Source organism: Streptomyces sp. NPDC057616, assembly GCF_042800575.1.
Taxonomy (GTDB): Bacteria; Actinomycetota; Actinomycetes; order Streptomycetales; family Streptomycetaceae; genus Streptomyces.
On sequence record NZ_JBHVGU010000006.1, the window covers coordinates 231667 to 289337 of the forward strand.

Below are 57671 nucleotides of genomic sequence, written 5' to 3' on the forward strand. Positions count from 1 at the left end.
AGTACACATCACACTCCCCACCCCCCCCTGCATCTTCCCTTAATGGAAGCTCCCCCGCCCCCACCCACTCACCCGCCCCTTGCGCTCGGCGCTCCGATGGGCTCCGACCTCCCCCCCCACCGCCATTGCGTTGACATCGCGGAGCAAACCGCACATCCCGGCGAGGAGTTGCCGAGGAACCGAACACCCCGCCGTTCCGCCGCACTGTGACGTGTGGCACGATGCAGGCCACCCCCACCGGCACAGCCCTCACAGGAGACGCTCCTAGTGCAGCAATCCGCCGTTCCGGAACTGGCACACACGCACACCCGGCCCATCCACTGGGTCGCCACCGCCACGGCCGTAGCGGGCGTCATGGCCCTCTCCTCGCTCCTGCAGCCCAACTCGGCGACCGCGGCCCAGCCGGCGGCCGGCTCCGAGACCAAGGCCGCCCACGCGGCGTCCGCTCCCGGCACCGCCGGCGTCGACTTCCCGCTCACGTGCGGCCCGGTGAAGGCCGTCGTGCAGAAGAAGGCCACCGGCGACCTCGACGGCGACGGCAACCCGGAGACGGTCGCCGTGGTGCACTGCGACGCCCCCATGGGCACCCCGCCCGACGGCGTCTACGTCCTCACGCGCGCGAAGGACGGCGGTCCCCGCGTGGTCGCCACCCTCACCGACCCCAAGAGCGGGGACACGGTGAGTGACTTCGCGGTGCGTCACGGAGCGGTCTTCGCCACCCTGCTCGGCTACTCCTCCGACGATGTGCCGCGCTGCTGCCCGGACGTCACCGACCACGTGAAGTGGCAGTGGAAAAACGGCTCGTTCGAGCGCTCGACACCCGCCGCGGCGCACAGCGTCTGAGCCGCGCGGGAAGGGTGTGAGATATCAGACAGAGGTGACGGTCCGTGTCCGGGTGGTCACTCGGCGTCCGGGCCGTACACCTCGACCCTGTCCGAAACCCGCCGTACGTGGATGCACTCGCCCGGGCACTCCCGTGCCGAGTCCACCACGTCCGTGAGTAGCGGCAGGGGTACGGGGGTTGTGGCGCCCTTGGCCTGGAGGAGCTCGTCGCCGGAGCCCTTCACGTAGGCCAGGCCGTCGATGTCCAGCTCGAACACCTCGGGCGCGTACTGAGCGCAGATGCCGTCGCCGGTGCACAGGTCCTGATCGATCCAGACCTCCAGCGTCTCGCCGGGACCGGCCTCTTGCTGCACGCTCATGTCTCCTGCCGTTTACAAGTCGGGCGGGCGGGAATCCGGCCAGCTCTGACGGGTGTTGAACACTTCGACCCTACCTGGGGCAGCTTTCCAATCTTGTTCGGTGGGTATTCCCCTGGCGTGAGGGAGAGCGCAAGGGTGAAGATCGGACACACCCCGACCGTCTTTGTGATCTAGGGGTTTCAATCGACACCCACCCAGGTAGGGTCTGGAAGCGTCCAGCTCCCCTTGGAGGAGGTGAGGACCGTGGCAGCCCACGACGACGACATGAACCGCGGCATCCGCCCGGGACGAGGGTCCGAAGACCCTGCCGGGCAGATTGCCTACCTTGAGCAGGAGATCGCCGTCCTGCGGCGCAAGCTCGCCGACTCTCCGCGACACACGAGGATTCTCGAAGAGCGGATCGTCGAGCTGCAGACCAACCTGGCCGGCGTGTCCGCCCAGAACGAGCGACTTGCCAACACGCTCCGTGAGGCCCGCGACCAGATCGTGGCCCTCAAGGAGGAGGTCGACCGGCTCGCGCAGCCGCCGGCCGGATTCGGCGTCTTCCTGCAGGCCAACGAGGACGGCACGGCCGACATCTTCACCGGGGGCCGCAAGCTCCGGGTGAACGTCAGCCCGAGTGTCGACCTCGAAGAGCTCCGGCGCGGCCAGGAAGTGATGCTCAACGAAGCGCTGAACGTGGTCGAGGCCATGGAGTTCGAGCGCGCCGGCGACATCGTGACCCTCAAGGAGATCCTCGAGGACGGCGAGCGCGCCCTCGTGCTCGGCCACACCGACGAGGAGCGGGTGGTACGGCTCGCCGAGCCGCTGCTGGACGTGAACATCCGGCCCGGTGACGCCCTGCTGCTCGAGCCCCGTTCCGGTTATGTCTACGAGATCATCCCCAAGAGCGAGGTCGAGGAGCTCGTCCTCGAAGAGGTGCCCGACATCGGTTACGAGCAGATCGGCGGTCTGGGCGGCCAGATCGAGGCGATCCGTGACGCGGTCGAGCTCCCCTACCTCTACCCGGACCTGTTCAAGGAGCACGAACTTCGCCCGCCCAAGGGCGTCCTGCTCTACGGGCCTCCCGGATGCGGAAAGACGCTCATCGCCAAGGCCGTCGCCAACTCCCTGGCCAAGAAGGTCGCCGAGGTCACCGGCCAGGCCGCCGGCAAGAGCTTCTTCCTCAACATCAAGGGCCCGGAGCTGCTGAACAAGTACGTCGGCGAGACCGAGCGGCAGATCCGCCTCGTCTTCCAGCGTGCGCGTGAGAAGGCCAGCGAGGGCACCCCCGTCATCGTCTTCTTCGACGAGATGGAGTCGCTCTTCCGCACCCGTGGTTCCGGTGTCAGCTCGGACGTGGAGAACACCATCGTCCCGCAGCTGCTCGCCGAGATCGACGGTGTGGAGGGCCTGCAGAACGTGGTCGTGATCGGCGCCTCCAACCGTGAGGACATGATCGACCCCGCCATCCTGCGCCCCGGCCGCCTGGACGTGAAGATCAAGATCGAGCGTCCCGACGCCGAGGCCGCCAAGGACATCTTCGGCAAGTACCTCACCGAGCGCCTCCCGCTGCACGCCGACGACCTCGGCGAGCACAGCGGCAGCAAGTCGTCCACCGTCGAGAGCATGATCCAGACGGCCGTCGAGCAGATGTACGCGGAGTCCGAGGAGAACCGCTTCCTGGAGGTCACCTACGCCAACGGTGACAAGGAGGTCCTGTACTTCAAGGACTTCAACTCCGGCGCCATGATCGAGAACATCGTCGGCCGCGCCAAGAAGATGGCGATCAAGGACTTCCTCGAGCACAACCAGAAGGGACTCAGGGTCTCCCACCTCCTCCAGGCCTGCGTGGACGAGTTCAAGGAGAACGAGGACCTGCCGAACACCACGAACCCGGACGACTGGGCCCGGATCTCCGGAAAGAAGGGCGAACGGATCGTCTACATCCGTACCCTCATCACCGGAAAGCAGGGCGCGGACACCGGTCGCTCCATCGACACGGTGGCGAACACCGGTCAGTACCTGTAAAAGACAGGGCGGCTGCGGGTGCCCTCACCGGGTACCCGCAGCCGACTGTTTTTCAGGCCACGGCTGGAGCAAGGCAATGACGCAAATGATCTCCCCACCAGCGCAAAGCCGTTCTAGGCTCTTCGGTACCGCCGAGTCGCGCAGTGCGGGGACGGGCACCGCACACGCACCGGAGCGCCAGCGGTACTTGAGCAGCGTCCCCGACCGAGGGCGCCGCCGGGCAAGGAGGGCCGCATGACCGTACGGCGAGTAATGGGCATCGAGACGGAGTACGGCATCTCCGTCCCCGGCCACCCCAACGCCAATGCCATGCTCACCTCGTCCCAGATCGTCAACGCCTACGCGGCGGCGATGCACCGGGCCCGCCGGGCCCGCTGGGACTTCGAGGAGGAGAACCCGCTGCGGGATGCGCGGGGCTTCGACCTCGCGCGCGAGGCCGCCGACTCCAGCCAGCTCACCGACGAGGACATCGGCCTCGCCAACGTGATCCTCACCAACGGCGCCCGGCTCTACGTCGACCACGCTCACCCGGAGTACAGCGCGCCGGAGGTCACGAATCCGCGCGACGCCGTCCTGTGGGACAAGGCGGGCGAGCGGATCATGGCCGAGGCCGCCGAGCGCGCGGCCCAGCTGCCCGGGGCACAGCCGATCCACCTCTACAAGAACAACACCGACAACAAGGGCGCCTCCTACGGCACGCACGAGAACTACCTGATGAAGCGGGAGACCCCCTTCTCGGACATCGTGCGCCACCTCACGCCCTTCTTCGTCTCCCGGCAGGTCGTCACCGGCGCCGGTCGCGTCGGCATCGGCCAGGACGGCCACGAGCACGGCTTCCAGCTCAGCCAGCGCGCCGACTACTTCGAGGTCGAGGTCGGCCTGGAGACGACCCTCAAGCGCCCGATCATCAACACCCGCGACGAACCGCACGCGGACGCCGAGAAGTACCGCAGGCTGCATGTGATCATCGGCGACGCGAACCTCTCGGAGATCTCCACCTACCTCAAGCTGGGCACGACCGCCCTGGTCCTGTCCATGATCGAGGACGGCTTCATCGCGGTGGACCTGGCCGTCGACCAGCCGGTGCGCACGCTGCACCAGGTGTCGCACGACCCGTCCCTCAAGCGCCTGGTCACGCTCCGCAGCGGCCGCACGCTCACCGCGGTCCAGCTTCAGATGGAGTACTACGAGCTGTCCCGCAAGTACGTGGAGGAGCGCTTCGGCTCCGACGTGGACGAGCAGACCAAGGACGTGCTGGCCCGCTGGGAGGACACGCTCAACCGCCTGGAGAACGACCCGATGAGCCTGGCCGGCGAGCTGGACTGGGTCGCCAAGCGGGAGCTCATGGAGGGCTACCGGCGCCGCGACAACCTGGACTGGGACGCCGCCCGGCTGCACCTGGTGGACCTGCAGTACGCCGACGTACGGCCGGAGAAGGGCCTCTACAACCGTCTGGTGGCCCGCGGCCGGATGAAGCGCCTGCTGGACGAGAACGACGTCGAGCGGGCCCGTACGAGCCCTCCGGAGGACACGCGCGCGTACTTCCGCGGCCGCTGCCTGGAGCAGTACGCGGACGACGTCGCGGCCGCCTCCTGGGACTCCGTGATCTTCGACCTCCCGGGCCGGGACTCGCTGCAGCGGGTTCCAACCCTCGAACCGCTTCGCGGAACGCGAAATCACGTCAAGGAGCTCCTGGACCGCTGCCGGACGGCGGAGGACCTGGTCAGGGTGCTGTCCGGCGGGTGACGGGGTGCCCGGGGCCGACCCGGCCCAACAGGGTGGAAAACCTGGCGTAAGGGAATCATCGAGGTGGTCCCCGGACGTTGAGGGAACTGCGGGGCCGATGTCGGACCCTGCTTGTAGGGTCTGATCAAGAACGTCGAACCGAGCGGGGTGAGGGTTATGGCGACCAAGGACACCGGCGGCGGCCAGCAGAAGGCGACGCGCTCCACCGAGGAGGTCGAGGAGCAGGCGCAGGACGCGCAGGGCTCGGAGGACCTCAAGGAGCGCCAGGAGAAGCTGAGCGACGACGTGGACTCCGTCCTGGACGAGATCGACGACGTCCTCGAGGAGAACGCCGAGGACTTCGTCCGCTCCTTCGTCCAGAAGGGCGGGGAGTAACGCCCGTCGTCCGTCCCGGTCTCGGCCCGGCGCAAGCCGGTCGACGCCGGGGCGGATGACCGGCGTGGGCACGGGTATGGTCCGTGCACGGATTTCGATGATCGGCTCGGCCGTTTTCGGCGGAGCCGCTGCCTTTACCTGGAAGGAAACGCGTGGAAGCCAACTCTCGTAGCACCGGGCGTCTGCCGGCTGCCTTCCTGACGCCCGGGTCGTCGTCCTTCATGGACTTCCTCTCCGAGCACCAGCCGGAGCTGCTGCCTGGCAAGCGCCAACTGCCTCCCACCCAGGGTGTGATCGAGGCGCCGCACGGCACCACCATCGTCGCCGTGACGTTCCCCGGCGGTGTCGTGCTCGCCGGCGACCGCAGGGCCACCATGGGCAACGTCATCGCCCAGCGCGACATCGAGAAGGTCTTCCCGGCCGACGAGTACTCCGCGGTCGGCATCGCCGGTACGGCCGGTCTGGCGGTGGAGATGGTCAAGCTGTTCCAGCTGGAGCTGGAGCACTTCGAGAAGGTCGAGGGAGCGCAGCTCTCCCTCGAGGGCAAGGCGAACCGGCTGTCGACCATGATCCGCTCCAACCTCGGCATGGCCATGCAGGGCCTGGCCGTGGTCCCCCTCTTCGCCGGTTACGACGTGGACCGGGTCAAGGGCCGGATCTTCTCCTACGACGTGACGGGCGGCCGCAGCGAGGAGTCGGGCTACGCGGCCACGGGCTCCGGCTCGATCTTCGCGCGCGGCGCCATGAAGAAGCTCTACCGCGAGGACCTGACCGAGGAGCAGGCCACCACGCTCGTGGTGCAGGCCCTCTACGACGCGGCAGACGACGACTCGGCGACCGGTGGTCCCGATGTCGCCCGCCGGATCTATCCGATCGTCACCGTGATCACCGAGGACGGCTTCCGCCGGCTGACGGACGACGAGTCCTCCCAGATCGCCCGTTCCGTGCTGGAGCGGCGGCTGGAGCAGCCCGACGGCCCCCGGGCCGCGCTGCTGTAGCCGGCGACCGGCCGTTATCAAGGTGATCCTGGTGACCTCGACAGAAAGGGACGGATAACCGGTGTCGACGCCGTTCTATGTCTCACCCCAGCAGGCGATGGCCGACCGGGCGGAGTACGCCCGCAAGGGCATCGCCCGTGGCCGCAGCCTGGTCGTGCTGCAGTACGCCGACGGCATCGTCTTCGTCGGCGAGAACCCGTCCCGCGCGCTGCACAAGTTCAGCGAGATCTACGACCGGATCGGCTTCGCGGCCGCCGGCAAGTACAACGAGTACGAGAACCTCCGCATCGGCGGCGTGCGCTACGCCGACCTGCGCGGCTACACCTACGACCGCGACGACGTGACCGCCCGCGGTCTCGCCAACGTCTACGCCCAGACGCTGGGCACGATCTTCTCCTCGGCGGGCGAGAAGCCGTACGAGGTGGAGCTGGTGGTGGCCGAGGTCGGCGAGACCCCGGACGGCGACCAGATCTACCGGCTGCCGCACGACGGCTCGATCGTGGACGAGCACGGCTCGGTCGCGGTCGGGGGCAACGCGGAGCAGATCAGCAGCTACCTCGATCAGCGCCACCAGGACGGCATGACCCTGGCCGAGGCGCTCAAGCTGGCCGTCACGGCCCTGTCCCGCGACACGAACGGCAGCGAGCGGGAGATCCCCGCCGAGCGCCTGGAGGTCGCGGTGCTGGACCGTACGCGCCCGCAGGCCCGCAAGTTCCGCCGGATCGTCGGCCGCCAGCTCTCCCGGCTCCTGGAGAGCGACGGGGCGGCCACCGAGGCGGAGAGCTCCGACGAGGCCGGAGGCCCGGACTCGGACGAGGAGTAGTCCGCCTCACCTCACCCCTCGTGTGCCCCGGCCGCCACCCGGCCGGGGCACAGGGCGTTCAGGAGGCGCCAGGCGGCGCCGTGGAGCCCCGTACGACCAGTTCGACGGGGATGTCGCCGGCCGCCGGTGCGCGGCCTTCCAGGACGGCCAGCAGGGCCCGCATGCCGCGTTCGCCGAAAAGCTCCGCGTCCAGGCGCACGGTCGTCAGCTCCGGATCGAGGGCCGTGGCGAGGGCGAGGTCGTCCAGGCCGGTGACGGAGAGGTCGTCGGGGACCCGCAGGCCGAGGCGCCGGGCCGCCTTGTAGGCGCCGGCAGCCAGCTTGTCGTCGTCGCACACCAGGGCCGTGGGCCGGGGCCCGGGAGCCGCCAGGGCCGCCTCCGCGGCGGCCAGGGCGCCCTCGATGGAGATCGGCGCCCGAACCGTGCGCACGGACGTGCCGGGGACCGTGCCGGCCCGTGCGACGAGCTCACGCGCGCGTACCTCGAAGGTCCAGGACGCCACGTCCGCGGCCAGGTGCAGGAAGCGCCGGTGGCCGAGGCCCAGCAGATGGTCGACGACCTGCCGGACGCCGTCGGCGATGTCCAGGTTCACCGTCGCCGCGCCGAGGCTGCCCTCCGGGTCGCTGTCGAGCATCACCAGGGGCAGCTGGTCGCCGCGGATCGCGGTCAGGGCGTCCGCGGCCATGGAGGAGGCGATGACGCCGTCCAGGGCGGCCTGGGCGGACGCGAAGGGGTCGCGGGCCGGGCCGATGCCCTCGGGGGAGGGGTACAGGACGACGCCGAAGCCGTGCTCGGCCGCCACGCGTGCGGCGCCCGTGTAGACGCCGGCGAAGAACTCCGTGGTCAGCGCCGGGACGACGAGCAGCACCGTACGGGTGCGGCCCAGGCGCAGGTTCCGGGCGGCGAGATTGGGGCGGTAGCCGAGCTCGCGTGCGGCCTCCCGTACGCGCTCGGCGGTGGCCTCGGAGACCCGGCCGCGCCACTTGTCGCCCAGCACCAGCGAGACGGCGGCCTGGGAGACGCCCGCCGCCTGCGCGACGTCACGGCTGGTCGGGCGCGTGCTGCTGCGTGCCACCGTGGGCCTGCTCTCTTCGTCTGGGGCCTTCGCCTGGACTGCGAACAGCGCACATGCTACGTATGGGAGGCGGGGTTATACGTAACACTTGGAGGCGGGACATGGCCGCGGGATACCTGGAGATCCTCAGGGCGAGACACGCGGCCCGGCTGCTGACGGGCACGCTGGTGGGGCGGTTGCCCAACGCCACCGCCGCGATCGCCCTGGTGCTGTTCGTGCGCGCCGAGGGCGGCACGTACAGCCTGGCGGGTGTCCTCGCGGCGGTGTACGGCGTCGCCAACGCCGTCGGGCAGCCCGTCCTCGGCCGGCTGGTGGACCTCCACGGCCAGCCGCGGATCCAGCTGCCCGCGGCCGTTCTGTCGGCCCTCGCGATGGCGGGCTTCGCCTTCTCGGGCACCGACCCGCTGCCGCTCGCGTACGCGTGCGTGGCGGCCGCCGGGCTCTTCACGCCGCCCCTGGAGGGCGGGCTGCGGGCCCTGTGGCCGTCGGTGCTGCGCCGCGAGGAGCAGGTGCACACGGCGTACGCCATGGATGCCGTGGCGCAGGAAGTCATGTTCACGGTCGGCCCGTTGCTGGTGACCCTGTGCGTGTCGCTCTGGTCGGAGCGGGCGGCCCTGCTGGCGCTCAACGCCGTGGGCGTGCTCGGCGCCCTGTCCGTGGTCCTCTCGCCGCCCTCGCGCGCGTGGCGTTCGGCGCCGCGCGAGGCACACTGGCTCGGCGCCCTGCGCTCCACGGGACTGCTCGCCCTGCTGGGCGCCTTCCTGTTCGTCGGCATCGCCCTGGGCTCCATCACGGTGGCCTCGGTGCCGTACGCCGACACGCACGGCGGGGACGCCGTGTACGGCTGGCTGATGGCCGCGCTGGGGCTCGGCGCGCTCGTCGGGGGGACCGCCTACGGGGCGCGGCGCTGGACCGGCGAGCCCGCCCGCCGACTGCAGGTCCTGGTGGCCCTTCTGGCGGTGTGTTACCTGCCGCTCACCCTGATGCCCGGCGCGGTCGCCATGGTGCTGCTGACGGCCCTCGCGGGGCTCTTCCTGGCCCCCGTCATCGCCTGCGCGTTCGTGCTCGTCGACCGGCACGCGCCGGCCGGGACGGTCACCGAGGCCTTCTCATGGCTCGTGACGACGTTCACCGTGGGAGCCTCGGTCGGAACGGGCCTCGCGGGCCCGGTCGTCGAGGCGGGCGGGGCCCTGTGGGGCTTCGCCGTGCCCGGCGCCGCGGGTGGCGTGTCGCTGTTGGTCCTGCTGGCCACCGGACGGGTCCTCGCAGCTCCCGCCGCTGGTGCGGTCGTTGCGGCTTCATCCGAAAATGATCCGAACCGAGCGCCCGAACCCCGTTTCAGCTCAGGGGATCGGGCGTAATGTTCACTCATGGACCGCCGCATTTTCGGGCTGGAGAACGAGTACGGCGTCACGTGTACGTTCAGGGGACAGCGCCGCCTGTCTCCCGACGAGGTGGCGCGGTACCTCTTCCGCCGTGTCGTGTCATGGGGCCGCAGCAGCAATGTCTTTCTGCGAAACGGCGCCCGCCTCTATCTCGACGTGGGCTCACATCCGGAATACGCGACACCCGAATGTGACAACGTGACCGAACTGGTCACCCACGACAAGGCCGGCGAACGCATTCTGGAAGGGCTACTGGTAGACGCCGAACGACGCCTGCACGAGGAGGGAATCGCGGGCGACGTCTACCTCTTCAAGAACAACACCGACTCGGCGGGCAACTCCTACGGCTGCCACGAGAACTATCTCGTCGCGCGCCACGGGGAGTTCTCCCGGCTCGCGGACATCCTCATTCCGTTCCTGGTCACGCGCCAGCTGCTGTGCGGTGCGGGCAAGGTGCTGCAGACGCCGCGCGGCGCGGTGTACTGCGTCAGCCAGCGGGCCGAGCACATCTGGGAGGGCGTCTCCTCGGCGACGACCCGCTCCCGGCCCATCATCAACACCCGCGACGAGCCGCACGCGGACGCCGAGCGCTACCGCCGCCTGCACGTCATCGTGGGCGACTCCAACATGTCCGAGACGACCATGCTGCTCAAGGTCGGCGCGACCGACCTGGTGCTGCGCATGATCGAGGCGGGCACCGTGATGCGGGACCTGACCCTGGAGAACCCGATCCGGGCGATCCGCGAGGTCAGTCACGACATCACCGGCCGGCGCAAGGTGCGCCTGGCCAGCGGCCGCGAGGCCTCCGCCCTGGAGGTGCAGCGCGAGTACTACGAGAAGGCCGTGGACTTCTGCGAGCGCCGGGGCATCCGCACCGGCACCGTCGAGCAGGTCCTGGAGCTGTGGGGCCGCACCCTGGACTCGATCGAGTCCGAGGACCTCGACCGGATCGGCACCGAGATCGACTGGGTCATGAAGTACAAGCTCATCGAGCGGTACCGGGCCAAGCACAACATGACCATGTCCCACCCGAGGGTCGCGCAGATAGACCTCGCCTACCACGACATCCACCGCCGTCGTGGCCTGTACTACCTGCTCGAGAAGAAGGGTCAAGCAGCGCGGATCTGCAGCGACTTGAAGATCTTCGAGGGCAAGTCCGTTCCCCCGCAGACCACCAGGGCCCGGCTGCGCGGCGACTTCATCCGCAGGGCCCAGGAGCAGCGCCGGGACTTCACCGTCGACTGGGTCCACCTCAAGCTCAACGACCAGGCGCAGCGCACGGTGTTGTGCAAGGACCCGTTCCGTTCGGTGGACGACAGGGTGGAGAAGCTCATCGCCGGAATGTGAGCAACGCGTTCCGGTGAAAGGCCGGAACGCAACACGGGCGCCGTACGTTTCCAGTGCGGCGCCCTTCTCACGCCGTAGAGTTGCGCGCACGCCATCCACAAGATCGACCGATACGAGGCCCCCACCGTGCGCCGACGCTCCCTTCTGATCGCCGTACCCGCAGGACTTGTCACCGTCGCCGGCTGCGGCGACGACAAGAAGTCCGACTCGAGCAAGGCCAGCGACAGCGCTTCGCCCTCCGCCGCGGCCACCTCCGCCGCGCCGCCGCCGAAGATCGTCGGCGGCCCGCTGCCGGCCATCACGGCGGGGACGAAGTTCGGTGAGAAGCCGACCGTGGCCAAGGGCTCCGGCGACCCGTCGAAGCAGCTCGCGGTGAAGACGGTGATCGCGGGAGGCGGCAAGACGGTCGCCGAGAACGACTATGTGCAGGCCCACTACCTCGGCCAGGTCTGGAACACGGCGAAGGTCTTCGACAACTCCTACGACCGCAAGACCCCGCTGCTCATCCAGCTCTCCGAGGGCAGCATCATCGACGGCTGGCGGTACGCGCTGCAGGGCAAGAAGGTCGGCAGCCGCGTCCTGTTCTCCGTGCCGCCCACCTGGGGCTACGGCACGCAGGGCAACTCCCAGGCGGGCATCAAGGGCACCGACACGCTGGTGTTCGTCGCCGACATCCAGGGCACGTTCAACGCGACCAGCTCCGCCAAGGGCAGCGACGTCCCGCAGAACGACGCGAACCTGCCCAAGGTCGGCACCAACACCGACGGCAAGGCGCCCTCCATCGAGATCCCCAAGAAGGACGCGCCCACCGACCTGGTGGCGAAGTACGTCATCGAGGGCGACGGCGACACGGTCGCCGCCAAGGACAGCGTCCTGGTCCAGTACAAGGGCGTGTTCTGGGACAACGGAAAGGAGTTCGACTCGACGTACAGCCGCAAGGCCCTGACGTCGTTCGGGCTCCAGCAGGTCGTCAAGGGCTGGGCGCAGGGCCTGACGGGCAAGAAGGTCGGCAGCCGGGTCCTCATCGTCATCCCGCCGAAGCTGGGCTACGGCGACAAGCCGCCGGCCGGCAGCGGCATCAAGAAGGACTCCGTCCTGGTCTTCTCGGTCGACATCCTCGCGAAGATGTAGCCCTCCGGGATGTAAGACTGTGCGTGTTGCCTTTCCGCAGACAAGCAGGAGCTGAAAGACGTGAGCATCGAGAAGCCCGAGATCGACTTCCCGGGCGGCGAGCCCCCGGCGGACCTCGAGATCAAGGACATCTGGGAGGGCGACGGCGCTGTTGCGCAGGCAGGCCAGACCGTCACCGTCCACTACGTGGGCGTTGCCTTCAGCACCGGTGAGGAGTTCGACGCCAGCTGGAACCGCGGCACCCCGTTCCGCTTCCCGCTGGGCGGCGGCCGCGTCATCGCGGGCTGGGACCAGGGCGTGCAGGGCATGAAGGTCGGCGGCCGCCGCCAGCTGACCATCCCCGCCCACCTCGCCTACGGCAACCAGAGCCCGACCCCGGCGATCAAGCCGGGCGAGACTCTGATCTTCGTGGTCGACCTCGTCGCGGTCTGACTCCCGGATCCGATCGGACCCGATCACCTGGGGCCCATGCCTGTCCAGGCATGGGCCCTCGGCTTTTGCCACGCCACTTCGGGGCGGTACGGTCAACGTCGTCAAGCACCATAGGGAGGCGAAGGGCGCCGATGGCCATTGCCAAGGCAGAGCGGCTGATGAACCTCGCGCTGTGTCTGCTCGGAACCCGGCGGCCGCTCAGCAAGCGGGAGCTGCGGGAGTCCATCGAGGCCTACCTCGAAGCGGGCAGTGACGACTCGTTCAGCCGCATGTTCGAGCGCGACAAGGACGATCTGCGCGAACTCGGCCTGGTCATCGAGACGGTGGAGAACCTCGACGGCGAGACGGGCTATCTGGCGCGCCGCGACAGCAACCGCCTGCCCCCGATCACCCTGGACGCCGAGGAGGCCGCGGCCCTCGGGCTCGCCGCCAAGGTGTGGCAGCAGGCCCGGCTCGCCGGCGCGGCCAGCGGCGCCCTGCAGAAGCTGCGCGCGGCCGGCCTGCCCGAGGACGTCGACCCGTACGAGGCACACGGCGCGCTGGAACCGCGCATCCCGGTGCACGAGGCCGCGTTCGAACCGCTCATGCTGGCCTGCCGCGACCGCCGCCCGGTCGTCTTCGACTACCGCAAGGCCACCGCCGCCCGACCCGAGCCCCGCCATGTCGAGCCATGGGCGCTGGAGTGCTGGCGCGGCCACTGGTACCTGGCCGGCTGGGACCGCGACCGCAGCGCCGAGCGGGTCTTCCGGCTGTCGCGGATCACCGGCAAGGTGCGCAGCCGCAGCGGGCAGTTCACCGCCGCCGTACCCGACGTGGTCACGGTGCGCGAGACCGTCGCGAGCTGGGCGGGCGAGACCGCCGACCGCTCCGCGCTGATCCGGCTGCGCTCGGGGGCGGGCTACCCCCTTCGGGCGAAGGCCACCGCGGTGCGGGAACTCGGCGACGGCTGGGACGAGTTGGAGATTCCGTACGGGCACGGGCTGGACGCCTGGCTGGTGGAGTTCGGGCCGGACGTGGTGGTCCTGGAGCCGGCCGAGCTGCGTGCGGACGTGGTGGACCGGCTGCAGGCCGTGGCCAAGGGCTGAGGGGGAGCGGAACAGGACAGTGGCAGGCAAACCGGTCAGGCCCGTCAACGCCATCGACCAGACCCGGCGGATGCTCTCGCTGGTCACGTATCTCAAGGAGCGCCCCGGGGCGCGGGTCGAGGACGTCGCGCGCGCCTTCGGCATCACCGAGGACGAGCTGGTCTCCGACCTCGACGTGCTGCCCATGTGCGGCACCAGCTTCCGCGGCGGCGACCTGCTCGACATCGACACCGACGGCGAGCGCATCTGGTGGCACAACGCCGCCGCCCTCGGCGAGGAGGCGGCGGAGCCCCTGCGGCTGGCCGCCGACGAGGCCACCGCGCTGCTGGTGGCCGCCCGCGCGGTCGCCACGCTGCCCGGGCTGCGCGAGGGTGACCGGCAGGCGCTGCTGCGCGCCACCGCCAAGGTGGAGGCCGCGGCCGGCGAGGCGGCGGGCGCCAGCTCCCGGCTCTCGGTGACCTTCGAGTCCGAGGGCGGCGTCTTCGCCGACGTCGACCGCGCGATCGCGGAGCGCCGCCGGCTGTGGATCCGGTACTACTCGCCCGCGCGCGACGAGCTCAGCGAGCGGGAGATCGACCCCATCCGGCTGGTCAGCGTCGGGCACACGTACGTGGAGGCGTGGTGCCGCCGCTCCGAGGCGCGCCGCACCTTCCGGCTGGACCGGGTCGCCGAGATCAAGATCCTCGACGAGCCGGCCGCGCCGCCCGAGATCGAGCTGCGGGACCTGTCGGAGGGGCTGGTGCAGCCCGCCGCCGAGGACCCGGAGGTCGTGGTCGAGGTCGGCCCGGGCGGCCGCTGGGTCGCCGAGTACTACCCGCACGACAGTGCGGATGAGCTTCCGGACGGCGGTCTGCGTATCAGCCTGCGGACGCCCGACCCGGCCTCGCTGCGGCGCCTGGCGCTGCGGCTCGGGCGCGACGGCCGGATCGTCGCCCCGGGAGACCTCGCGGACAGCGCCCGCCGGGCGGCCCGTGAGGCGCTGGCGGCGTACGACGGCGTGGATGCGCAGGGACCACGCGGCGGGCGCGTGGAGGACGACGGGCAGTACGACAGGGAGTGAGCCGCCTGGCGAGCCGGCACCGGCCGAGGCGCCCGAAGGCGAACGACCCGAAGTAGAGGAGCAAGAGCTTTGAGCGAGTCGTCGGTGTCTGGAGTGCAGGACATGTCGGTGGCGGCAGCCTTCGCCGGGATGAGAAGCGTCTCGCCGGTGACGTTCAGGGCGGGCTGCCCGGAGTGCCGCGGCAGCTTCGAGCTCGCCGCCGGTGCGCTGCGCCTGGCCATCGGCGCCTCCAGCCGCACCACCTTCTACTCCTTCACCTGCCCCGACTGCGGCTCCTCGGTCCGCAAGCCCGCCGGGGAGCGGATCGTGGAGCTGCTGACCGGCGGCGGGGTCAGGACCCTGCGCCTGCACTCCACCCTCTAGGCTCGACCCATGTTCTGGCCGATGTTCGCGGTAGCTGTGGGTTTCCTGGGTCTCGCCGTGCTGGCGGTGTTCGCCGTGCGGGTGTTCCTGGAGGCGGAGCGCCTGGGCCGGCAGGTGTCGGACTCGGCGCGCCGTATCAACCGGGCCGCGGAGGATCTGGAGCGGGCGGCGGTGAGCACCGCGCGCGCGGTGGACTCGGTCTGAGGGCCGCTGTGCGCGGCATGTGAGTCCTGTGCCGGAGGTGGTTCGGGCCACTTCGGCCTGTCACCGGGGCCACCCTGGCAGGTACCCTGCTGGTCGCGGCCCGGAGAACGAGGCCCGGACCGCGGACCGGGAGTACGCACGGGGATTGCCTGACGTTTACCCCTGAGCGTTACGATCGCTGTCAAGACGGTCGATCGGACTGATGTCCGACCGGTCGGACAGCACCCACCCCCAGCCGCCTCGGTGAGAAGGTAAAGACTTATGTTCGGAAGGCTCGGCGCCCCCGAGATCATTCTCATCCTCGTCGTCGTCATCCTGCTGTTCGGCGCGAAGAAGCTTCCCGACATGGCGCGCTCGCTCGGCAAGTCCGCCCGCATCCTCAAGAGCGAGGCGAAGGCGATGAAGGAAGAGGGCAGCAGCACCTCGACGCCGGCCGGCCCGCCGAGCAACGGCGAGCAGCCCCCGGCGCAGCGCACCATCCAGGCCGCCCCCGGCGACGTGACCAGCTCCCGCCCGGTCAACGAGCCGACGGACACCACCAAGGCCTGATGCAGGGCCGGACGCCTCCGGCCTGCCGCACGAGATGAGGATGTGGGTTGCCCAAGCCTGCCCGCAAGAAGGAGAAGGATCCCGAGGGGCGGATGCCCCTTGCGGATCACCTTCGTGAGCTCCGCAACCGGCTCGCGAAGGCCATGCTGGCCATCGTGGTCGTCACGGCCCTGGCCGCCTTCTTCTACAACGACATCATCAACTTCATCACCAAACCGGTGCTGGACTCGGTCGGCTGCGGCCAGACCTTCGAGCAGCTGGCGAAGGCGCACGAGAAGAACCACCAGTGCGCGCAGATCACGATCAACGGTCTGCTCACGCCGTTCACCCTGGCGCTGAAGGTGTCCCTGATGGCCGGCGTCGTGCTGGCCTCCCCGGTCTGGCTGTACCAGCTGTGGGCCTTCGTGGCGCCCGGCCTGCACCGCCACGAGCGCAAGTACGCCTACGCGTTCGTCTGCACCGGCGCACCGCTGTTCTTCGCCGGCGCCTACTTCGCCTACCGGGTGCTGCCGACCACGGCGAAGGTGCTGATCGGCTTCACGCCGAAGGACGTCAACAACCTGCTGCCGCTGGACGATCTGCTCGACCTCGTCACGCGCATGGTGCTGGTCTTCGGCCTCTCCTTCGAGCTGCCGCTGCTGCTGATCATGCTCAACCTCACCGGGGTGCTGACCGGTCGGCGCATGCTCGGCTGGTGGCGCGGGATGATCATGGCCATCACGGTGTTCGCGGCGATCGCGACGCCGAGCACCGACCCGCTGACCATGCTGGCGCTCGCCGGGCCGATCTGGGTGCTGTACTTCGGCGCGGTGGTCTTCTCGCTCCTGAACGACCGGCGCAAGCGGCTGCGCGACGCCGAGGGCCCCGACGACGACGAGGCCTCGGACCTGGACCTGACCCCCGAGGACATCGGCGAGGTCGAGACGGTCTCCGCCAGCCGGGCGCTGCCCGAGCAGGCGAGCACGGACCGGGTCAACGGCTACGACGACGTGACCTGAGTCCCCGCCGGACAAGACCGCGAGAGGTGCCCGCGTCCCTGGTGACGTGGGCACCTCTCGGCGTTTGGCGGACCGGGTTCCGGATAATGATCGTCCTGTTGTCAGTGTGGCCCGGTACGCTCGAAAGCACGATGACAGAGGACCTCTCCCCGGCCGAGCGGTACGCGGCTGCCCGCAGGCGCGCTGCCGAGCAGGCCACCGCGCTCGCCTCCTTCCGCGAGATGTACGACTTCGGCCTCGACCCCTTCCAGATCGAGGCCTGCCAGGCGCTCGAGGCGGGCAAGGGCGTCCTGGTCGCGGCGCCCACCGGCTCCGGCAAGACGATCGTCGGCGAGTTCGCCGTCCACCTCGCCCTCCAGCAGGGCAAGAAGTGCTTCTACACGACACCCATCAAGGCGCTGTCGAACCAGAAGTACGCCGACCTGTGCCGCCGTTACGGCGCGGACAAGGTCGGCCTGCTCACCGGCGACAACAGCGTCAACTCCGAAGCCCCGGTGGTCGTGATGACCACCGAGGTGCTGCGCAACATGCTGTACGCGGGCTCGCAGACCCTGCTCGGCCTCGGGTATGTGGTCATGGACGAGGTGCACTACCTCTCCGACCGCTTCCGCGGCGCCGTGTGGGAAGAGGTGATCATCCACCTTCCCGAGTCGGTGACCCTGGTGTCACTGTCCGCGACCGTCTCGAACGCCGAGGAGTTCGGCGACTGGCTCGACACGGTCCGCGGTGACACCGAGGTGATCGTCTCCGAGCACCGGCCCGTGCCGCTGTTCCAGCACGTGCTCGCCGGCCGGCGGATGTACGACCTGTTCGAGGAGGGCGAGGGCAGCAAGAAGGCCGTCAACCCCGACCTCACGCGCCTGGCGCGCATGGAGGCGAGCCGCCCCTCGTACCAGGACCGCAGGCGCGGCCGGGCGATGCGGGAGGCCGACCGCGAGCGGGAGCGCAGACAGCGGTCGCGGGTGTGGACCCCGGGACGCCCGGAGGTCATCGAACGGCTCGATTCCGAGGGCCTGTTGCCCGCCATCACCTTCATCTTCAGCCGCGCGGCCTGCGAGGCGGCCGTACAGCAGTGCCTCTACGCCGGCCTGCGGCTCAACGACGACGAGGCGCGGGCCAAGGTGCGCGCCCTCGTCGAGGAGCGCACGGCGTCCATCCCGACCGAGGACCTGCACGTCCTCGGCTACTACGAGTGGCTGGAGGGCCTGGAGCGCGGTATCGCGGCCCACCACGCGGGCATGTTGCCGACGTTCAAGGAGGTCGTCGAGGAGCTGTTCGTACGCGGCCTGGTGAAGGCCGTGTTCGCGACCGAGACGCTGGCGCTGGGCATCAACATGCCCGCGCGCTCGGTGGTCCTGGAGAAGCTCGTCAAGTGGAACGGCGAGCAGCACGCCGACATCACCCCCGGCGAGTACACCCAGTTGACGGGTCGTGCGGGCCGCCGCGGCATCGATGTCGAGGGCCACGCCGTGGTGCTGTGGCAGCGCGGCATGAGCCCCGAGCACCTGGCGGGGCTGGCCGGCACGCGCACCTATCCGCTGCGCTCCAGCTTCAAGCCCTCGTACAACATGGCGGTCAACCTGGTCGAGCAGTTCGGCCGGCACCGCTCGCGCGAGCTGCTGGAGACGTCGTTCGCCCAGTTCCAGGCCGACAAGTCGGTGGTCGGGATCTCGCGGCAGGTGCAGCGCAACGAGGAGGGCCTGGACGGCTACAAGGCCTCCATGACCTGCCACCTCGGCGACTTCGAGGAGTACGCGCGCCTGCGGCGCGAGCTCAAGGACCGCGAGACCGAGCTCGCCAAGCAGGGCGCCGCCCAGCGGCGCGCCGAGGCCGCGGTCGCGCTGGAGAAGCTCAAGCCGGGCGACGTCATCCATGTGCCGACGGGCAAGTACGCCGGTCTCGCGCTGGTGCTGGATCCCGGGCTGCCCGCAGGGCGGTCCAACGGCCATCGCGGCTTCGAGCACCACGACGGGCCGCGCCCGCTGGTGCTGACCGCGGAGCGCCAGGTCAAGCGGCTGGCATCGATGGACTTCCCGGTGCCGGTCGAGGCGCTGGAGCGGATGCGCATCCCCAAGTCCTTCAACCCCCGCTCCCCGCAGTCGCGTCGGGACCTCGCCGCGGCGCTGCGCACCAAGGCCGGGCACATCCCGCCGGAGCGGGCCCGCAAGAAGCGCTCCCTGGCCGTCGACGACCGCGAGATCGCACGGCTGCGCACCGCGATCCGCGCCCACCCCTGCCACGGGTGCAACGACCGTGAGGACCACGCGCGGTGGGCCGAGCGCTACCACCGGCTGCTGAAGGACACCTCGCAGCTGGAGCGGCGCATCGAGGGCCGTACGAACACGATCGCCCGGACCTTCGACCGCATCGTGTCGCTGCTGACCGAGCTGGACTATCTGCGCGGTGACGAGGTCACCGAGCACGGGAAGCGGCTGGCCCGGCTCTACGGCGAGCTGGATCTGCTGGCGAGCGAGTGCCTGCGGGCCGGCGTATGGGAGGGGCTCGGCTCCGCCGAACTGGCCGCGTGCGTCTCGGCGCTGGTGTACGAGGCCCGGGTCGGCGACGACGCGATGGCCCCGAAGCTGCCGTCCGGGAAGGCCAAGGCCGCGCTCGGCGAGATGGTGCGGATCTGGGGTCGGCTGGACGCGCTGGAGGAGGACTTCCGGATCACGCAGACCGAAGGCGTCGGGCAGCGTGAGCCGGATCTCGGGTTCGCCTGGGCCGCGTACATGTGGGCCAGCGGGAAGGGGCTCGACGAGGTGCTCCGCGAGGCGGAGATGCCCGCGGGGGACTTCGTGCGGTGGTGCAAGCAGGTGATCGACGTGCTCGGGCAGATCTCCGCGGCGTCGTCCTCCGTGGAGGGCTCGACCGTGGGGAAGGCCGCGCGTAAGGCGGTCGAGGAGTTGCTGCGGGGGGTTGTGGCCTACTCGTCGGTGGGTTGAGGGTCTCGGCGGTGGGTGCGGGTCGTCCGTGGCTGGTCGCGCGGTTCCCCGCGCCCCTGGGGGGCTGCGCTACCCGGCGCTCAGATAGGTTCGCCAGCTGCCGTGATGCGTGATGTCCTCGGCGTCCTTCAGGGCGCTCGGCTCGCACAGGAAGCCCGGGACTCGGGTGCCGTCCGACAGTTCCACGCCGCCCAGCGCCATGGGGCGGGGCAGTGCTGTCAGCAGGCGGCCCAGGCCCTCCGTCGGCAGGCGCCAGATCTCCGTCTCGATCTCGGCCCCGCCCTCGCCCACGTACTCCAGGCCGGGCTTGGGCGGCGCCGTCCGCAAGGCGTGCAGGCGGTAGACGGGGGCCGTGGTCGTCGTACGGTCCAGGCGGGCGCCGACGGCCAGGAGCTGGGGGTTGAGCGGCTGTCCGGTCAGGTGCGCGCCCACCACCGCCAGCCGGGTCTCAGACCGGAGCAGTCCGGCGATGCGCGTCAGGCGCTCCTCCGAGAAGGCCGGGCCGATCAGCATCACGCCGAAGGGGAGGGCGTTCACCTCGGCGGCCGGTACCGCCACCGCCGCCAGGTCGAAGAGGTTGGTGGAGTTGGTGAAGCGGCCGAGGCGGGCGTTGCTGGTGAGGGGATCGGCGGCGACCTCGGTGAGGGTCGGGTGGCCCGTCGTGGTGGGGAGCAACAGGGCGTCCGCGTCGGCCAGTTCCGCGAGGGCCAGGGTGCGCAGGGCCGCGAGGTGGTCCATGTCCGTGAAGAGGCGGTGGGCCGGGATGTCGCGGGCGCGGGTGATGATGCCGGCCACCGTCGGGTCGAGCGTGTCGGTGGCCTCGCCTTCCTCCGCAATCAACTTGTCGACAAAGGCACCCACCGCTGTGTAGCGCTCCGCGACGAACGCGCCGTCGTAGAGCATCGCCGCCGCCTCGGTGAACGGGGTGAGGTCGAGGGTGCGGACGTCGGCGCCCGCCGACTCCAGCTGCCGTACGGCCGCTTCGTACGCCTCTGCCCAGCCCTCGTCCAGCTCGCCCAGCTGCTCGCGGGGCGGGACCGCGACGCGCCAGGGACCCGGGGTGCGCCGGGGGAGCGGAGGCAGGTCGCGGTCCGGCGGGGCTGCCATGAACGACAGCGCCTGCTCGGCCTCCGGGAGAGTACGGGCGAACACCGTGACGCAGTCGAGAGAGGCGCAGGCCGGGACCACGCCGGCCGTCGGGACCAGGCCGCGGGTCGGCTTGAGGCCGACGATGCCGTTGAGGGCGGCCGGGACCCGGCCCGAGCCCGCGGTGTCGGTGCCGAGCGCGAGGTCGACGAGGCCCAAAGCGACCGCGACCGCTGATCCCGAGCTGGAGCCGCCGCTGATACGGGACGGGTCGTGCGCGTTGCGGACGGGGCCGTAGGGCGAGCGGGTGCCCACCAGGCCCGTCGCGAACTGGTCCAGGTTGGTCGTGCCCAGCACGATCGCACCCGCCGCGCGGAGCCGGGCGACGACCGGGGCGTCGGCTTCGGGACGGTAGGCGTACGCCGGGCAGCCCGCGGTGGTGGGCAGGCCGGCCACGTCGATGTTGCCCTTGACCGCCAGCAGGCGCCCCGCGAGCGGGAGCCGTTCGCCCGCCGCCACCCGGGCGTCGATCGTCCGGGCCTCCTCCTCGGCCTCGGCCCGCGGGCGCAGGCCGATCCAGATCTCGGGGCGGTCCACGGCCGCGATGCGGGCGTGGGCGGCGCGGACTCGGGTCAGTGCGGACATCTCTCGCTCCTCGGTCTGTCTCACTGCGCCGCCGGGGCCAGGACCAGCAGTGCCGTGCCCGCCTCGACCTGGTCGCCCGGCCCGGCCAGGATCTCCGTCACCACGCCGTCGGCCGGTGCGTGCACCCTGGACTCCATCTTCATCGCCTCCAGGGCCAGCAGCGGCTGTCCCGCTCGCACCTCGTCGCCGGGCCGCACGTTCACCTGCCAGACGGAAGCGGCGAACTCGGCCTCGACGAGCCGGCCACCCGGGGGGACCGTCACCTTCGCCGGGGGAGCGGGCGGTGCGGTCGCCGCCTCGGCGCGTGCGAACTCGCCCGCCGCCTCCCACGCGTCACGCTCCGCGGAGAAGGCCGCCTGCTGACGGGTCCTGAACTCCCTTATGGAAGCGGCGTTCTCGGTGAGGAAGCCCTGGTACGCGGCCAGCGAGAAGGTGCCCTCCTCGATGCGGGGCACGAAGCGGCCGGACATGATGTCGGCGCGCAGCTCCAGGAGTTCGTCCGCCTCCACCGGGTACCAGCGGATGCGGTCGAAGAAGCGCAGCAGCCAGGGCGAGCCCGGCTCGAACGCGCCCCGCTGCTGCCAGCCCGACCACACCTGGGTGGTCCGGCCCACGAACTGGTAGCCGCCCGGTCCCTCCATGCCGTAGATGCACAGGTAGGCGCCGCCGATGCCGACCGAGTTCTCGGCCGTCCAGGTGCGTGCGGGGTTGTACTTCGTGGTCACCAGGCGGTGCCGCGGGTCCAGCGGGGTGGCGACCGGGGCGCCCAGGTACACGTCGCCCAGGCCCAGGACGAGGTACTCCGCGCCGAAGACGGTGTCGTAGACCTCGTGCACCCACTCCAGGCCGTTGACCCGGCGGATGAACTCGATGTTCCACGGGCACCAGGGCGCGTCGTCGCGGACGCCCGCCATGTAGCGGGCGATCGCCTCGCGGGTCGCCGGATCGTCCCAGGACAGGGGGAGATGGACGGTGCGGGAGGGGACGACGAGTTCGTCCGTGGGCGGGAGCGCGGCCGTGATCTCCCGTACCCGGGACAGGAGTTCGTGCTGCGGCAGGCGGCCGGGGTCGGTCCGGATCTGCAGCGAGCGGATGCCGGGGGTGAGGTCCGTGACGCCGGCGACGTCGGCCTCGGCCACCGCCTCCATCAGCGCGTGGACGCGCATGCGGAGCGCCAGGTCGAGCTGCATCGGCCCGAACTCGACCAGCAGGTTGTCGTCGCCGCTGCGGCGATAGGTGATGTCGCCGTCCCGGGCCAGGACGCCGCCGTCCACGATGTCCGCGCGCGGCGAGCCGTCGACGGACACCGGCGTGAAGCGCACCGTGTCGCCGGGCCGCAGCTGGCCGAGCTTCCAGCGCTCGCCGCTCAGGACGGTCGCCGGGCACACGAAGCCGCCCAGCGAGGGGCCGTCCGGGCCGAGCAGCACGGGCATGTCGCCGGTGTAGTCGACGGCGCCGACGGAGTAGGGCGTGTCATGGATGTTGGACGGGTGCAGGCCGGCCTCGCCGCCGTCGGCGCGCGCCCAGCGCGGCTTGGGCCCGACCAGCCGCACGCCGGTGCGGGCCGAGTTGAAGTGGACCTTCCAGTCGGCGGCGTAGAAGTCGCGGACGTCGTCCTCGGTGAAGAACTCCGGTGCTGCGTGCGGTCCTTCGACGGCGCCGAGGTGCCATACGGCGCCGAAGGCCGGGCGGTCCTCGCGGGGCACGGGCGCGCCCTCGGTGACCGTGCCTCCGTGCAGGACGTCGCCCGTACGCAGCGCCCGGCCGCCGTGCCCGCCGAAGCGGCCCAGCGTGAAGGTGCTCGCGCTGCCCAGGAAGCCGGGCACGTCGAGTCCGCCGGCGACGAGGACGTAGGTACGCAGGCCGTGCTCGGCCGGTGCGCCGATCCGCAGTACGGCACCCGCGGGCACCGTGACCGGCTCCCACTGGGCGACCGGGGTCTCGTCGACGCAGATCTCTGCGGCGGCGCCCGTCACGCACACGGTCGTCGGGTGCGTGAACCGCAACTCCGGTCCCTGGAGGGTGCATTCGAGGCCCGGGGCGCCCTCGGCGTTGCCGAGCGCGCGGTTGCCGAGCCGGAAGGACAGGTCGTCCATCGGCCCGCACGGCGGCACGCCGACCTGCCAGAGGCCGGTGCGGCCCGGCCAGTCCTGCACCGTGGTCAGGGTACCGCCGGAGACGACCTCGATCCGCGGGGTCGGGTCCGCGACGGAGGCGAGCGTCGCCGTGGAGTGGACGGCGGCGGCGAAGTCCTGTTCGGCGAGCGCCGCGCGGACCAGGCCCAGATTGGTCTCGATGCCGTCGACCCGGGTGCGGGCCAGCGCCTCGTCCAGCCGGCGCAGGGCATGGGCGCGGTCGGGGCCGTACGCGATCACCTTGGCGAGCAGCGGGTCGTACGCCGTCGTCACCTCGGTGCCGGTCTCCACCCAGCCGTCGACGCGGACGCCCGGCGGGAACTCGACCCGGGTCAACAGGCCCGCGCCGGGCCGGTGTTCGCGCGAGGGGTCCTCGGCGTAGAGGCGGGCCTCGACCGCGTGGCCGCGGGGAGCGCGGGGTTCGCGGACGACGTCCGACTCACCGCGCGCCAGGCGCAGCATCCAGGCGACGAGGTCGATGCCGTAGATCTCCTCGGTGACCGGATGCTCCACCTGGAGGCGGGTGTTGACCTCGAGAAAGTACGCCTCCTCGCGGGCGGCGTCGTACACGAACTCGACGGTTCCCGCCGAGCGGTAGCCGACGGAGGCGCACAAGTCGCGTGCCGAGGCCGCCAGTTGCTCGCGCACGTGGGGCGGGAGACCCGGTGCCGGTGCCTCCTCCACGACCTTCTGGTTGCGGCGCTGAAGGGAGCAGTCGCGGTCGCCGAGGGCGAGCACCCGGCCGGCGCCGTCGCCGAAGACCTGCACCTCCACATGGCGGGCGTGCTCGACGAGCCGCTCCAGGAACACGCCGGCGGAGGAGAAGGAGGCGGCGGCGACGCGCTGCACCCGCTCCCAGGCGTCGGTCAGTTCGTCCACGGATCGACAGGCCGACATGCCGATACCGCCGCCACCGCCGGTCGCCTTGAGCATGACCGGGTAGCCGATGCGCCCGGCGGCCGCCACCGCCGAGTCGAGATCCGGCAGCAGGCCCGTCCCCGGCGCCAGCGGCACCCCCGCCGCCTCGGCCGCCGCCCGTGCCGTGTGCTTCGCCCCGAACAGCTCCAGGTGCTCGGGCGCCGGACCCACGAACGCGATGCCGGCGTCCTCGCAGCGGCGGGCGAAGGCTGCGTCCTCGGAGAGGAAGCCGTAGCCGGGATGGATCGCGCCGGCACCGGTGTCCTTGGCCGCCTTCAGCACCAGGTCGGCGTCGAGATACGACTCCTTCGCGGGCGCGGGCCCGAGCCGTACCGCCTCGTCGGCGAGCCGGACATGGGGCGCGGTGCGGTCCGGGTCGGAGTACACGGCGACCGTACGCAGGCCGAGTTCGCGGGCGGTGCGGATGATCCGGACCGCGATCTCGCCCCGGTTGGCCACGAGCAGGGTGTCGAAGGTCATGCGGTGGCCCCCGCGGCGGCGGCCCGGATCGTCATCTGCACGGCCGTCGGCTCGAAGCCGTTGCACGGGTTGTTGATCTGGGGGCAGTTGGAGACGAGCACCAGCACGTCGCGTTCCGCGCACAGGGTCAGCGCGAGGCCGGGTGCGGAGATGCCGTCGACGATGCCGAGGGTGCCGTCCTGCTCGACCGGCACGTTCATGTACCAGTTGATGTTGGAGACCAGGTCGCGCTTGCCCAGGCCGTAACGGGCGCCCTCGGCAAGGAAGTTGTCCACGCATGCGTGCTGCGACCAGGTGTGGTGGCCGTACCGGAGCGTGTTCGACTCCTTGGAGCAGGCGCCGCCGAGCGTGTCGTGCCGGCCCACCTCGTCGGCCACGACCGTCATCAGCGGGGAGTGCTCGTTGCTCATGAGCACGCTGCCCGTCGTCAGGAAGACGGAGCCCTGGGCCTGGATCGTGTCGGGGGCGCTGTAGCGCACGGACGTGTCGTGGGCGTCGTAGACGAGGAAGTCGACGGCCTGGTTGCCGTGCAGGTCGGTGATGGTCAGGGTGTGGCCGCCGGGGATCACGGACGACCAGGCGGACCGGGCGGGAACGGCCTCCGTGCGGGGGGCGGTCGGTGCGCTCGTGGTCGTACCCGCGCTAGTGGTCGTACCCGCGCCCGTGGTCGCGGTCGGCGTACTCGTGGTTGTGCTCGTGGTCATGCGAGCCCCCTCGCGGCAAGGAATTCGACGGTGTTGAGGAAGGCGCGGCGGCCCTCGGGCGTGGCCCGCCACAGCGGGTCGCCCGGGCCCGTCGGGGCGGCGCGCCAGGCGAGGACCTCCAGCGGGGTGCTGACGTAGTCGGGGCGCGGGTCGGCGGGATGCGGGACGTTGGCGATCAGCACGGTCAGGTCCTGTTCGGCGCGGAGGGTGACGCTGCCGCCGGGGCCGGTGGAGCCGGTGAACTCCAGGCCGCCGTCCTCGCGCACCGTGACTCCCTGGAAGAACGACAGGGACGGCGGCAGGTCGCGCGGCTCCAGGCCGTTCTTCGCCGCCGCCAGCTTCAGCAGTTCGCGGCCCGCGGGGGAGGCGGACTGCGGGGTGCCGTCGCCGTACCGCTCGGTGTTGCGGGCGAGCGTGGAGGTGCCGCACAGCGCGTCGTGCCGCCCGGAGGTGTCGGCGACCACGGAGGCCAGCACCCTGCCCTGGTCGGACAGCAGGAGACGGCCCTCGCCGAGATACGCGTTCCACTGGACCTTCACCGTGTCGGCGACGTTCAGCCGCTCCCAGGGCCGGTCGGCCACGTACAGCAGCAGATGGGCGCAGGCGTCGCCGACCGGGTCGGTCAGGCGCAGCTCGGTGCCGCGGGCCAGCACCCGGTGGGTGTAGTTGCCGCCCGCCACGATCTCGGCCCAGACCAGGTGCCCCGCCGCGCAGGGCGGGTCGGGCCATTCGGCGGCCGGGACGACGGGCATCGCCTCGGCACGGGCACCCTCCTGGGCGCGTGCGTGGTCGCGGGCTCCGTACGTGGTGGCTGTCGCCATCGCGGGACCTCCGGCTCCGGGTTGTCCGCTGGGTGCGCGGCTCGGGGTAATTTCTGTCGCGCGACAGAAATTAGGAGGCGGACGGGTCGCGGGCATTGCCCGTGCGTTGCCGGGCGGTTACCGAGCCCTCACGAAGATCGCCCCAGGCCGGCCGTGTGCGAGGATCGAACGCATGGGAACGCCGGGTGAGGGAGGCGGCCGCCGGGTCGGCCGGCCGCGGGCGGCGCAGCGCCCGGACCGCGGGCTGCAGCCGCGCGACGAACTGCTCGCGGCCGCGGCCGAGTTGTTCACCACCCGCGGCTACGCGGCCACCACCACCCGTGCGGTCGCCGAGCGCGCGGGCATGCGGCAGGCCTCTATGTACCACTACGTCTCCGGCAAGGAGGAACTCCTCGCCGCCCTGCTGGAGTCCACGGTCACGCCCTCGCTGGCGTACGCCCGGCGCCTGCTCGCCGACGACGCGACCCCGCCCGAGAAGCGGCTGTGGCAGCTGTGCCGGCAGGACGTCGAGCTGCTGTGCGGCGGCCCGCACAACCTCGGCGGCCTCTATCTGCTGCCCGAGGTGCGCGCCGAACGGTTCGCCGGCTTCCACGCCGTACGCGACGAACTCAAGGACGCCTACGGCCAGTTGCTCGCCGCCACGGCAGCCGGGAGCGCGCTCGCCAAGAGCGAGCTCGAACTGCGCACGGACCTCGTGTTCGGTCTGATCGAGGGCGTGATCCTGGTGCGCCGATCCGACCCCGAGCGACCGGTGCGGGCGTTCGCCGAGGCCACCGCGGACGCGGCCCTGCGCATCGCCGGAATCTGATCTTCACCCGTCACGGTGAGTGTTCTCGTACGGGCGTACGCCGTGACGTACGGTGTTCGAGTGGTCCCTGTGCGTGTAAATGGGTCGAGAGTACTCCTCGGATGTGGCCCGTTTCAGGCGCTTGCTGAATATGACACGGCGATGATCCGGTCGGACTAAGCTCGCCCGCAGCGCACCGAGTTGATGTGTATTCGTGCGCTTGTTCCCTATATGTGCGACTCCCCGTCGATTCGTCTCAGAGGGCCTACATGGTGAGTGTCCAATCCCCTCCCCGGCGCCGCGAACTCCCCTATGCACGTGTGCTGTTGCTGCCCGCCATAGCGATGGCCGCGGCGACCGGAGCAGCCGCCGCGACGGTGACCGAGCCGGCCCGGGCGGCCGTCGTCTGGTGCGGTGCCGTCGCCACGCTGCTCGTGATCGCGACGGCGGCCGAAGCGGTCCGGCGCGGCCGTACCCTGCACACCCTGCGTGAGGAGAGCGCCCGTCACACTGCGTATCTGGAGCGGCGCGTCGCCGGCCACGAGCAGGAGATGCACCGTCTCGCGCACGAGATCGCGCCGACCGCCATCTACTATCTGCGCGGCGGGAATTCGCCCGGAGAGGTGATTCGCCAACTCGGCGAGATCGACCCCTCCTACCGCGAACTGCCCGCGGCCCAGGTGGCCCTGCTCAAGCGCGTGCTCGACATCGTCGACACCGAGGAAGCCATGCGGGACTCCTCGCAGCGCTCCTTCGTCAGCATCGCCCGGCGCGTGCAGGCCATCGTCCACCAACAGGCCAAGGAACTCCGCGAGATGGAGGAGGACCACGGCCGTAACCCCGAGGTCTTCGACGACCTGCTGCGCATCGACCACGGCACCGCGCTGATCGGCCGGCTCGCCGACTCGATCTCCGTGCTCGGCGGTGGCCGCCCCGGCCGCCAGTGGCCGCAGCCGGTCCCGCTCTACAGCGTGCTGCGCGGCGCCATGTCCCGGATCCTGGAGTACCGGCGCATCTCGCTGGACAACATCGCCAAGGTCAACATCCGCGGCATCTCCGTCGAGCCGGTCATCCACGCCTGCGCCGAACTCCTCGACAACGCCACGCGCTACTCGCCCCCGCAGACCAAGGTGCACGTCACCGCCACCGAGGTGCAGACCGGCATCGCCATCGAGATCGAGGACGCCGGCGTCAGCCTCAGCGAGGAGGCCCGCGCCCGGGCCGAGGGCATGCTGGAGCGCGCCCAGGCCGGTGTCGACCTCCAGGACCTCGGGGAGTCCCCGCGCCTCGGCCTCGCCGTCGTGGGCCGTCTGTGCAAGGCGTTCGACATGCAGATCTCGCTGCGTGCCTCGGCGTACGGCGGAGTCCGTGCCGTCCTCGTCGTGCCGCGCGTGATGATGACCAGCGACCCCGCGCCCGGCCTCGCCCACGGCGTCGGCGCGACCGCCGCGCCCAAGCTCGAGATCGGCGGCATCGAGGGTCCGCAGCGCGCCCCCAAGCGGCGCCGTCCCACCAGCCCGCGCATCCCCGCCGGCGTGTCCATGGAGGACGAGGTCCCCGAGGTCACCGAATGGACCGCCGGCGGTCTGCCGCAGCGGCGCAGCCGGGTCAAGGTGCCGCTCAGCCAGCGGCTCGCCGAGCAGGCCGCGGCCGAGGAGGCGGAGCGCGAGGCCCAGGCGGCGCGGCCCTCCTGGGCGTCCCCCGTGCCCGATCCCGAGCCGGAGGAGAAGGAGCCCGAACCCGGGCTGTGGGTCGAGGCGTTCTGGGAGGGGCTCAAGGGCGACCCGGACCCGACCGCATTCACCCAGCCGACCACTGAGCCGGCCCGCATCGAGGCCGACGACGAGAGGGACCACAAGTGATCCAGCAGCGAGCCAACTTCGACTGGATGCTCAAGGATCTCGCCGACGGAGTACCGGGCATCGAGATGATCGTGGTGCTCTCCGCCGACGGCCTGCGCATCGCTCGCTACGGGGGAGATCCGGACGCCGCCGACCGCGTCGCCGCGGCCTGTGCGGGCCTGCAGAGCCTCGCGGGTGCCGTCGCCCACGAGATCCCGGGCAGCGACGGCCGGATGAAGCTGGTCATCATCGAGATCAACGGCGGCTACTTCTATCTGATGGCCGCGGGGGCCAACGCGTATCTCGCCGTCCTCTCCGACGTGGTCGCCGAACCCGGGCTGATGAGCAACCGCATGCGCGACCTGGTCGTCCGCATCGGAGCCCATCTCACCAGCCCGCCCCGCCGCAACGGGCAGACCGTATGAGTCCTCCGCAACGCCGGCGGCGATACCCCAGCCAGGACAACGCAGAACCACCCCCGAAACCGAAACCCGCCAAACAGGGCGACACGAAGGCCCCGGAGCGGCTCTACGTGGTCGCCGGACCGGACGGCGAGCGCGCGGACATCGACCTGGTCACGTTAATCGTGGCGCGCGCCGACCCACCGCCCTCGGCCACCCCGGAGCAGACGGCGATGCTCCGGCTCTGCACGGCACCCCTCTCGGTGGCCGAGCTCTCGGCCTATCTGAGCCTGCCGTTCAGCGTGGTGACCGTGCTGCTCACCGACATGCTGGCGGCAGAGCTGGTGCAGGCGCGCGCCCCCATCGTCCGGCAGGCGCTCCCCGACCGTTCCCTCCTCGAAGCGGTGATGCATGGACTTCAAAGGCTCTGACACCATCCCCGGACCACGCACAGAGGATCATCTGCCGCACACGGCCCAGGCCGCGGTGAAGATCGTGATCGTGGGCGGCTTCGGAGTCGGCAAGACGACGATGGTCGGCTCGGTCAGCGAGATCCGGCCGCTGACCACCGAGGAGACCATGACGCAGGCCGGCGTCGGGGTGGACGACAACTACGGCTCCGACACCAAGACGGCCACCACCGTGGCCATGGACTTCGGCCGTATCAGCATCACGGACCAGCTGGTGCTCTACCTCTTCGGCACCCCGGGCCAGGAGCGCTTCTGGTTCCTGTGGAACGGCCTGTTCGAAGGCGCGCTCGGCGCGGTGGTGCTGATCGACACCCGTCGGCTCGAGGTCAGCTTCGACGTCATAGGACGCCTGGAGGAGCGCGGTGTGCCCTTCGTGGTCGCCGTCAACTCCTTCCCGGACGCGCCCCGTTACCCCATCGCCGACCTGCGCGGCGCCCTCGACCTGGCCGAGGAGATCCCGATCATCGAGTGCGACGCCCGCCGCCGGGCCTCCAGCCGCGACGTCCTGATGACCCTGCTGCGCTTCCTGCACTCACTGGCACGGGCGAAGGCGGCGACGTAGGCACGGCGTCGGCCGCCCGGCGGTTGCGGCCGCACCCGCATCGCCCGGTCCTCGCGACCGCACCTGCCTCGCCTGGTTCCGTGCTTCGGGCCGGTCCTCGCGACCGCACCTGCCTCGCCTGGTTCCGTGCTTCGGGCCGGTCCTCGCGACCTCACCTGTTTCACCCGGTCCCCGTGACCGGCACCTGCTTTCGGTCCCCGCGTACGAACTTCCCCACCCCCGTCTGAACCCCACCTTCAGAACTCAGCTTCGGAGCGACCATCGTGACGCCTGAACACCTCTCCCCGACCGGTACGGACGAACCCCTGGCCGGACCGCCCCCCGGCTGCCCCGCACACGGCATCGGCCCCGGCGGGCTGCGCCGGCTGTACGGCCCCGAGGCGGAGAACCTGGGAGCCGTCTACGAGAAGCTCCGCGAGGAGCACGGTCCCGTGGCACCGGCCCTGCTGCACGAGGACGTGCCGATCTGGGTGGTGCTGGGGCACAGTGAGAATCTGCATATGGTGAGCACGCCCTCGCAGTACTGCCGTGACACCCGGCAGTGGACGGCGCTCCAGGACGGCACGATCAAGCCGGACCACCCGCTCATGCCGCTCGTCGCCTGGCAGCCCATCTGCTGCCACGCCGAGGGAGACGAGCACCTGCGGCTGCGCGGCGCGGTCACGGGCGCCATGTCGACGATCAACCACCGCGGCATCCGCCGCCACATCAACCGCTCGACCCAGCACCTCGTCAACAAGTTCTGCGAGGAGGGCAGGGCCGACCTGGTCAGCCAGTTCGCCGAGCATCTGCCGATGGCGGTGATGTGCCAGATCCTCGGCATGCCCGACGAGTACAACGACCGGATCGTGCACGCCGCCCGCGACATGCTCAAGGGCACCGAGACGTCGATCGCGAGCAACGCGTACATCATGGACGTCCTCATGCGGCTCACCGCCCGCCGCCGTGCCGAACCCGAGGACGACTTCACCAGCCACCTGATCAACCACTCGGCGCAGCTCAACGACGAGGAGGTCGGTCAGCACCTGCGCGTCGTCCTGATGGCGGCGTACGAGGCCACGGCCAATCTCCTCGCCAACGTGCTGCGGCTGGTGTTCACGGACCCCGGCTTCCGCGCCCAGCTCAACGGCGGCCAGATGACGGTGCCCCAGGCGGTCGAGCAGTCCCTGTGGGACGAGCCGCCGTTCAGCACCCAGCTCGCCTACGTCGCCAAGCAGGACACGGAACTGGGCGGCCAGCGCATCCGCAGGGGCGACGGTCTCCTGCTGGGCATCGCGCCGGGCAACGTCGACCCGCGTGTCCGGCCCGACCTGTCGGCCAACATGATGGGCAACCGCTCCCACCTCGCGTTCAGCGGTGGGCCGCACGAGTGCCCGGGTCAGGACATCGGGCGCGCCATCGCGGACGTCGGCGTCGACGCGCTGCTCAACCGTCTCCCCGACATCCAGCTCGACTGCGACGAGGACGAGTTGCACTGGCGGGCGTCGATCCTTAATCGGCACCTGGTGGAACTCCCGGTCCGCTTCGACCCGCGGCCCCAGCAGGACGTGACGCCGCGGCCCGCCTCGGTCCCGGCGCAGCGCACCGACTGGCAGGTCGGCACCCCGCAGCCCGAACCGGCCGCCGCCCCCGCGCCCCAGCCGGCGCCGCCCCAGCAGGCTCCGCCGGTACCCGAGCCTGTCCGCCCGATGGGCGCTTGGCGCCGTCTGCTGCGCTGGTGGCGCGGCTACTGACCGACGCGGCTGCGTGAACTCCGGTGCCCGCGCGGTCCGTTGCGGCGGGCGCCGGAGTCAGGCGGCTGACCGGTAGCGCTCGGTGTCCTGGTGCCAGTGGTAGGAGCCCGCCGCCCAGCCCTGGATGGCCCGGGCGTGCCTCAGCACGGCACGCTGGGTGTCCGGGTCCGCGCGCAGGTCGCGCAGGGTCTGCGGGAGGTCGGACCGCACCGTCTCGGCGAGCGTCCTGACCCGCCCCGTGAGGATGCGGTCGACGACGGACACCGCCTCGTGCAGCGGGATGTCGTACAGCTCCTGTGCCACCTGCACGATGTTGTTCCTGGCCGCGCCTTCGCGGACCTCCTTGGGGTAGGACACGATGTCGTTGTGCAGGTCGACCGTGTCCCGGAAGGCGTCGATCAGCACCCTGAACGGGCGGGTCGCGCGTATCTCGTCGGTTATCTCCCAGCCCAGCGAGTGCTCCATCAGCAGGGCGCTGCACCCTGCCGCCCCGAAGTCGCGGCGCATCTCCATCTGTTCGACGAGATCGGGGTACCGCCCGCGCGTGAGGTTGTCCGCCTCCCACAACGACGCGTCCAGGAACTGGCGTACGGACCTGGTGTACAGAACCCGCCATGAGCGCGAGGCTTCGGGCGCCGTGCGCTGCCACAGGTTTAACAGGGCCGCTTCCAGCGGGTGTTGCGGAGCCGGGCCCGAGCCGTAGGCCGTGACCGGCAGGAAGCTCATCAGGCGCTCGATGCGATCCAGAATGCGATCACGGCTGCCGAGAGCTTCGCACCAGGGAAGGAAGACGTCGTCCAGGCACCAGATGACGCTGTGCCAGCTGGACAGCAGCTCCAATTCCCGTGCGGAGGCATGCGGGTAGGTCAGCGCGGTGAACAGGGTGAAGTCCGCACGGTCGAAGACCTCGGCGCTCCATCCGCCGTGATGGGAATCGGTGTGCTGGGGTTCGAGCAGGCCCAACGACCAGGCCCAGGCCCGCACACGGGGCCGGACGTACTCCAGATGCGGGTTCACCGTGGCCTTGAACGGCATGTAGAACGCGGGTAGTTGGAAGGTGTCCAACACGGTTTCCTCCTGTGTGGTGACGGTGTCCTTCTGCACCGCACGAACTGGGCCTGCTGACGGAACCGGTCGAACGGGGCCTTGCCAACTGCGTGCCGGGCGCCGCATTGCGCGGAATCATGGAAATGCGGCCGCGGACGGCACGGGCCATGAGCCGCGAGAGTGGGCACCGGGTCTTATCCGCTGTTCCGAGCAGCCATGACGGCGGTCTCAATGGGAATTTCCGGTGTTACCTCGGAATACGACCCCGGCCCGCATATCCGGCGAGTAATTCGGCCTTGTCCGGTGTCACGCTGCATAAGTGGTGTGATCGGCGCGGCAGTTCCTGAATTCCGCGTGCGCCCGGCAGACGCTCCCCAGCCTCTCGCGCTGAGCCCTCCCAAGCCGGTATGTCCGGGGTTGCTACCGCGAACTCAACGCGACTTGATGCCATGACTCGAGCCTCCGCAAGAACGTCCTACTTCTGGCTGTACTCCCAGCGTGCGTGCGTCACCGGTGCTCGTGAAGGAGCGTAAGAGGAGCGTATGACGGCACACGAGGGGCGCACTTGGTTGAAATGTTGTCATGTGTGGCATCGATCCGAAAGTGTTGGTTCTGATTCGTTCATCGCTGTACGAGTGAACTGATGTGAAACGCGCGACACTTGTCACCTTCGGAGAACGGAGTGCCGGCGTCCACGGGTCAGCGACCGGCCGCCCAGCTCTCGTAATCCCCCCACGCCCCCAACAACCGCCCGCTCCGGAAGCGGTGTTCCACCCCCGTGACCGGGTCGGTGAAGGTCAGGGAACGGGACAGTAGTTGGAGGGGGCGGCGGAAGTCGCCGGGTGGGACCGGGGCCGCCACCACGGGGTAGAGGGGGTCGCCGAGGATGGGGACGCCGAGTGCGTTCATGTGGACGCGCAGTTGATGCGTCTGCCCCGTGCTGGGGATCAGGCGGTAGCGCGCGGGGCCCCCGTCCCGATGCTCCGTCAGCTCGATCCGGCTGACGGCGTTCGGCTCGCCCTCCACCTCGTACGCGGCGAGCACCCCGCGCTCCTTCACGATGCGGCTGCGCACGGTCCGGGGCAGGACGAGACCGGGATCGTACGGCGCCACCGCCTCGTACTCCTTGCGGACCCGCTTGTCGCGGAAGAGGGACTGGTACGCGCCGCGCTCCTCCGGGCGCACCGTGAACAGCACCAGTCCGGCGGTGAGCCGGTCCAGCCGGTGGGCCGCGCCCAGGGCCGGGATGTCCAGCTCCCGGCGCAGCAGCGCGAGCGCGCTCTCGGTGACATGGCTGCCGCGCGGGGTGGTGGCGAGGAAGTGCGGCTTGTCCACGACGACGATGTGCTCGTCGCGATGCACGACCTCCAGCGGGAACGGCACCGGCACCTCGGCGGGCAGCTCCCGGTGGAACCACACGAACATGCCGGGCTCGTACGCCGTGTCGGGCGCCACGGCCCGCCCGTCGGCCCCGACGATCTTCCCCGCGGCCAGCATCCCGTCGACGACGCCGGCGCCCGCGCCGCTCAGCCGCTCGACCAGGTACTCCCGCGCGGTGGCCCACGACCCGTCGAGGGGCAGGCGCACCCGCACCGGATCGATCCCCAGCCGCTGCGGCAGGGGAGAGGGCGGAGCGTGCGGCCTTCGTCTCATCACGATCAAGACTACGGCGCCGGAAAACCCGTTGGTCCAGGCCGCGCCCCGCGTGCAGGATGCGGACCATGCCGTACGCCACCAGCGCCGTCCTGCCGCCCGGAACCCTTAGCCGTTCACCGCAGCCGGTGCTGGCCGCCGAGGGCGGGCTGGTGCTGCGCCCCTGGCGGATCGAGGACGCCCCGGCCGTGCACGAGGCGTTCCAGGACCCGCTGATGCACCAGTGGCACCTCATGACCAGCGGCTCGCGGGCCGAGGCCGCCGGCTGGATCGAGGGGTGGCTCACGGAGTGGGAGGGGGAGCGGATCGCGCAGTGGGCCGTGGCCGACGCGCAGAGCGATCAGTTGCTGGGGCGGGTGGCGCTGCGCGACATCGTGCTCGCCGACGGGCTGGCGAAGATCGGGTACTGGACCACGGCGGCGGCCCGCGGCCGTGGCGTGGCCGTCCGCGCCACGGCCGCGGTCACCCGCTGGGCCTTCGAGGAGATCGGCTTCCACCGCCTGGAGCTGCTGCACGCGGGCGTCAACGAGGCCTCCTGCCGTGTCGCCGCGAAGGCGGGCTTCGTCCTGGAGGGCGTGAAGCGCAGCGCCTTCCTCCACCCCGACGGCTGGCACGACATGCACCTCCACGCCCGCGTCCACGACGCCTGACCCGGCCCCGGCCGACCCGCACTCCAGACGACTCGGACTCCGGCCGCCCCGGGACCTGGTCCACTGGGCTCCGCCCCACTGGGTCCGGTCGACCTAGACCCTGGCCGCCCTGGACCCGACCGCCTCAGATTCCGTCCGCCTCAGATTCCGTCCGCCTCAGATTCCGTCCGCCTCAGATTCCGGCAGACCCGGACTCCGGCAGACCCGGACTCCGGCAGACCCGGACTCCGGCAGACCCGGACTCCGGCAGACCCGGACTCCGGCAGCCCAGGACTGTGGCAGCCCCGGACTCCGGCAGACCTAGCCCGGTGCCCGGACTCTGGCCTACGCAGATCTCGCCTGATCCAGACCCGGCGAGCCGGGCCCTGGCCCATCCGGCTCCCGGCCCATCCGGCTCCCGGCCCAACCGGCCTCTGGCCGACCCGACTCCGGCCGACCCGGGGGCCTGGCCCAAGGAGGCCCCGGTCGACCTGGACCTCAGCCGCCTCAGACGTTGGCGGCCCTGCCCCGGGCTGACCCGGACTTCGGCTGACCTAGACCCCGCAGGCCCGGACTCCGGCCGACCTGGACCCCGCAGGCCCGGACTCCGGCCGACGCAGACCTCGCCTCATCCGGACCCGGCAGGCCCGGACCTCGGCCCACTCGGACACCGGCCGAACCGGCCCCCGTCCGACCCAGAGCCCGGGCAGGCTCGGGCCCGGCCGACCCGGCCCCGGCCCCGACTGCGTCAGGCCCAAACCCCGCCCCCGAATGCGTCAGGCCCAATCCCCGGCCGACCGAATCCCCGGCCGACCCAAACCCCGGCCGATCGAATCCCCGGCCGACCGAATCCCCGGCCGACCGGATCCCCGGCCCATCCAGCCCCCCGACCTACACCCCAGCCCCCTGAACCTCCGTCTCCGATACGGCACTTCGATCCACCCCTCGCTGCCGCCACGCCCGGTACCCGGCGCCGAGCGCCAGCGTCGCCGTGAGGAACAGGACCGTGAACCACTGGAAGTACCAGTGGCCGCCCGCCGGGTCGTACACCTCCGCGCGGGGCCAGGCCAGGTTGAGGGTCATGGCGAGGCCGTAGAGGAGGGCGAAGGCGTTGACCGGGACGCCCCAGCGGCCGAGGGAGAAGAGGCTGCCGCCGGTCTCGTCGGTGCCCTCGACCGTGAACGCTCCGCGCAGCCGCCGGAGCAGGAGCGGGCCGGTGACCATCGCGTACGCCAGGTACAGCAGCACGATGCAGGTGGTGCCGATCGCCAGGAAGGCGTCCGGGGAGGCGAAGTTGAGCAGCAGCAGGGCCGCCGCGAGGACGCCGACGACCACGGCCGGGGCGCCCGGCATCCCGGTGCGCGGGTTGACGTGCGCGAGCCGTGCGGAGAAGGGCAGTTGGCCGTCGCGGGCCATCGAGAACAGCATCCGGCAGGCCGCCGTCTGGATCGCCAGCGTCGCCACCGCGATCGCCACCACCACGTCCGCGAGCAGGACCTTGCCGACGCCATCGCCGAGGCTGCTGGTCAGCACGTAGCTCAGGCCGTCGACGCCCAGATGCCCGTCGGTCAGACTGGGCGCGGCGAGCAGACCGCCGAGCACCACCAGGCCGCCGAGCAGCCCCGCCGCACCCAGCGCGGTGAGGATCGTGCGGGGCGCGGTGCGCCGCGGATGGTGCGTCTCCTCGCTCATCTCGCCCGCGCTGTCGAAGCCGATCATCACGTACGCCGCCGTGAACGACCCCACCAGCAGCGCCCCCAGCAGGCCCGAGCCCGTGGCGCCCTGGGTGTGGAAGGTGATGCCGGGGGAGCGCCGTGAGTGGGTCAGCAGCAGCACGACGATCAGGACCGCGCCGATGATCTCGGCGGTGACGCCGACCCGGTTGATCACCGACATCACGCGGTTGTCCAGGATGTTCACCAGCGTGGTGAGCACCAGCAGCACCACGCCCAGCACCGCCGCGTTCGCCGCGCCGTCGGGCGAGGTGGGCGCCGGGTCGGTGCCCACCAGCTGGAAGCCCGGCCAGATCGCCGGCAGCACCATCTGCAGCGCCAGCGCCGCCGCCGCGACCACCACGATCTGCCCGATCACCATGATCCAGCCCGCGAACCAGCCGAAGGTGCGGCCCGCCAGGCGCGAGGACCACTGGTAGATGGCGCCCGAGAGCGGGTAGCGGGCGGCCAGTTCGGCGAAGCAGGCGGCGACCGCCAGCTGCCCGACCAGCACCACCGGCCAGGTCCAGAAGAAGACGGGGCCGCCGAAGGCGTACCCGAAGGCGAAGAACTGGAAGACCGTCGTCAGCACGGAGATGAAGGAGAACCCGGCCGCGAAGGAGGCGTAGCGGCCCAGGCTGCGATGCAGCTCCTGGCGGTAGCCGAACTCGGCGAGCGAGCCGTCGCTCGGCGGCCGGGCCGGATCGGGGCGTAGCTCGGAGGGGGCGGTTGTCGTCACGGTGGCACCTGCCTTCGGCGCGGATTCCAGTGGGCACGGAATTCCTGTCGGGCGACAGAAATTAGGGACGCGCTGTTTCCTGCGCGTCACGCCGGCGTGTCCACGGCGGGCCCAAGTCCTCACGTGCTTGCTCTGCACTCGAAGGCGCTTGCTCCGCACCCGAAAACGCGATACATCGTGTGTATTGACGAGCGCTCGCCGGTCGCGATATGTTCTGCCACGGATATTCGGGAACGAGGTGATGGTCATGGCGATGAAGCGCCGCAAGCTCAGCAACCCGCTGGCGCTGGCCGTGATGGTCACGCTCTGGCAGAAGCCGATGCATCCGTACGAGATCGCGCAGACGCTGCGCCGCCAGGGCAAGGACGTCAGCACGAAGATCAACTACGGCTCGCTCTACACAGTCGTGCAGAACCTCCAGAAGCACGGCTTCGTCGAGGTCGCCGACATCGAGCGGCAGGGCAACCGCCCCGAGCGCACGGTCTACGGGCTCACCGAGGCGGGGCGGGAGGAGATGGCCGACTGGCTGTCCGATCTGCTGGCCGTCCCCGCCAAGGAGTTCCCGATCTTCGAGACCGCGCTGTCGCTGGTCGGCGCCCTGCCTCCGGACGAGGTGGTGCGGCTGCTCGAGGAGCGGCTGCAGAACCTGGAGGTGGAGGTGGCGAGCGGGCGCGCGGCGCTGGAGAAGCTGTGCGAGACGCTGCCGCGGCTCTTCCTCGTGGAGGTCGAGTACCAGTTGCACATGGTCGAGGCGCAGGCGCGGTGGGTCCGCGGTTTCCTCGAGGAGATCGAGAAGGGCACCCTGCCCGGCGTCGACGGGTGGCGCCACTTCCACGAAACGGGGGAGCTGCCACCGGAGTTCGGATAACGAGAAGGACCCCGGCCGGGCTGTTGCAGCAGCGTGGCCGGGGTCGCGAACCCCGAGCTGGATCCGCCGTGCGGCGGCTCCGGGCGATCGAGGTGCGGCACACCCAGGATAGCCCGGCGCTCCCGGCGCGGACGGATCAGCTCTCATCCGCTCATCAGGAGAGCTGTCGTCATGAGTACTACCCGTGCGCCCGCAGTGGAGGCGCGCCAGCTGATCAAGACCTACGCCGGTGATGTCACCGCCCTGCGTGGCATGGACGTCACCGTCGAACCGGGCACCGTCTTCGGCCTGCTCGGGCCCAACGGCGCAGGCAAGTCGACCACCGTCAAGATCCTCACCACGCTCGCCCGGCCCGACTCGGGCACGGCGACCGTCGCCGGGCACGACGTGCTGCGCCACCCCGACCGGGTGCGCCGCGCGATCGGCGTGGTCGCCCAGAGCTCCGGCGCCGACCCGGTCGCCACGGGCCGCGAGAACCTCCAACTCCAAGGCAGGCTCTACGGGTTGAGGGGCGCGGCGCTCGGCGCGCGGGTGGACGAGCTGCTCGACCGCTTCGGCCTCGCCGACGCCGCGAAGCGTCCGGTCAAGGGCTACTCCGGCGGGATGCGGCGCCGCCTGGATGTCGCCCTGGGCCTGGTGCACCGGCCCGAGGTGCTCTTCCTCGACGAGCCCACCACCGGTCTGGACCCCGAGGCCCGTACCGCGATGTGGGACGAGATCGACCGGCTGGCGGGCGAGGAAGGGCTGACCATCCTGCTCACCACGCACTATCTCGACGAGGCCGACCGGCTCGCCGAGCGCATCGCCATCGTCGACCGCGGCCGCGTCGTCGTCGAGGGCACCCCGGACTCCCTGAAGGGCGAACTGCGCGGCGACGCCGTCCATCTGGAGCTGCGGGAAGTGGTCGGCGAGGCCGGCCGCACGCTGCTCAGGAGCGCCATCGGCCGGCTGTCCGGCCTGCACGAGGTGCTGGTCGACGGGCGCCGTGTGAGCGTCCGCGCCGACGACGGGGCCGCGGCCGTGCCCGCGCTGCTCGGGGCCCTGGAGCGGGCCGGGGTGGGGGTCGCCGCCGCGACCGTCGCCCGGCCATCCCTCGACGACGTCTACCTCCGCTACGCCGGCCGCCGCTACTCCGAGGCGGACGCCGAAGCCACCGACAACCTCGTCCTCGCCGGAGGTGCCCAGTGAGCACGGCCGTCTCCCAGACCTGGTACATGACCCAGCGTCAGCTCATGGTGTTCACCCGGCAGCCGGCGTACGCGATCATCACGCTGATCCAGCCGGTGATCTGGCTGTTCCTGTTCGGCAACCTCTTCAAGAAGGTCGTCGAGCTGGGCGGATTCGGGACCACCACCTATCTCGACTACCTGGTCCCGGGTGTGGTCGTGATGAGCGCGCTCAGCTCCAACATGTGGGCGGGCATGGGCACGTTGGAGGAGATCCAGCGCGGCACCCTCAACCGCTTCCTGACCACGCCGGTCAGCCGGGCCGCGCTGATGAACGGCAACGTCGTCAACAACGGCCTGATCACCGCCTTCCAGTCGGTCGTCATCGTGCTGCTGGCGTTCGCGGGCGGCGCGGAGTACCCGGGCGGCGTCGTCGGGATCGCGGTGCTGGTCCTCGCCTCCGTGCTGCTCGGCACGATCTTCGGGGCGCTGTCCAACGCGCTCGGCATGCTGGTGCAGGAGCGGGAGTCGATCATCGGCATCAACACCTTCCTGCTGCTGCCGCTGACGTTCCTGTCGAGCGCCTTCATGGCGCCGTCCCAGATGCCGGACTGGATGCGGCACATCGCCGACTTCAACCCGCTCAACTGGGCGATGGTGGCGGGCCGTTCGGCCCTGTCGGAGAACCCGGACTGGGGCGACGTGTTCAGCCGGGGCGGGGCGCTCCTGGCGCTCGCGGTGGCCGCGGTGTGGCTGTCGATCCGCACGTTCCGGTCCTACCAGCGCAAGGTCTGAGCACGGGGCGGCACAGGGCGAAGGGGCGGCACCTCCGTGAGGTGCCGCCCCTTCGGGACGTTTCGTACGGCGCGCGGGCGCCCTACGCCGCGGGCGCCGAACTCTCCTGCTCCTGCTCGATACGGGCGTTCCACTCCCGCTTGGAGGCCTGCCAGCCGTCCTCGTTGTGGCCGAGCCGCCAGTAGCCGGAGATCGACAAATCCTCGCGCGGGATCTGCAGTTCGAGGCGCAGCAGCCGGCGCAGCTCCTTCACGAAGTGCGCCTCGCCGTGCACGAACGCGTGCATCCGGCCCTCCGGGAACGTCAGGGCCCGAACGGTCTCGCTGAGCAGCTCGCCCACCGGACGCTCGCCGCGGTGCAGCCAGACGACCTCCACGCCGGAGTCGATCTTCTGCTCCTCCTCGGGGCCGGAGACCTCCACGAAGGCAAGGGCCGTCACGCCGTCGGGCAGCGACTCCAGGGAGCGGGCGATGGCGGGCAGGGCGCTCTCGTCGCCGACCAGCAGATGCCAGTCCGCGTCCAGGTCGGGGGCGTAGGCGCCGCCGGGACCCATGAAGTGCACGGTCTCGCCCGGCTGGACGCGGGCCGCCCAGGGGCCGGCCAGACCCTCGTCGCCGTGGATGACGAAGTCCAGCGTCAGCTCGCGGGACTCCGCGTCCCAGGCGCGCACGGTGTACGTCCGCGTGACCGGCCACTGCTCGCGTGGCAGGTCCTCGCGGATGCGCTCCAGGTCGAAGGGCTCCGGGTAGGTCACCCCCGCGGCCGGCGGGAACAGGAGCTTCACGTAGTGGTCGGTGCAGGTGTCGGCCGCGAACCCGGCCAGCCCCTCGCCGCCGAGGACCACGCGCTGCATGTGCGGGGTCAGCCGCTCGGTGCGGACGACCTGCGCATACTGCGCCCTCCGCGGCCTGCGAGCCGGACGTTCTGCCATGGCGACCTCCCACATTCCCATGCTTAGGCTTACCTAAGTTAGCACCTCTCCCGCCGTCAGCACGTCATCCGCCCCGACAATTCAGGGAACGGGGACATTGTTTACGCGCCGAGCGTGGTCAGCAGGCGCTGCAGCGACCCGCCGAGACCCCACCGCGCCGCCAGCCCGTCCAGCGTCGCCCGGTCGCGCGGGGCGTGCGGCAGCGCCGTGTCGACCTCCGGCAGCGGGACGTCGCCGGCGACCTTGACGACCGTCGGTGCGACCGCGACGTAGGGTCGCGACTCGTCGAGCCGCTTGCGCTGCGACGGTGTGAGCTTCGCCTTCGGGTCGTCGACCGCGGCCATGATCCCGGCCAGGTCCCCGAACTCGGCGAGCAGCTTCGCCGCCGTCTTCTCGCCGATGCCGGGCACGCCCGGCAGACCGTCGCTCGGGTCGCCGCGCAGCAGTGCCAGATCCGCGTACCCGCTGCCGTCCACCCCATACTTCTCGCGCAGCCACGCCTCGTCGGTGAGCTGGAGCGTGCCGACGCCCTTGAGCGGATAGAGCACCCGCACCCCGCGCGCGTCGTCCACCAGCTGGTACAGGTCGCGGTCGCCGGTGACGATGTCGACCGGGCCCTTCGCCCGTGCGGTGAACGTGCCGATCACGTCGTCCGCCTCGTACGGCTCCACGCCCACACGCGCGATGCCGAGCGCGTCCAGGACGTCCTCGATGACCGGGACCTGCGGGGAGAGGGTGTCGGGCACCTCCTCCTCGTCCGGTCCCGCCGCGTGCTCCTCGGCGACGCGGTGCGCCTTGTAGGAGGGGATCAGGTCGACCCGCCACTGCGGGCGCCAGTCGGCGTCCATGCAGGCCACCAGGTGGTCGGGCCGGTGGTCCTTGACCAGGCGGTCGATGAATTCCAGCAGCCCGCGCACGGCGTTCACCGGCGTGCCGTCCGGGGCCTTCACGGACTCCGGGACGCCGAAGTAGGCGCGGAAGTAGAGCGAGGCGGTGTCGAGGAGCATCAGTCGTCCGGTCACGTCTCGCATCATGCCGTACGGCACCGACAGCCACCCGGTCACGAGCCCGGCGTGACAGTTGTAAGAGCCATGTGAACTGCCCCACTGGTGCGTTTGGACTGGACCACTCGGGGCAGGCGCCGCCCCGGAGTGATGCGGTTGCACCTTCAACCGGTTGCCGCCCGCCGCTCCGTGTCCCTGTCGTCGAGGCAAGAGGTTCGCGTGTCATCCAGGCTTGAGGCCGAGCACCTGTACAAGGTGTTCGGCAGACAACCAGTCAAGGCGGTCGAGCGGCTGCGCCAAGGGGCCGATCGTGAGGAACTGCGCGCCGACGGCACCACCGCCGCCGTGATCGATGCCTCCTTCACCGTGGAGCCGGGCCAGATCTTCGTGGTCATGGGCCTGTCCGGATCCGGCAAGTCCACGCTGCTGCGCATGCTCAACGGCCTGCTGGAGCCGACCGACGGACGTGTGCGCTTCGACGGCCAGGACCTGACCGGGCTCGGCGCCCGTGAACTGCGCGAGGTCCGTGCCCACAAGATCAGCATGGTCTTCCAGCACTTCGCGCTGTTCCCCCACCGCAGCGTGCTCGAGAACGCGGCCTACGGCCTGGCCGTGCAGGGCGTGCCCCGCGCCGAGCGCGAGAAGCGCGCCGGCGAGGCGCTGGCCCTGTGCGGTCTGGCCGGCTGGGAGAAGTCCTGGCCCGACGAGCTCTCCGGCGGTATGCAGCAGCGCGTCGGCCTCGCCCGCGCGCTCGCCACCGACGCCGACCTGCTGCTGATGGACGAGTCCTTCAGCGCGCTCGACCCGCTGATCCGGCGCGACATGCAGGACCAGCTCCTGCAGCTGCAGCAGACCCTGAAGAAGACGATCGTCTTCATCACCCACGACCTCAACGAGGCCATGCGCCTGGGCGACCGCATCGCCGTCATGCGCGACGGCCGGATCGTCCAGACCGGCTCGGCCGAGGACATCCTGCTGCGGCCCGCGAACGACTACGTCGAGTCCTTCATCCAGGACGTCGACCGCTCCCGCGTGCTGACCGCGTCCGCCGTGATGGACCGGGACGTGCGCGGCGACGAGGCCGACTGCGGCTGCGAGAGCGACTGCCAGACCGCGACGCCCGACACGCCGTTCACCGAACTGTGCGCGATGAGCGCCCGGTTGTCGCACCCGGTGGCCGTCCTCGACGACAAGAAGAAGCTCGTCGGAGTGGTCCCGAGGCAGCGCCTGGTCGGCTTCATCGGCGACGAGAAGGCGGTGGCCCGTGCCTAGAATCCCCCTCGGCAACTGGGTCAACAGCATGGTCGACTGGCTGCTGAACCACGCGGCCTGGCTGTTCGACTTCTTCAAGACCGTCTTCACGGGCACCTACGACGGCATCAACGCGGTCCTCCAGGCGCCCGAACCCCTGCTGCTCGCGGGCATCTTGGCCGTGCTGGCCTTCTGGCTGCGCGGCACGTTCGCCGGCGTCCTGACCTTCGTGGGCTTCGCCTTCATCGACTCCCTCGAACTGTGGGGCGACGCGATGGTGACGCTGTCGCTCGTCCTGGTCGCCACGATCATCGCGCTGGTGATCTCGGTACCGGTGGGCATCTGGGCCGCGCGCTCCACCCGGGTCAGCGGCATCGTCCGCCCGGTCCTGGACTTCATGCAGACGCTGCCCGCGATGATCTACCTCATCCCGGCGATCCTGTTCTTCGGCACCGGCGCCTCCGCGGGCATCGTCGCCACCCTGATCTTCGCGCTCGCCCCCGGCGTGCGCATGACCGAGCTGGGCATCCGCCAGGTCGACAAGGAACTGGTGGAGGCCGCCGAGGCGTTCGGCACCACGCCGCGCGACACCCTGCTGCGCGTGCAGCTGCCGCTCGCGCTGCCGACCGTCATGGCCGGCGTCAACCAGGTCATCATGCTCGGCCTGTCCATGGCCGCGATCGCCGGCATGGTCGGCACCGGCGGCCTCGGTGGCGACGTCAACGAGGCCATCGGCCAGCTCAACGTCGGCCTCGGCTCCGAGGCCGGTGTCGCCATCGTGATCCTGGCGATCTACCTGGACCGCATGACCGGCGCCCTGGGTACCCACGTCTCGCCGCTCGGCCGCCGCGCCGCCGCCAAGGCGCGTGCCGCGCAGGGCCTGAAGCTGTGGTCCTACCGGCCCAGCCCGCAGATCGCCGTGGTCGGCGTCGTGGTCCTCGCGCTCGTCGCGGGCGGCATGGGCTTCTTCGGCGGCAGCTCGGACGGGTCCGCCGTCGCCGACGGCAAGAACGTCGGCCAGGGCAAGAAGATGACCATCGGCTACATCCCCTGGGACGAGGGCGTCGCCTCCACCTTCCTCTGGAAGGAGATCCTGGAGCAGCGCGGCTACCAGGTCGACGTCAAGCAGTTCGACGCCGGCCCGCTCTACACCTCCCTCGCCCAGGGCAACGTGGACTTCGAGACGGACTCCTGGCTGCCGACCACGCACGCGCAGTACTGGAAGAAGTACGGGAGCAAGCTCGACGACCTGGGCTCCTGGTACGGGCGGACCTCGCTGGAGCTGACGGTCCCCGCGTACATGAAGGACGTCAACTCCCTGGCGGACCTCAAGGGCAAGGCGTCCACCTTCGGCGGCAAGATCACCGGCATCGAGTCGAGCGCCGGCGAGATGGCCCTGCTCAAGAGCAAGGTGCTCAAGGACTACGGCCTGGACAAGGAGTACAAGGTCGTCGACAGCTCCACGCCCGCCATGCTGGCCGAGCTCAAGCGCGCGTACAGCAAGCAGGAGCCGATCGTCACCACGCTGTGGTCGCCGCACTGGGCGTACAACGACTACAAGCTGAAGAAGCTCAAGGACCCCAAGGGCGCCTGGGGCAAGGGCGACGGCGTGCACACGCTGTCCCGCAAGGGCTTCGCGGACGACAACCCCGTCGTCGGCAAGTGGCTGAAGAACTTCAGGATGAGCGAGAAGCAGCTCACCAGCCTCGAGGCCGAGATCAACAAGGCGGGCAAGGGCAAGCAGCAGGACGCCGTGCGCGCCTGGCTGAAGGACAACCCCGGGATCGTCGACAAGCTGGCCCCGGTCGCCGGCGGCGGCGCGACCCCGGCCGAGGCCAAGCGGCCGGTGAACGTGGCCTGGTTCCCCTGGGACGAGGACGTCGCCGTCACCTATCTGTGGAAGAACGTCCTGGAGCGGCGCGGCTACAAGCTGAACCTCAAGCAGATGGACGTCGGCCCGGTCTACACCGGCCTCGCCTCCGGCGACCTGGACGTCAACTTCGACGCCTGGCTGCCGTATGCCCAGAAGAACTACTGGGACAAGAGCAAGGACAGCCTGAAGGACCTGGGCACCTGGTATCGGCCGACCTCGCTGGAAGTCGCCGTGCCCTCGTACGTGAAGGGCGTCAAGACGCTCGAGGACCTCAAGGGCAAGGCGTCCACCTTCGACGGGAAGATCATCGGCATCGAGCCGGGCACCGGCGAGATGAACCTCCTGAAGACGAAGGTCCTGCCGGGCTACGGCCTGGACAAGGAGTACAAGGTCGTCGACGGCTCCACGCCGGCGATGCTGGCCGAGCTCAAGCGCGCCTACGCCCAGAAGAAGCCCGTGGCCGTCGTCCTGTGGTCGCCGCACTGGGCCTACAGCCGCTACGACCTCACCAAGCTGAAGGACGACAAGAAGCTCTTCGGCGAGGGCAACACGATCCGCACCATCACCAACGAGAAGTTCACCGGGCAGTACCCGCAGCTCACCAAGTGGATCAAGGGTTTCCACATGAGCGAGAGCGAGCTCGGCAGCCTGGAGAGCGAGATCAACCGGCAGGGCCAGGGGCATGAGGAGCAGGCGGTCGCCGCCTGGGCCAAGCAGCACCCCGACGTGGTCGGCCGGATGACACCGCAGTGACCCCGGGTACGAAAAGGATCCGGCCAACCACATAGCGCTACCTCTTCACCCGAGCCTCACCGCCCACCTGTCCGGGGCGCCGACGGCTCCGTGCCCCCGCGGCGCGGTGCCGAAGGCGCCCCGGACGTGTTTCCCGCCGTCCGTCCCCGCCGCCCAACCGGACGGCCGCCGACCGGCCGACCGCGGTGCGGCGCCAACTCCCGTCCGCGGCAGGGGACTTCACCCTTCGTCGCGCAATCCCTGATCACGGGCCTGATCGCAGGCCCCGGGGCGGGGCGGCCGCCGGGAACAGACACGAGCCCCGGCGCATTGAAACGGAAAAGGGAATTCGCGTCCCGGGCGCCGTTCGGCGGAGCCGCGGGGCTCGCGGAGCCGGGCGGCGCACGCCCCCTGATTTCGGCGCGCGGCGGAGCGCCCGCTCCCGGTCGCGGTGTCCGGACCACGGGCCCACAGGCACCGCCCCGGCCGACTCCCCGAACGGCGGGCCGGCCCTCCTGGTCAGCGGCTTCGTCCCGAAGGAGGAATCCGTGCAGGACCGGTCGTTCGTACTCATCGGCCGTCCGCGGATGGCGAATTGACCCCATGCTTTGTTTACGAGGATGTGACGGGCACGTGAAACGGTTTGCCGAACCTGCGTAAGGTGCAGAGAACTCATCAGAAGTGCCGCGCCAGGACCGCGGCGCACGGCATGGGGAATCGCGGAAACGCGGACCACGACACAAGGAGGGAGCCGGAGCGATGGGCGACCACAAAGAACAGCCCTTGCGCGTAGGCGCGGCCGTACGGCGCCGGCGCCGGGCGCTGCAGCTCACTCTCGCCGTCGTGGCCGAGCGCAGCGGCCTGTCGGTTCCGTTCCTGAGCCAGATCGAGAACGACCGCGCGCGGCCCAGCAGGGCCTCCCTGGAGAAGGTCGCCGACGCCCTGCGTACCACCGCCGTCGAACTCCTCGCCGCCGCCGACCCCGCGTGCAGCGTCGACGTCGTGCGCGGCGAGGCGTGCGAGCCGGCCGCGGAGCCGCGGCAGCGTTCCCTGGTGCGGGGTCATCACCAGATGCACGCCTCGGAGTTCACCGGGGACCACGACGCGGGCCGCGAATTCCAGTACCGCAACGACCAGTTGATGTACGTCGCCGACGGCGCCGTGGAGATCGAGGCGGAGGGGCGCGCCTACCGGCTCGGCCGCGGGGACACGCTCTATCTGACGGGCGGCGTGCGCCACCGCTGGCGGGCGACGGTCTCGGACACCCGCGTGATCGTCGTCGCGGTGGCGGAGCACGTCGAGGCGGTCCAGAACCGGTCGCGGTAGTGCCGGTGCGCGTCGTCTCCCTCGTCCCGTCGCTCACGGAGGCGGTGGCGGTCTCCCTGCCCGGCGTCCTCGTCGGCGCGACGGACTGGTGCACCCACCCCGCGGACCTCGACGTCGCACGCGTCGGCGGCACCAAGAACCCGAAGCTCGACCGGGTCCTCGCCCTCGCCCCCGACCTGGTGGTCGCGAACGAGGAGGAGAACCGCGAGCCCGACCTGGCGGCCCTGCGCGCGGCGGGCGCCGAGGTCCTGGTGACCGAGGTGCGCAGCGTGCCGCAGGCGTTCGGGGAGCTGGAGCGGGTGCTGCGGGCGTGCGGGGCGCCCTCCCGGCCGCGCTGGCTGGACGAGGCGGAGCGCGCCTGGTCCCGCCTGCCGCCTCCGGAGCGGCGCAGGACGGCCGTGGTGCCGATCTGGCGCCGCCCGTGGATGGTGCTGGGCCGCGACACGTTCGCCGGCGACGTCCTCGCCCGCCTCGGCGTCGACCACGTCCACGCGAGCCACCCCGACCGCTACCCCCGCATCCCCGTCGAGGAGCTGCGGGCGGCGGCGCCGGACGTCGTCGTCCTGCCGGACGAGCCCTATCGCTTCACCGCCGGGGACGGCCCGGAGGTGTTCCCGGGGCTGCCGTGCGCCCTCGTCAGCGGACGTCATCTGACGTGGTACGGACCGTCGTTGGCCGAGACTCCGCGGGTGCTGGGCGAGGCGCTGCGAGCAGCTCGCCGCTGACCAGGCCGCGTGCCGTGTGCAGGGCGGCGGTGCCCCAGGCGGCGACGAGCAGCAGGTACAGCCCGACCGCGAGCCAGTCGTAGGCGAGCAGGCCGGTGCGGCGGGCGAGGGCCTCGGCGCCGGTGACGCACGTCCCCACGGGGAAGGTGAACGCCCACCACGTCATCGAGAAGCCCATGCCGTGGCGGCGCGCCCGCACCACGTGCGCGGCGGCGAACGCGAGCCACAGCAGCGCGAAGCCCATGACGGGCACGCCGTAGAGGACGGCGAGGACGCCGAATCCCTGGCTGTAGGGCGCCGGTACGGTGCCGGGCGCGGCGTCCGCGATCTTGCCCACCGCGGTCGTGGACTGACCGAGCGGGCCCAGCACCAGGAACAGGGCGGGGGTCAGCGCGAGCGGCAGCGGGCCACCGGTGATCAGCCGGGCGAAGATCACCGGCAGCATCACCAGGGTCGCGAGCAGACTCAGCCCGAACATCGCGAAGCAGGCGAGGAGCAGCGTCGCACGCGGCTGGCCCGGCGGCAGATGCGGCACGAGCAGCGGGCCGACCGCCGCGGACACCATGGGCGCGACCACGGGCAGCAGCCAGACGGGGGACGCCTGCCCGGGCTCGATCCGGTGCCGTACGGCCATCAGGTACGGCACCGCGACGGCGGCCGCCAGTCCGACCGCCGTCCCGGCGGTGAACAGCACGGAGTCGAGGGCGACGGCGGCCGGCAGGCCGATCCAGTCCCGGCCCACGACCAAGGCGCCGCCGCCGACGGCCAGCAGGCCCATGGACAGGCAGCCGTAGAACGGCGCCGCCGCCGGGTCGAGGAGATGGGCGCGGGCCTGGTCGCGGTGGTACGTCCAGTGCAGGGCACGGGCGGCGAGCAGGGCGAGGAGAAGCCCGAGCGAGAGCGCCCATACGGCGGCGCAGGCGGTGCGCAGGCCGGGGACGTGCAGGGGGAGGGCCGCTCCCGCGGTGCCGACGATGGCGGTGCCCATGACGGAGGCGTACCAGTTGGGTCCGAGGTGACGGACGGCCGTGGCGCGGTGGAGACGAGGGGCACGGGGGGTGGCGTGCGGAAGGTGCTGGGCTGCGGTGACCATGACTTCACGGTGCCGCCGTCCGGGGCGGCCGACCAGGGAGTGCCGGTCTATCAGGGCATAAGCTGGGTTTATGAGTGAAGGGGAGACGCAGGGCTCGCTGGCGCACCGGGTGCCGGACCTGGGCGCGCTGGAGCTGCTGCTGGCGGTGGCTCGGCTCGGGAGCCTGGGCGGGGCGGCGCGCGAGCTGGGCATCACGCAGCCCGCGGCCAGCAGCCGGATCCGGTCGATGGAGCGGCAGTTGGGCGTGGCCCTCGTCGACCGGTCACCGCGGGGCTCCCGGCTCACCGACGCCGGTGCGCTGGTCACGGACTGGGCGCGGCGGATCGTGGAGGCGGCGGAGGCGTTCGACGTGGGGGCGCAGGCGCTGCGGGACCGGCGGGACTCGCGGCTGCGGGTGGCGGCGAGCATGACGATCGCCGAGTATCTGCTGCCGGGCTGGCTGCTGGCGCTGCGCGCGCAGCGCCCGGACACGGCGGTGTCCCTGCTGGCGGGCAACTCCGCGGCGGTCGCCGAGCAGTTGCTGTCGGGCGAGGCGGACCTCGGCTTCGTGGAGGGGGTCGACGTGCCGCACGGCCTCGACTCCGCGGTCATCGCCCGCGACCGCCTCATCGTGGTGACGGCGCCCGGCCACGCGTGGGCCCGGCGGCACAAGCCCCTGGCCGCCTCCGAGCTGGCGGCGACCCCGCTGATCCTCCGGGAGAAGGGCTCCGGGACCCGGCAGGTCCTGGACGCGGCGCTGGGCGGCCTGGCGCGCCCCCTGATCGAGCTCTCCTCGACGACCGCGGTGAAGGCGGCGGCCGTGAGCGGAGCGGGTCCCGCCGTGCTGAGTGAGCTGGTGGTGGGGGAGGAGCTGGGGTTGCGGCGGTTGGTGTCGGTGCCGGTGGAGGGGGTGGCGCTGGCGCGTGACCTGCGGGCGGTCTGGCCCACGGGCCATCGCCCGACGGGCCCGGCGAGGGAGTTGCTGTCACTGACGCGGGGCTAGGGGTGGGCCGCCGCCGTGAGCGGGGTCGGGCGGCGGCACCCGGCTACGCTGCCGATCGCGCCGCCTCCACCAACCCCCGCATCACCCGCAGGTCCTCGCCCATCTCCGGATGCCACTGGACCCCCAGCACCCACCCGTCGGCCGGCGGAAGTTCGACCGCCTCCACCGTGCCGTCCGCCGCGTAGGCCGACGGCACGAGCCCGGTGCCGAGGCGGTCGATCGCCTGGTGGTGGTACGTGGGAACCGACGTCTCCTCCGGCACGGCCGCGGCGTACCGCGTGCCCGGCACCGGCTTGACCGGGTGCCGGCCGAAGACGCCCACGACGTCCGCGTGACCCTCCAGATGCTGCACGAGCGTGCCGCCGAGGGCGACGTTCAGCAGCTGCATGCCCCGGCAGATGCCCAGCAGCGGCACGCGCGCGGCCAGCGCGGCATCGATCAGCGCCAGTTCCCAGGCGTCCCGGGCGCGGGCCGGCGGCCCGGTGCGGGGGTCGCGCTCGGCGCCGTAGCGGACCGGTTCGACGTCCGGCCCGCCCGCGATCACCAGACCGTCCAGCCGGCCCACGACGTCCGCGGCCCGCGCGGTCGCGTCCGGCGGCAGCATCACCGCCATCCCGCCCGCCCGCTGCACGAGCCGCGGGTAGCCGGCCGGCAGCAACGCGGCCTCCAGCTCCCACACGCCCCAGCGCACCCCGGCCTCCAGATACGTACTGATGCCGATCAGCGGCCCGCCCGCCATACGTCCTCCCACCGGAGCAGTGAATCCGAGTCATTGGACCCGAGTCATTGGATCCGAGCAATGGGTCCGATCCATACCTTTGAACATGTGCGGCCCCGCCGCGAGCGTCACGCCAGAAAGCCCCTGAGCAGCGCCGCCGTCCCCGCGCAGTGCTCCCGCATCATCTCCCGCGCCCCGTCCGCGTCCCGGTCCAGCACCGCCTCCACCAGTGCGACGTGCTGCCGCTGCGAGTGCTCCAGGTTGCGCACCAGGAGCGGGATGCAGTCGAGCAGGTCGTTCACCGTGGCCCGTACGGCCGCGTACTGAGCCGTCAGCGTCGGCGACCCGCACAGCTCCGCGAGGGTGAGGTGGAGCAGCGTGTCCAGCCTGCGGTACTCGGCGAGCGGTGCGTCACCGGTGCGGTCCAGCGCCTCCCGCAGCCGGTCCTGCTGCTCCTTGCCCAGGCCGTGCGTCGCGCACAGCCCCGCCGCCCCGACCTCCAGGACCTCCCGGAAGCGCAGCACGTCCTCGATGTCGACCTCGGCGATCCGCCGCCGCAGCTCGTCCTCGCCCCCCGCGTCCGGACGCGGCAGGACGAACGTTCCGCCGTACCGCCCGCGCCGCGACTCCACCAGGCCCTGGTCCTGCAGCACCTTCAGCACCTCGCGCAGCGTCACCCGGCTGATGCCGAGCCGCTCCGCCAGCTCCCGCTCGGCCGGCAGCCGCTCGCCCCCCGGCACCAGGCCCAGCCGTACGACCTGGAGGATCTGCTCCAGCGCCTCCTCGAAGCCGTTGCCCGCCCGCACCGGCCGCAGCACCGGCGTCAACCGGTCCTCCGGGCCTGTCTCCGGATCCACCGACATCCCGCCGCACCCCCTTCCCAAGCAATGGTTCTCCGGAATACCTTATGGCTTCCGGCCCGGTGGAAAAAGCGCAGCAGCCGAAGGAGATCTCCCGTGGCAGACCGCACACCCCCGCTCGGCGTCGAGGAGCTGCACGCCCTCGTCGCGAGCGGAGAGATCGACACTGTCGTCCTGGCCTTCCCCGACATGCAAGGGCGCCTCCAGGGCAAGCGGTTCGCCGCCCGCTTCTTCCTCGACGAGGTCCTGCACCACGGCACCGAGGGCTGCAACTACCTCCTCGCCGTCGACACCGAGATGAACACGGTCGACGGCTACGCCATGTCCTCCTGGGACCGCGGCTACGGCGACTTCGCCATGCATCCCGACCTCAGCACCCTGCGGCGCGTGCCCTGGAACGCCGGTACGGCCATGCTCATGGCCGACCTCGCCTGGAACGACGGCTCGCCCGTCGTCGCCGCCCCGCGCCAGATCCTGCGCCGCCAGCTCGACCGCCTCGCCGAACTCGGCCTCACCGCCCAGGTCGGCACGGAGCTGGAGTTCATCGTCTTCAAGGACACCTACGAGCAGGCCTGGGACGCCAATTACCGAGGGCTGACACCGGCGAACCAGTACAACATCGACTACTCGGTGCTGGGCACCGGACGCATCGAGCCCCTGCTCCGCCGGATCAGGAATGAAATGGCGGGCGCCGGCCTCACCGTCGAGTCCGCCAAGGGCGAGTGCAACCCCGGCCAGCACGAGATCGCCTTCCGCTACGACGACGCGCTGCGCACCTGCGACCAGCACGCGATCTACAAGACCGGCACCAAGGAGATCGCCGCCCAGGAGGGCGTCTCGATCACCTTCATGGCCAAGTTCAACGAGCGCGAGGGCAACTCCTGCCACATCCACCTCTCGCTCGCGGACGCGGCCGGGAACAACGTCATGCCCGGCGACGGGGAGGGCGGCATGTCGGACGTCATGCGGCACTTCCTCGCCGGACAGCTCGCCGCCCTGCGGGACTTCTCGCTGCTCTACGCCCCCAACATCAACTCCTACAAGCGGTTCCAGCCGGGCTCCTTCGCCCCGACCGCCGTCGCCTGGGGCCACGACAACCGCACCTGCGCCCTGCGGGTGGTGGGCCACGGCCGCTCCCTGCGCTTCGAGAACCGGCTGCCGGGCGGCGACGTCAACCCGCACCTCGCCGTCGCCGGGCTGGTTGCGGCCGGGCTGCACGGCATCGAGCAGAAGCTGGAACTGCCCGAGGCCTGCCCGGGCAACGCGTACACCGCCGAGTACGACCACGTCCCGACCACCCTGCGGGAGGCCGCGGACCTCTGGGAGAACAGCCCGATCGCCCGGGCCGCCTTCGGCGACGAGGTCGTCGCGCACTACCGCAACATGGCCCGGGTCGAGCTGGAGGCCTTCGACGCCGCCGTGACCGACTGGGAGCTGCGCCGCTCCTTCGAACGCATGTGAGAGGTTCCCCGTTGTCCCACGAGCACGAGCACGAGCACGCGCAAGAGCACGAGACCGAGCACGAACTCCGCGTCCTCAACCCCGCCACCGAGGAGGTCGTCGCCACCGTCCCCGCCGCCACCGCGGCCGACGTGGACACGGCCGTCGCGCAGGCCACCCGCGCACAGCAGCGGTGGGCCGCCCTGCCGCCCGCCGACCGGGCCCGGCTGCTGCGCCGCTTCGCCGACGTCGTCGACGCCCACGTGGAGGACCTGGCGCAGCTGGAGGTGCGCGAGGCGGGCCACCTCCTCGGCAACGCCCGCTGGGAGGCCGGCAACGCCCGCGACCTGCTGCTGTACTCGGCGGGCGGCGCCGAACGCCTCCTCGGCCGGCAGATCCCCGCACCCGGCGGCTGGAACGTCACCTTCCAGGAACCGCTCGGCGTGGTCGGTGTGATCGCCCCCTGGAACTTCCCGATGCCCATCGCCGCCTGGGGTTCCTTCCCGGCCCTCGCCGCGGGCAACGCGGTCGTCCTCAAGCCCGCCGAGACGACCCCGCTGACGGCGCTGCGCCTGGCCGAACTCGCCCTGGAGGCGGGCCTGCCGGAGCATCTCTTCCAGGTCCTGCCCGGCCACGGCCACATCGCCGGACGCGCGCTCGTCGACCACCCCGGCGTGGCAAAGATCGTGTTCACCGGCTCCACCCGCACCGGCCGCGACGTCATGGAGCGATGCGCCCGCCTGGTCAAGCCGGTCACCCTCGAACTCGGCGGCAAGAGTCCCAACATCGTCTTCGCCGACGCAGACCTCAAGACCGCCGTCGACCCCTTCTCCTTCCTCGACAACTCGGGCCAGGACTGCTGCGCCCGCACCCGGATCCTGGTCCAGGAGACGGTGTACGAGGAGGTGCGCGAGCTGCTCGCCGACGCGCTGGCCGGCGTCGTCGTGGGCGACCCCGCCGACGAGAAGACCCGGATGGGGCCGCTGATCAGCCGTCAGCAGCTGGACCGCGTACGGTCGTTCGTGCCGGACGAGGCTCCCGCCCTGCGCGGCAGCTCGCCCGACGGGCCCGGCTTCTGGTTCCCGCCGACCGTCCTCACCGGCGAGCGCCCCGACTCCGACGCGGCCCGCGAGGAGATCTTCGGCCCGGTCGCCGTCCTGCTGCCGTTCACCGACGAGGCGGACGCGATCCGGCTCGCCAACGACACCCCGTACGGCCTGGCCGGCTCGCTGTGGACCCGCGACCTGGGCCGTGCCCTGCGCGTCTCCCGGGCGGTCAGGGCCGGCAACCTCTCCGTCAACTCCCACTCCAGCGTGCGCTACTGGACCCCCTTCGGCGGCTTCAAGCAGTCCGGCCTCGGGCGCGAGCTCGGCCCGGACGCCCTGACCGCCTTCACCGAGACCAAGAACGTCTTCATCGGCACGGAAGGCCCCGCACAGTGACCGACACCCCTGTTTGCCGACGCCTGGTCGGCCGTACCGCCGTCATCACCGGAGCCGGCAGCGGCATCGGCCTCGCCACCGCCCGTCGGCTCGCCTCCGAGGGAGCGCACGTCGTCTGCGGCGACGTCGACGAGGCCCGCGGCAAGGCGGCCGCGGACGAGGTCGGCGGGATCTTCGTGAAGGTCGACGTCACCGACCCCGAGCAGGTGGAGGCGCTCTTCAGGACGGCCTTCGACACCTACGGCAGCGTCGACATCGCGTTCAACAACGCGGGCATCTCGCCGCCCGACGACGACTCCATCCTGGAGACCGGGCTGGAGGCCTGGAAGCGGGTCCAGGAGGTCAACCTCACCTCCGTCTACCTGTGCTGCAAGGCCGCCATCCCCTACATGCGCCGGCAGGGCCGGGGCTCCATCATCAACACGGCGTCCTTCGTGGCGAGGATGGGGGCGGCCACCTCCCAGATCTCGTACACCGCGTCCAAGGGCGGCGTCCTCGCCATGTCCCGCGAACTGGGCGTCCAGTTCGCCCGCGAGGGCATCCGCGTCAACGCGCTCTGCCCGGGACCGGTCAACACCCCGCTGCTCCAGGAGCTGTTCGCGAAGGACCCGGAGCGGGCCGCCCGCCGCCTGGTGCACATCCCGGTCGGCCGGTTCGCTCAGGCCGAGGAGATCGCCGCCGCGGTCGCCTTCCTGGCCAGCGACGACTCGTCCTTCGTCAACGCCACCGACTTCCTGGTGGACGGCGGGATCTCGGGCGCGTACGTCACGCCCCTGTAGGCGGGACACCGTGTACTGATCGTCAGGCCTCGTCCTAGAGTGCCGGAATGAGCATGTCGCCCCCGCCCGGCTGGTACCCCGACCCGTCGGCCCCCCACCTGCAGCGCTGGTGGGACGGCACCGCCTGGACCGAGCACCGCAGCGCGGCCACCGTGCCCGTGCGGCAGCCGGCTGCGGGCGCCGGCTTCGGCCGCGCGAAGGTCGTCGCACTGGTCGCGGCAGGTGCCGTGCTCGTCGCGGCGATCGTCACGGGCGCGGTCTTCCTCGGCGGGAGCGACGACGGGGACGGTCCGGACGTGCAGACCGCGCCGAACCCCGTCGCCACCGGCGCGGGGCCGACGAGCAGCAGCTCCTCGCCGTCGCCCTCGCCGTCCACCTCCGGGCCCTCCGCCGACGACCCGTCCGTCGTCACCGACCAGCTCAACGGCATCACCCTGCCGCTGCTCGACGGCTGGGTCAGGCCGCAGTACGTCGCCGAGGACGACGTCGTCATGACCACCGACGGGACCTACGACTGCCCCGGTGACTCCGGCGTGTGCCGGCACGGCCTCGTCATCTCCCGCACGGTCAGCCAGAGCGACGAGTCCTCCCCGCGGGTGCTCGCCCGGCAGGACGTCGCGGACGCCGCCGACGCCGCCTACGACCGCGACCTGGTCGGCCGCCGGCCCTTCGGCGGCATCGAGTCCCACCGCCAGGTCAAGGCCGGCCAGATCGCGGTGGCGGGCCGGGCCGGGTACTTCGTGCGCTGGCGCGTCACCACGGCCAAGGGCCCAGGCGGCTACGTCGAGTCGCTCGCCTTCCCCTCCACCGTCGGTACCGAGGCGCCGGTGATCGTCCGGTTCGTCTTCGACGCGGGCGAGGCCGGCCCGCCGGTCGCCGACATGGACCGGATCGCCAGGGGCATCCGGCCGATCGACGACGCGGCGACCGGCGGCGGGGTCGGCAGCAGCATCGGCCCGAGTCGGTGACGGGCCGGGCCGTGCCTCACAGGAAGGTGTGACCTTCTCCGCGGTACGTCGGGACCGTCGACGTGACGGTGTCGCCCTCCACGAGATGCAGCACGTCGAACCGCTCGCACAGCTCACCGGCCTTGGCGTGCCGGAACCACACCTTGTCGCCGATCAGCAGGTCGTCCGCGGGGGAGCCGAGCAGCGGCGTCTGCACCTCGCCGGGTCCCTCCTGGGGGTCGTAGCGCAGCCCCTCGGGCAGGTGCGGCACCGGCAGGCGGTCGGGTCCGGCCGCACCGGAGGCGGGATAGCCGCCACCCAGCACCGTCACCACCCCGACGCCCGGCCGCCGCACGACGGGCAGGGCGAACAGGGCCGCCGGACGCCCGCTGAACGACGTGTAGTTGTCGAACAGTCGCGGCACGTACAGCCCGGAGCCGGCGCCGATCTCGGTGACCGCGTCCTCCGCCGCCGTGTGCTGCACGCTGCCGGTGCCGCCGCCGTTGACGAACTCCAGGTCGGGCACGACGGCCCGCACCGCCCGCACCACCGCGCCGCGCCGCTCGGCCAGCTCCCGGCGGGCGGTGGCCTGCATCAGCCGTACGGCACGCGAGCGCAGCGGCTGTCCGGCGACGGCGTCGCCGACGCCCG

51 protein-coding genes (1 of these 51 running past the window's edge) are annotated in these 57671 nt (G+C 71.2%); 36 read left to right on the plus strand and 15 right to left on the minus strand.

Annotation, left to right across the window (positions count from 1 at the left end):
• The first annotated feature begins 267 nt into the window (after window positions 1-267).
• Entirely contained in the window at window positions 268-843 is a 576-nt protein-coding gene (locus ACFU97_RS09720; RefSeq protein ID WP_384253270.1) for a hypothetical protein, read from the plus strand.
• 56 nt (window positions 844-899) lie between these two features.
• Here ACFU97_RS09720 and ACFU97_RS09725 read toward each other — a convergent pair whose 3' ends face one another.
• Window positions 900-1202 carry a ferredoxin gene (locus ACFU97_RS09725; RefSeq protein WP_384253272.1) on the minus strand — a complete coding sequence of 101 codons (303 nt, stop codon included), beginning with the start codon at window positions 1200-1202 and terminating at the stop codon, window positions 900-902.
• Between the two features lie 243 nt (window positions 1203-1445).
• Between ACFU97_RS09725 and arc the strand changes: the two genes are divergently transcribed.
• The 5 genes from arc to prcA all read left to right on the plus strand — a co-directional run bounded on the left by arc (window position 1446) and on the right by prcA (window position 7154).
• On the plus strand, window positions 1446-3212 hold the full coding sequence (gene arc, locus ACFU97_RS09730) for a proteasome ATPase (RefSeq protein WP_384253274.1): 1767 nt from the start codon (window positions 1446-1448) through the stop codon (window positions 3210-3212).
• 234 nt (window positions 3213-3446) lie between these two features.
• Window positions 3447-4958 carry a depupylase/deamidase Dop gene (dop, locus tag ACFU97_RS09735; RefSeq protein ID WP_384253276.1) on the plus strand — a complete coding sequence of 504 codons (1512 nt, stop codon included), beginning with the start codon at window positions 3447-3449 and terminating at the stop codon, window positions 4956-4958.
• Window positions 4959-5114: 156 nt separating this feature from the next.
• Complete coding sequence (locus ACFU97_RS09740) at window positions 5115-5333, plus strand: ubiquitin-like protein Pup (RefSeq protein WP_030848612.1); 219 nt, start codon at window positions 5115-5117, stop codon at window positions 5331-5333.
• A 152-nt stretch (window positions 5334-5485) separates the two neighbouring features.
• A complete protein-coding gene (prcB, locus tag ACFU97_RS09745) occupies window positions 5486-6331 on the plus strand; it encodes a proteasome subunit beta (RefSeq protein ID WP_384253278.1) in 846 nt (281 codons plus the stop codon).
• A gap of 61 nt (window positions 6332-6392) precedes the next feature.
• Entirely contained in the window at window positions 6393-7154 is a 762-nt protein-coding gene (gene prcA / locus ACFU97_RS09750) for a proteasome subunit alpha (protein WP_384253281.1), read from the plus strand.
• A gap of 58 nt (window positions 7155-7212) precedes the next feature.
• Here the strand turns inward: prcA and ACFU97_RS09755 are convergent, their stop codons facing one another.
• Window positions 7213-8229 (minus strand): LacI family DNA-binding transcriptional regulator, encoded by a 1017-nt coding sequence (locus tag ACFU97_RS09755; protein ID WP_384253283.1) that lies wholly within the window; start codon window positions 8227-8229, stop codon window positions 7213-7215.
• A 101-nt stretch (window positions 8230-8330) separates the two neighbouring features.
• Between ACFU97_RS09755 and ACFU97_RS09760 the strand changes: the two genes are divergently transcribed.
• The 11 genes from ACFU97_RS09760 (at window position 8331) to ACFU97_RS09810 (ending at window position 19725) form a co-directional block, all read left to right on the plus strand.
• Window positions 8331-9590: an MFS transporter gene (locus ACFU97_RS09760; RefSeq protein ID WP_384253285.1), complete on the plus strand. Its 1260-nt coding sequence runs from the start codon at window positions 8331-8333 to the stop codon at window positions 9588-9590.
• Window positions 9591-9599: 9 nt separating this feature from the next.
• A complete protein-coding gene (gene pafA, locus ACFU97_RS09765; RefSeq protein WP_384253287.1) occupies window positions 9600-10961 on the plus strand; it encodes a Pup--protein ligase in 1362 nt (453 codons plus the stop codon).
• A gap of 126 nt (window positions 10962-11087) precedes the next feature.
• Entirely contained in the window at window positions 11088-12092 is a 1005-nt protein-coding gene (locus tag ACFU97_RS09770) for an FKBP-type peptidyl-prolyl cis-trans isomerase (RefSeq protein WP_384253289.1), read from the plus strand.
• Between the two features lie 60 nt (window positions 12093-12152).
• Window positions 12153-12524, plus strand: a complete 372-nt coding sequence (locus ACFU97_RS09775; RefSeq protein WP_384253292.1) for an FKBP-type peptidyl-prolyl cis-trans isomerase — start codon at window positions 12153-12155, stop codon at window positions 12522-12524.
• A gap of 131 nt (window positions 12525-12655) precedes the next feature.
• Window positions 12656-13609, plus strand: a complete 954-nt coding sequence (locus tag ACFU97_RS09780; protein ID WP_384253294.1) for a helix-turn-helix transcriptional regulator — start codon at window positions 12656-12658, stop codon at window positions 13607-13609.
• 19 nt (window positions 13610-13628) lie between these two features.
• Window positions 13629-14669: a helix-turn-helix transcriptional regulator gene (locus tag ACFU97_RS09785; RefSeq protein ID WP_384253296.1), complete on the plus strand. Its 1041-nt coding sequence runs from the start codon at window positions 13629-13631 to the stop codon at window positions 14667-14669.
• 69 nt (window positions 14670-14738) lie between these two features.
• Window positions 14739-15032, plus strand: coding sequence for a hypothetical protein (locus ACFU97_RS09790; RefSeq protein WP_384253299.1), 294 nt, complete (start codon window positions 14739-14741; stop codon window positions 15030-15032).
• 9 nt (window positions 15033-15041) lie between these two features.
• Window positions 15042-15236 carry a hypothetical protein gene (locus ACFU97_RS09795; protein WP_384253301.1) on the plus strand — a complete coding sequence of 65 codons (195 nt, stop codon included), beginning with the start codon at window positions 15042-15044 and terminating at the stop codon, window positions 15234-15236.
• A 261-nt stretch (window positions 15237-15497) separates the two neighbouring features.
• Complete coding sequence (gene tatA / locus ACFU97_RS09800) at window positions 15498-15785, plus strand: Sec-independent protein translocase subunit TatA (protein ID WP_384253303.1); 288 nt, start codon at window positions 15498-15500, stop codon at window positions 15783-15785.
• A 47-nt stretch (window positions 15786-15832) separates the two neighbouring features.
• Window positions 15833-16783: a twin-arginine translocase subunit TatC gene (tatC, locus tag ACFU97_RS09805; RefSeq protein WP_384253306.1), complete on the plus strand. Its 951-nt coding sequence runs from the start codon at window positions 15833-15835 to the stop codon at window positions 16781-16783.
• Between the two features lie 86 nt (window positions 16784-16869).
• Entirely contained in the window at window positions 16870-19725 is a 2856-nt protein-coding gene (locus tag ACFU97_RS09810; protein ID WP_384253308.1) for a DEAD/DEAH box helicase, read from the plus strand.
• Between the two features lie 69 nt (window positions 19726-19794).
• Here the strand turns inward: ACFU97_RS09810 and atzF are convergent, their stop codons facing one another.
• From atzF to ACFU97_RS09830, 4 genes are read right to left on the minus strand one after another with little or no spacing between them, the layout of a single operon-like run.
• Window positions 19795-21480 (minus strand): allophanate hydrolase, encoded by a 1686-nt coding sequence (gene atzF, locus ACFU97_RS09815; protein ID WP_384253311.1) that lies wholly within the window; start codon window positions 21478-21480, stop codon window positions 19795-19797.
• On the minus strand, window positions 21477-24989 hold the full coding sequence (locus ACFU97_RS09820) for a 5-oxoprolinase/urea amidolyase family protein (protein WP_384253313.1): 3513 nt from the start codon (window positions 24987-24989) through the stop codon (window positions 21477-21479). The genes atzF and ACFU97_RS09820 overlap by 4 nt, the downstream gene beginning before the upstream one ends.
• Window positions 24986-25693 carry an urea amidolyase associated protein UAAP2 gene (locus ACFU97_RS09825; protein WP_384253315.1) on the minus strand — a complete coding sequence of 236 codons (708 nt, stop codon included), beginning with the start codon at window positions 25691-25693 and terminating at the stop codon, window positions 24986-24988. The genes ACFU97_RS09820 and ACFU97_RS09825 overlap by 4 nt, the downstream gene beginning before the upstream one ends.
• Window positions 25690-26514, minus strand: a complete 825-nt coding sequence (locus tag ACFU97_RS09830; protein WP_384253317.1) for an urea amidolyase associated protein UAAP1 — start codon at window positions 26512-26514, stop codon at window positions 25690-25692. The genes ACFU97_RS09825 and ACFU97_RS09830 overlap by 4 nt, the downstream gene beginning before the upstream one ends.
• Window positions 26515-26686: 172 nt before the next feature.
• Here ACFU97_RS09830 and ACFU97_RS09835 point away from each other — a divergent pair, with 172 nt between their 5' ends.
• The 6 genes from ACFU97_RS09835 (at window position 26687) to ACFU97_RS09860 (ending at window position 32308) form a co-directional block, all read left to right on the plus strand.
• Window positions 26687-27322, plus strand: coding sequence for a TetR/AcrR family transcriptional regulator (locus ACFU97_RS09835; RefSeq protein WP_384253320.1), 636 nt, complete (start codon window positions 26687-26689; stop codon window positions 27320-27322).
• A 248-nt stretch (window positions 27323-27570) separates the two neighbouring features.
• Window positions 27571-29163 carry a sensor histidine kinase gene (locus tag ACFU97_RS09840; protein ID WP_384253322.1) on the plus strand — a complete coding sequence of 531 codons (1593 nt, stop codon included), beginning with the start codon at window positions 27571-27573 and terminating at the stop codon, window positions 29161-29163.
• The gene (locus tag ACFU97_RS09845) at window positions 29160-29567 is read left to right on the plus strand and encodes a roadblock/LC7 domain-containing protein (protein WP_016434374.1); all 408 of its coding nucleotides are present in this window, start codon (window positions 29160-29162) and stop codon (window positions 29565-29567) included. Before ACFU97_RS09840 ends, ACFU97_RS09845 begins: the two co-directional genes overlap by 4 nt.
• Entirely contained in the window at window positions 29564-29974 is a 411-nt protein-coding gene (locus ACFU97_RS09850; RefSeq protein WP_384253324.1) for a DUF742 domain-containing protein, read from the plus strand. Before ACFU97_RS09845 ends, ACFU97_RS09850 begins: the two co-directional genes overlap by 4 nt.
• Window positions 29955-30575, plus strand: coding sequence for an ATP/GTP-binding protein (locus ACFU97_RS09855; RefSeq protein ID WP_384253326.1), 621 nt, complete (start codon window positions 29955-29957; stop codon window positions 30573-30575). Before ACFU97_RS09850 ends, ACFU97_RS09855 begins: the two co-directional genes overlap by 20 nt.
• 263 nt (window positions 30576-30838) lie before the next feature.
• Entirely contained in the window at window positions 30839-32308 is a 1470-nt protein-coding gene (locus ACFU97_RS09860; RefSeq protein ID WP_384253329.1) for a cytochrome P450, read from the plus strand.
• Window positions 32309-32365: 57 nt separating this feature from the next.
• On the opposite strand, the gene ACFU97_RS09865 is transcribed toward ACFU97_RS09860, so the two are convergent.
• Together ACFU97_RS09865 and ACFU97_RS09870 are read right to left on the minus strand one after the other, a co-directional pair.
• The gene (locus ACFU97_RS09865; RefSeq protein ID WP_384253331.1) at window positions 32366-33376 is read right to left on the minus strand and encodes a hypothetical protein; all 1011 of its coding nucleotides are present in this window, start codon (window positions 33374-33376) and stop codon (window positions 32366-32368) included.
• A 678-nt stretch (window positions 33377-34054) separates the two neighbouring features.
• Window positions 34055-35008 (minus strand): RluA family pseudouridine synthase, encoded by a 954-nt coding sequence (locus tag ACFU97_RS09870; protein WP_384253334.1) that lies wholly within the window; start codon window positions 35006-35008, stop codon window positions 34055-34057.
• A 68-nt stretch (window positions 35009-35076) separates the two neighbouring features.
• On the opposite strand from ACFU97_RS09870, the gene ACFU97_RS09875 reads away from it, so the two are divergent.
• Window positions 35077-35658 carry a GNAT family N-acetyltransferase gene (locus tag ACFU97_RS09875; protein ID WP_384253337.1) on the plus strand — a complete coding sequence of 194 codons (582 nt, stop codon included), beginning with the start codon at window positions 35077-35079 and terminating at the stop codon, window positions 35656-35658.
• Window positions 35659-36528: 870 nt separating this feature from the next.
• Here ACFU97_RS09875 and ACFU97_RS09880 read toward each other — a convergent pair.
• Entirely contained in the window at window positions 36529-38088 is a 1560-nt protein-coding gene (locus ACFU97_RS09880) for an amino acid permease (RefSeq protein WP_384253340.1), read from the minus strand.
• A 247-nt stretch (window positions 38089-38335) separates the two neighbouring features.
• On the opposite strand from ACFU97_RS09880, the gene ACFU97_RS09885 reads away from it, so the two are divergent.
• The 3 genes from ACFU97_RS09885 (at window position 38336) to ACFU97_RS09895 (ending at window position 40917) form a co-directional block, all read left to right on the plus strand.
• Entirely contained in the window at window positions 38336-38956 is a 621-nt protein-coding gene (locus tag ACFU97_RS09885) for a PadR family transcriptional regulator (RefSeq protein WP_384253342.1), read from the plus strand.
• A gap of 171 nt (window positions 38957-39127) precedes the next feature.
• Window positions 39128-40144 (plus strand): ATP-binding cassette domain-containing protein, encoded by a 1017-nt coding sequence (locus ACFU97_RS09890; protein ID WP_384253345.1) that lies wholly within the window; start codon window positions 39128-39130, stop codon window positions 40142-40144.
• Entirely contained in the window at window positions 40141-40917 is a 777-nt protein-coding gene (locus tag ACFU97_RS09895; protein ID WP_384253347.1) for an ABC transporter permease, read from the plus strand. Before ACFU97_RS09890 ends, ACFU97_RS09895 begins: the two co-directional genes overlap by 4 nt.
• A gap of 82 nt (window positions 40918-40999) precedes the next feature.
• Here ACFU97_RS09895 and ACFU97_RS09900 read toward each other — a convergent pair whose 3' ends face one another.
• Together ACFU97_RS09900 and ACFU97_RS09905 are read right to left on the minus strand one after the other, a co-directional pair.
• Window positions 41000-41848, minus strand: a complete 849-nt coding sequence (locus tag ACFU97_RS09900; protein WP_384253349.1) for a siderophore-interacting protein — start codon at window positions 41846-41848, stop codon at window positions 41000-41002.
• Window positions 41849-41949: 101 nt separating this feature from the next.
• A complete protein-coding gene (locus ACFU97_RS09905; protein ID WP_384253481.1) occupies window positions 41950-42879 on the minus strand; it encodes a 5'-3' exonuclease H3TH domain-containing protein in 930 nt (309 codons plus the stop codon).
• Between the two features lie 192 nt (window positions 42880-43071).
• Here ACFU97_RS09905 and ACFU97_RS09910 point away from each other — a divergent pair, with 192 nt between their 5' ends.
• The 4 genes from ACFU97_RS09910 (at window position 43072) to ACFU97_RS09925 (ending at window position 48759) form a co-directional block, all read left to right on the plus strand.
• Entirely contained in the window at window positions 43072-44124 is a 1053-nt protein-coding gene (locus ACFU97_RS09910) for a glycine betaine/L-proline ABC transporter ATP-binding protein (RefSeq protein ID WP_384253352.1), read from the plus strand.
• Window positions 44117-46729, plus strand: a complete 2613-nt coding sequence (locus ACFU97_RS09915) for an ABC transporter permease/substrate binding protein (protein WP_384253354.1) — start codon at window positions 44117-44119, stop codon at window positions 46727-46729. Before ACFU97_RS09910 ends, ACFU97_RS09915 begins: the two co-directional genes overlap by 8 nt.
• Window positions 46730-47467: 738 nt before the next feature.
• Window positions 47468-48034, plus strand: coding sequence for a helix-turn-helix domain-containing protein (locus ACFU97_RS09920; RefSeq protein WP_384253356.1), 567 nt, complete (start codon window positions 47468-47470; stop codon window positions 48032-48034).
• Window positions 48035-48039: 5 nt separating this feature from the next.
• Window positions 48040-48759, plus strand: coding sequence for a helical backbone metal receptor (locus tag ACFU97_RS09925; protein ID WP_384253358.1), 720 nt, complete (start codon window positions 48040-48042; stop codon window positions 48757-48759).
• Here the strand turns inward: ACFU97_RS09925 and ACFU97_RS09930 are convergent.
• Window positions 48671-49852, minus strand: coding sequence for a TDT family transporter (locus ACFU97_RS09930; RefSeq protein ID WP_384253361.1), 1182 nt, complete (start codon window positions 49850-49852; stop codon window positions 48671-48673). The genes ACFU97_RS09925 and ACFU97_RS09930 overlap by 89 nt on opposite strands.
• A 70-nt stretch (window positions 49853-49922) precedes the next feature.
• Between ACFU97_RS09930 and ACFU97_RS09935 the strand changes: the two genes are divergently transcribed.
• On the plus strand, window positions 49923-50834 hold the full coding sequence (locus ACFU97_RS09935; RefSeq protein WP_384253363.1) for a LysR family transcriptional regulator: 912 nt from the start codon (window positions 49923-49925) through the stop codon (window positions 50832-50834).
• A gap of 43 nt (window positions 50835-50877) precedes the next feature.
• On the opposite strand, the gene ACFU97_RS09940 is transcribed toward ACFU97_RS09935, so the two are convergent.
• Together ACFU97_RS09940 and ACFU97_RS09945 are read right to left on the minus strand one after the other, a co-directional pair.
• On the minus strand, window positions 50878-51573 hold the full coding sequence (locus ACFU97_RS09940) for a gamma-glutamyl-gamma-aminobutyrate hydrolase family protein (protein ID WP_384253484.1): 696 nt from the start codon (window positions 51571-51573) through the stop codon (window positions 50878-50880).
• A 107-nt stretch (window positions 51574-51680) separates the two neighbouring features.
• Window positions 51681-52415, minus strand: a complete 735-nt coding sequence (locus tag ACFU97_RS09945; protein WP_384253365.1) for a FadR/GntR family transcriptional regulator — start codon at window positions 52413-52415, stop codon at window positions 51681-51683.
• Between the two features lie 93 nt (window positions 52416-52508).
• Here ACFU97_RS09945 and ACFU97_RS09950 point away from each other — a divergent pair, with 93 nt between their 5' ends.
• The 4 genes from ACFU97_RS09950 to ACFU97_RS09965 are packed head-to-tail and all read left to right on the plus strand — an operon-like array spanning window position 52509 to window position 57041.
• On the plus strand, window positions 52509-53873 hold the full coding sequence (locus ACFU97_RS09950; protein ID WP_384253367.1) for a glutamine synthetase family protein: 1365 nt from the start codon (window positions 52509-52511) through the stop codon (window positions 53871-53873).
• A gap of 11 nt (window positions 53874-53884) precedes the next feature.
• The gene (locus ACFU97_RS09955) at window positions 53885-55294 is read left to right on the plus strand and encodes an aldehyde dehydrogenase family protein (protein ID WP_384253370.1); all 1410 of its coding nucleotides are present in this window, start codon (window positions 53885-53887) and stop codon (window positions 55292-55294) included.
• Window positions 55291-56073, plus strand: coding sequence for a 3-oxoacyl-ACP reductase (locus ACFU97_RS09960; protein ID WP_384253372.1), 783 nt, complete (start codon window positions 55291-55293; stop codon window positions 56071-56073). Before ACFU97_RS09955 ends, ACFU97_RS09960 begins: the two co-directional genes overlap by 4 nt.
• Window positions 56074-56126: 53 nt before the next feature.
• Window positions 56127-57041 (plus strand): DUF2510 domain-containing protein, encoded by a 915-nt coding sequence (locus tag ACFU97_RS09965; protein ID WP_384253486.1) that lies wholly within the window; start codon window positions 56127-56129, stop codon window positions 57039-57041.
• A gap of 16 nt (window positions 57042-57057) precedes the next feature.
• On the opposite strand, the gene ACFU97_RS09970 is transcribed toward ACFU97_RS09965, so the two are convergent.
• A protein-coding gene (locus ACFU97_RS09970; RefSeq protein WP_384253374.1) for an amino acid deaminase/aldolase crosses the window boundary here: on the minus strand, window positions 57058-57671 show its 3' portion. The gene runs 589 nt beyond the window's last position; 614 of the gene's 1203 nt are visible here — the last part of the coding sequence; its start codon lies off the right edge, out of view — the gene reads right to left on this strand; its stop codon occupies window positions 57058-57060.

Bases quoted from the DNA above. Each gene is read 5' to 3' on its own strand.
- ACFU97_RS09905 (WP_384253481.1), bottom strand. From the start codon at position 42,879: ATGCGAGACGTGACCGGACGACTGATGCTCCTCGACACCGCCTCGCTC.
- ACFU97_RS09825 (WP_384253315.1), bottom strand. From the start codon at position 25,693: ATGACCACGAGCACAACCACGAGTACGCCGACCGCGACCACGGGCGCG.
- ACFU97_RS09935 (WP_384253363.1), top strand. From the start codon at position 49,923: ATGAGTGAAGGGGAGACGCAGGGCTCGCTGGCGCACCGGGTGCCGGAC.
- ACFU97_RS09875 (WP_384253337.1), top strand. From the start codon at position 35,077: ATGCCGTACGCCACCAGCGCCGTCCTGCCGCCCGGAACCCTTAGCCGT.
- ACFU97_RS09920 (WP_384253356.1), top strand. From the start codon at position 47,468: ATGGGCGACCACAAAGAACAGCCCTTGCGCGTAGGCGCGGCCGTACGG.
- ACFU97_RS09725 (WP_384253272.1), bottom strand. From the start codon at position 1,202: ATGAGCGTGCAGCAAGAGGCCGGTCCCGGCGAGACGCTGGAGGTCTGG.
- ACFU97_RS09945 (WP_384253365.1), bottom strand. From the start codon at position 52,415: ATGTCGGTGGATCCGGAGACAGGCCCGGAGGACCGGTTGACGCCGGTG.
- ACFU97_RS09870 (WP_384253334.1), bottom strand. From the start codon at position 35,008: ATGAGACGAAGGCCGCACGCTCCGCCCTCTCCCCTGCCGCAGCGGCTG.
- ACFU97_RS09940 (WP_384253484.1), bottom strand. From the start codon at position 51,573: ATGGCGGGCGGGCCGCTGATCGGCATCAGTACGTATCTGGAGGCCGGG.
- ACFU97_RS09930 (WP_384253361.1), bottom strand. From the start codon at position 49,852: ATGGTCACCGCAGCCCAGCACCTTCCGCACGCCACCCCCCGTGCCCCT.
- ACFU97_RS09855 (WP_384253326.1), top strand. From the start codon at position 29,955: ATGGACTTCAAAGGCTCTGACACCATCCCCGGACCACGCACAGAGGAT.
- ACFU97_RS09900 (WP_384253349.1), bottom strand. From the start codon at position 41,848: ATGGCAGAACGTCCGGCTCGCAGGCCGCGGAGGGCGCAGTATGCGCAG.
- ACFU97_RS09795 (WP_384253301.1), top strand. From the start codon at position 15,042: ATGTTCTGGCCGATGTTCGCGGTAGCTGTGGGTTTCCTGGGTCTCGCC.
- ACFU97_RS09820 (WP_384253313.1), bottom strand. From the start codon at position 24,989: ATGACCTTCGACACCCTGCTCGTGGCCAACCGGGGCGAGATCGCGGTC.
- ACFU97_RS09840 (WP_384253322.1), top strand. From the start codon at position 27,571: ATGGTGAGTGTCCAATCCCCTCCCCGGCGCCGCGAACTCCCCTATGCA.
- dop (WP_384253276.1), top strand. From the start codon at position 3,447: ATGACCGTACGGCGAGTAATGGGCATCGAGACGGAGTACGGCATCTCC.
- ACFU97_RS09830 (WP_384253317.1), bottom strand. From the start codon at position 26,514: ATGGCGACAGCCACCACGTACGGAGCCCGCGACCACGCACGCGCCCAG.
- ACFU97_RS09740 (WP_030848612.1), top strand. From the start codon at position 5,115: ATGGCGACCAAGGACACCGGCGGCGGCCAGCAGAAGGCGACGCGCTCC.
- ACFU97_RS09850 (WP_384253324.1), top strand. From the start codon at position 29,564: ATGAGTCCTCCGCAACGCCGGCGGCGATACCCCAGCCAGGACAACGCA.
- ACFU97_RS09885 (WP_384253342.1), top strand. From the start codon at position 38,336: ATGGCGATGAAGCGCCGCAAGCTCAGCAACCCGCTGGCGCTGGCCGTG.
- tatA (WP_384253303.1), top strand. From the start codon at position 15,498: ATGTTCGGAAGGCTCGGCGCCCCCGAGATCATTCTCATCCTCGTCGTC.
- ACFU97_RS09890 (WP_384253345.1), top strand. From the start codon at position 39,128: ATGAGTACTACCCGTGCGCCCGCAGTGGAGGCGCGCCAGCTGATCAAG.
- ACFU97_RS09780 (WP_384253294.1), top strand. From the start codon at position 12,656: ATGGCCATTGCCAAGGCAGAGCGGCTGATGAACCTCGCGCTGTGTCTG.
- pafA (WP_384253287.1), top strand. From the start codon at position 9,600: ATGGACCGCCGCATTTTCGGGCTGGAGAACGAGTACGGCGTCACGTGT.
- ACFU97_RS09810 (WP_384253308.1), top strand. From the start codon at position 16,870: ATGATCGTCCTGTTGTCAGTGTGGCCCGGTACGCTCGAAAGCACGATG.
- ACFU97_RS09760 (WP_384253285.1), top strand. From the start codon at position 8,331: ATGGCCGCGGGATACCTGGAGATCCTCAGGGCGAGACACGCGGCCCGG.
- ACFU97_RS09965 (WP_384253486.1), top strand. From the start codon at position 56,127: ATGTCGCCCCCGCCCGGCTGGTACCCCGACCCGTCGGCCCCCCACCTG.
- ACFU97_RS09835 (WP_384253320.1), top strand. From the start codon at position 26,687: ATGGGAACGCCGGGTGAGGGAGGCGGCCGCCGGGTCGGCCGGCCGCGG.